The following is a 57,671-nucleotide window of genomic DNA, read 5'->3' on the forward strand; positions in this document are numbered from 1 at the left end:
AAGGAGGCCGCCCGGCACCGGATCCAGCGGCATGCCACGGAGCTGATCGCCCTCTCCGAACGGCTGCACGCGGATCCGGAGACCGCCTGGGAGGAGCGGCGGGCCGCGGCCGCCGTACCGGAACTGCTCGACCGGGCCGGCTTCGAGGTCACCCCGGCCTATCTGGGCCTGGAGACCGCGTTCCACGCCCGGTTCGGCAGCGGGCCCGTCCGGATCGCGCTGTGCGCCGAGTACGACGCGCTGCCCGGTCTGGGCCACGCCTGCGGGCACAACCTGATCGCCGCCAGTTCGGTCGGCGCCGCCCTGGGGCTCGCCGCCGTCGCCGATGACGCGGGGCTGACCGTCGAGGTCTACGGCACCCCCGCCGAGGAGGGCGGCGGCGGCAAGATCGAGATGCTGGACCGGGGCGCCTTCGCCGGGGTGGACCTGGCCATGATGGTCCACCCGGCCCCCGTCGATGTCGCCGAGGCCCGTCCGTTCGCGGTCAGCCACTCCAGGATCTCCTACACCGGCAGGTCCGCCCACGCCGCCGCCTACCCCGAGGCCGGGGTCAACGCCGCCGACGCCTTCACCGTGGCCCAGGTCGCCATCGGGCTCCTGCGTCAGCAACTGCCCGCCTCCACCAGGGTGCACGGGGTGGTGACCCACGCCGGGGACGCGCCGAACGCGATCCCGGACCGCGCCGCGGGGCGGTGGTACGTGCGCGCGGAGACCCTGGCCGAGCTGGCCGAGGTGGAACCACGGGTCATGCGGGCCTTCGCGGCGGGCGCCCTCGCCACCGGCTGCGAGCTGGAGATCGAGCCCGAGAGCAGACCGTACGCGGAGTTCCGTACGGACACGGCGGCGCTCGGGCACTACCGGCGCAACGCCGTCGCGCTGGGGCGGGAGTTCGCCCCGCCCGGCCAGGCGTCGCGGATGAACCGCGCCTCCACGGACATGGGCAATGTCTCGCAGGTGGTCCCGGCCATCCACCCGTACATCGGGATCGGTTCCCTGCCCGCCACCAACCACCAGCACGAGTTCGCCGCGTTCTGCGTCGGCGGACCGGCCGAACGCGCGCTGCTCGACGGAGCGGTCGCGCTGGCCTGGACCGGTGTGGACCGGGCCATGACGGAGGGGTGAACCATGTCTCCCGAAGCAAACGAAGGCAGTGGCATGACAACGGACTCGCACACCGGCACGCACGCGTACGCACACTGGCGGCAGCGCGCCGCCGGCTTCACACCGCGCACCCGCCTGTTCATCGACGGAGCGTGGGCGGACCCGGTGGGTGACCTCTGGCTGCCCACCGTGAACCCGGCCACCGGCAAGGTCACCGCCCAGGTGGCGGCGGCTTCGGAGGCCGACGTCGACCGTGCCGTGGCCGCCGCCCGTACCTCCTTCGAGGACGGCCGCTGGTCCCGTACCGCGCCGGCCGAGCGCAAGCGGGTCCTGCTCGCCCTCGCCCGCCTCATCGAGGAGAACGCCGAGGAACTCGCCCTCTGCGACACCCTCGACATGGGCAAGCCGATCGCGGAGTCCCACGGCACCGACGTGCCCGGCGCGGCCGGCGTCTTCGCCTGGTACGCCGAGGCCGTCGACAAGCTGTACGACGAGATCGCCCCCGCGCCGCCCGGCAATCTCGCCCTCGTACGGCGCGTTCCGCTCGGTGTGGTGGGCGCGGTGGTGCCGTGGAACTTCCCCCTGGACCTGGCGAGCTGGAAGCTGGCCCCCGCCCTGGCCGCCGGCAACAGTGTGGTCCTCAAGCCCGCCGAGCAGTCGCCCCTGTCCGCGCTGCTGCTCGCCGAACTCGCCACCGAGGCGGGGCTCCCCGACGGGGTGCTGAACGTCGTTCCCGGACCGGGCGGCACCACCGGGCGCGCGCTCGGCCTCCACCCGGACGTGGACACCCTCGTCTTCACCGGCTCCACCGCCGTCGCCAGGAAGTTCCTCGCCTACGCGGCCGAGTCCAACATGAAGCAGGTCTGGCCCGAGGCCGGTGGCAAGAGCCCCAACCTGGTCTTCGCCGACGCCGACCTGGAGACCGCCGCGGAGCGCGCCGCCTGGGGCTTCGTCTACAACGCCGGCCAGGTCTGCTCCGCCAACACCCGGCTGCTGGTCGAGGCGTCCGTCGCCGAGGAGTTCACCGCCCGCGTCGCCGCACACGCCCGCGCCTGGCGGCCCGGCGATCCGCTCGACCCGGCGACGCGCCTGGGCCCCCTCGTCGACGACGCCCAGGTGGCACGCGTCCTCGCGGCCGTCGAGTCGTCGGGCGGCACCCTCGTGTGCGGCGGCACCCGCCCCGACCGCGACGGCGCCTACCTCGACCCCACCGTCGTCACCGGTCTGCGGCCCGACGCCCCGCTCGTACGGGAGGAACTCTTCGGCCCCGTCCTCGCGGTGCTGCCCTTCCGCGACGAGACCGAGGCGATCCGCCTCGCCAACGATTCCGCCTACGGCCTGGCCGCCTCCCTGTGGACCCAGGACCTCGGCCGCGCCCACCGCGTCGCCGACGCCCTCCGGGCCGGCACGGTCTCCGTCAACACCGTCGACGCGCTCAGCCCGTTCACCCCGTTCGGCGGCTTCAAGCAGTCCGGCCACGGCCGCGACCTCTCCCTGCACTCCTTCGACAAGTACACCGGCCTGAAGACCACCTGGATCACCTACGGCACATCGCCCCAGTGAACACGCGGCGCTGCCCTTCCGGGCGCTGTTCCTCTACGATCGGTCGAGGAGATCATCAACTACCGTATGGCATCTGCCCGGTGACGGAGTCGGCGTGGGGCGCGCGTCCCCGCCCCACGCCACCACTGGACGGCTCCAGGCGCAGCCCACGGGTCGGCACTTCCGGACGCCGACGACCCCGCGCGGCGCGTCCCGCCGGGCAGCGAAAGGGATGCGTCGTGCCTTCGGCTTCGACGAACTACCGTACGCTGCTGCGCACTTCGGGTGCCGCGGCCTTCTTCCTTCCCACGGCCGCCGGGCGGCTGGGCATCGCCATGACGGGGATCGGCATCCTCTGGCTGGTGCACGCACGCACCGGTTCGTATGCCGCCGCGGGACTCGTTACGGGCGGCTTCGCCGTCGCGGACGCCCTTGCCGGACCCCAGATCGGACGCCTGGCCGACCGGTTCGGGCAGACACGGGTGCTTCCCGGCGCGCTGGCCGCGCATGCCGGGGCCGTCGCGCTTCTGCTCACCGGCGCCGTACCGGATCTTGCCGCCGGGGTGCTCGCCGGGGCGACACTGCCCCAGATCGGCGCCCTGTCCGCCGCCCGCTGGTCCGCCCTGCTGTCCGGCGGACACACTGCCGCGCTGCCCACCGCCTTCGCCCTCGAAGCCCTCGCCAACGGCATGTCCTATCTGGCCGGGCCGGCCCTGGTGAGCGTCCTCGGCGCGGCGGGCCGCCCGGGCGCCGGGGTGCTGCTCGCCGCCGCGCTCGTCGTCGGCGGCGGACTCGCCCTCGCCGCCCAGCGCCGTACCGCGCCGCCCCTCACCGGCCGCGCCGAACGCCGGGGCGCCGGACGGGCCCTGCTCCGCCCCGCCTTCCTGCGGCAGGTCGCGCTCGGCCTCGCGCTCGGGGTGTTCTTCGGCGCGACACAGGTGTCCGTCACCGCGTACGCCGTCGGACGCGGCACACCGGAGGTGGCGGCGTGGCTCTACGCCGCTGCCAACTGCACCAATCTGGTGGGTGGCTGGGTGTACGGCGCATGGCGCCACGGCGGCTCGCCCCGGCACCGCCAGGCCGTGGCCGCCGGCTGCCTCGCCGTCGCGAGCCTCCCCCTCACCTTCCTCGACGCACCCCTCGCGGTCGGCGCCACCCTCGCCCTCACCGGACTCGCCGTACCGGTCCTGCTGATCCTCTCGTCCGTCCTCACCGAGTCCCTGGTCCCACGCGCCGTCCTCACCCAGGCGTTCACCTGGGGCAACTCCGCGAGCGCGGCAGGATCGGCGGGCGCCGCGGCCGTCGCGGGGCGGGTGGTGGACGCGGGCGGCGCGCACGCCGGTTTCGGTGTGGCGGCGGGGGCCGCGGCGCTGATGACGGTCCTGGCGGCGCCGCGTCCGCGGAGGTTCAGCGGCAGCCCGGGAGCGGCCGGCTGACGAGCGGGCCCCGACAGGGCCGCCCGGGGAGAGCCGCTTCGTGTGCGCCGGCCGCCGTGCGGCAGGATGGGGACATGAGCGTAGTCAAGATCAATGTGCTGACCGTCCCCTCCGAACAGCGGGAGACGCTGGAGAAGCGCTTCGCCTCCCGTGCCCACGCCGTGGAAAACTCCGACGGGTTCGAGTGGTTCGAACTCCTCCGTCCCGTCGAAGGCACCGACAGCTACCTCGTCTACACCCGGTGGCGGGACGAGGAGTCCTTCCAGGCGTGGATGGAGGGCCCCATGAAGGCGGCCCACCAGGGCGCTGGAGGAGACGCGGCCGGCGGCGAACGCCCCAAGCCGGCCGCGAGCGGATCCACCCTGTGGTCCTTCGACGTGGTCCAGCAGGCTGCGCCGCAGAAGGCGTAGGCACCCGGCGGGACCGTCATCCGCCGTGATCCGCCAGGACAGGTGGTGGCCCACCCCCGTGGGGTCACCGCCTGTCCTTGGGGGGCTTCTCGCGGGTCGCTCAGGAAAGCGAACTCTCACATCTCCCTTGTATTTCATGCTTCCCCTCTCCGACTATGCGGTGCTGACCGTGCGGGAACCTAGCGGGAAGCTGCACTTCGCTGGTGGGTCCGGGTGCGGGGCCGTGGAGGAGGGGGCTGGGTGTGGAGTTCCGGTTGCTCGGTGGGGTGGAGGCGTGGTCGGACGCCGGTCCGGTGGTGCTCGGGCCGGCCCGGCAGCGGGCGGTGCTGGCCGCGCTGCTGATGGACGCCAACCGGCCGGTGCGGGTGGAGCAGCTGGTGTACCGGGTGTGGGGGGACGGGCCGCCGCGGCGGGCGCGGGAGACCCTGTACGGCTATGTGTCCCGGCTGCGCCGTCTGCTGCCGGGGGCGATCGCCCGGGGGCCGGGGGGCTATGTGCTCACGGCCGACGAGCCTAAGGTCGATGTGCACCGTTTCCACCGGCTCCTCGGTCCGGCCCGGCAGGCCGACGACCGGGCGGCGGTGGCGCTCTTCCAGGAGGCGCTGGCCCTGTGGCGGGGGGAGCCGTTTCCCGGCGCCGACACCCCCTGGTTCAACGCCGCCCGCGACACGCTGCGTTCCGTACGGTGGGCCGCCGAACTGGACTGCGCCGACGTACGGCTGAGACTCGGCGAACACGCCGCGCTGCTGTCCCTGCTCGCCGAACGCGGGGCCGCCCGCCCGCTGGACGAGCGGCTGGCCGCACAGTACATGCTCGCCCTGTACCGCTGCGGCCGGCAGGCCGACGCCCTCGCCCACTACCGGCGCCTGCGCGGCCTGCTCGCCGGGGAACTCGGCATCGATCCGGGGGAGAAGGCGCGGCGTCTGCACGAGGCGATCCTCCGGGGCGACACGGAGCTGAGCGCACCGGCCGCCGGGGCCGGCCCAGGGGGCGGGGCCGGGGCCGGGACCACGCAGAGGGCGAGGGTCGCGGGCAATCATCTCCCCCGGGATCTGGCCGACTTCACCGGACGGGAGCGGGAGATCGGCCGGCTGGCGGCCTGCGCGGACGAGGGGGCGGCCGTTCTCGCGGTCGACGGGATGGCCGGTGTGGGCAAGACCTCCCTGACCGTGCACGCCGGGCATCTGCTCGCCGGCCGGTTTCCCGACGGGCAGCTGTTCGTGGACCTCCAGGGTCACAGCGAGGGCAAGCCGCCGCTGGCTCCGGCGCAGGCCCTGGAAGTCCTGCTGGGCCAGCTGGGGATCGCGGCGGCCACGGGCGCGGAGGCGCGCTGGCGGGCGGAGACCGCGGGCCTGCGGCTTCTGGTGGTCCTCGACAACGCCGCCGACGAGGCGCAGGTGGCGCCGTTGCTGCCGGCCGGTCCCGGGCTGACGATCGTGACGAGCAGGGCCAGACTCCTCGGCCTCGACGCGGGCCGGCCGCTCTCCCTGGCGGTACTGGCCGAGGAGGCCGCCACGGCCCTCCTCGCGGGCATCGTGGGCATCGACAGGGCGGCCGCCGAACCGGAGGCGGTGTCACGGATCGTACGGCTGTGCGCGGGCCTGCCCCTGGCGCTCCGGCTGTCCGGCGCCCGGCTGGCGCACCGCACCGCGTGGCCCGTCGGATATCTGGCGGCGCGGCTCTCCGAGGCGCAACGGCTGCTGCCGGAGCTGTCGTTCGCCGGCCGGGGGGTGGCGCTGGCGTTCAGGATGTCGTACGGGCAGCTGCCGCCGGGCGACCAGCGGGTCTTCCAGGCGCTGGGGCAGCACCCGGGCGCGGACGCGGACGTCGCCGTGGTCGCGGTGATGGCGGGCCTGCCGGTGAGGGACGCCGATGACGCCCTGCAAAGGCTGGTGGACGCGCATCTCGCGGAGGAGCCCGTGCCCGGCCGCTACCGCCAGCACGATCTGCTGCGGCACTACGCCCGCGGTCTGTCCGGGGACGGAGCGACGGTCGAGCGGATGCTCGGCCACTACCTGACGGCCGTGACGGAGTGCGCCGTCCTGGGCGGCGCCGGCCGCGCCGCGGACGCCGGGACGCACCGTACGCGGCGGTGGCTGGCGGCCGAGAAGGCCAACGTCCTCGCCGCGACGCGCTACGCGGCCTCCCAGGGACGCGACGAGTACGCGTGGCGGCTGGCCGTGATGCTGTGGCGGTCACTGGCCCGCGACCCGGCGAGCGACTCGGTCGCATCGCTCGAACAGGGGCTGTCGGCGGCCCGGGAGGCGGCCGACGGCGGTGAGGCGCTGCTGAGCACCCTGCTCGCGCTGGCGCACTGGTCGGCCGGGCGCAGCCGGCTCGCGCGGGACCATCTGGCAGCCGCGGCGACGCTGTACGACGACCCCGAGTCGCGCGCCCATGTCCTCGCGCTGCTCGGCCTGGTGCACCTGTCGCACGGCGCCCACACGGCGGCGGAGGAGCACGCGGAGCGGGCGTTCGCCGCACTCGGGAAGCTCGGCTCGCTGTCCCCGCTGGGGCTCGACGCGAAGATCATCACCTACTGGACACGCGGTGTCGTACGGGGTGTGCGCGGCGAGGACGAGTCCGCCCTCGCGTATCTGCGGGCGGCGCACGCCGGCTGCGGGGAGCTGGGCAACCAGATCAGCCCCGACGACCACGTCCTGACCGCCCTCGCCCGCTGCCTCCTCGCCCTCGGCGGCCACGAGGAGGCCCGCGGCCATCTCGAACGGGCCCGCGACGTCCGGCGGCGGATCGGTGACCGGACCGGCGAGGGCGAGGTGCTGGTGCTCCTGGGCATGGCCCGGCTGGCCCAGGGACACCCCGACGACGCGGCGGCGACGCAGCGGTCGGCCCTGCGGATGCTGGCGGGCGACGACCGGCTCCAGGCGTACGCCCGTATCGAACTCGGCCGGACACTGGCCGCGTCCGGACAGCCGGGCGCGGCGGTCGAGGAGTACGGCCGCGCGCTCGAACTCGCCGCGCGGGGAGGCCACTTGCACGAGGAGGCGCACGCACACCACGAACTGGCGCGGGCGCTGACCGCCGTCGATCCGCCGGCGGCCGAGGGGCATCACCGCGCAGCGGCGGAGATCTTCACCCGGCTGGGTGTCCGGAGCCGGATGCCCCTGCCGCATCTGCGCCCGGCCGGCTGGTAGACACCGGCCGGAGCGCGCGGCGCTCCCCGCGCGCCGGGGGTCACCGGCGGTCGGTCAGATATCCGCCCATCGAGGTGAAGTACTCCGCCGCGGGCAGCTCCCGGCCGTCCTCGGTCCGTACCCGGGTGAGGGCCAGGCCGTGGTTGCGGCCGGTGCGGGCGTCGGCTCCGGCGACGATCACCACACCGTCGCCCTCGCGGTAGAAGATCCGGCCGGGCGTACCGCCGTAGCGGCTTTGCGACACGACCGCGGCGAGCACTTCGAGCCGCTTGCCCCTGTGGAAGGTGAAGGCGCTGGGGTACGGCTCCGACTGGGCGCGGACCAGGCGTGCGAGGTCCTCGGCCGGCCAGTTCCAGTCGATGCGGATGTCCTCGGCGGACCGCTTGTGGAAGAAGCTCGCCCGGGAGCGGTCCTGCGGGGTGAACTCCGTCTGCCCGGCGGCGATGAGGGCGAGCGCGCCGACGGTGACCGGGGCGATGAGACCGACCGTCTTGTGGAAGAGGTCGGTGGCGGTGTCCGCCGGGCCGACCGGGACCGCCTCCTGCCGGACGATGTCACCGGCGTCGAGTTCGTCGTTCATCATGTGCGCGGTGACGCCGACCTCGCTCTCGCCGTTGATCAGCGCCCAGATCAGCGGCGAGAAGCCGGCGTACTTCGGCAGCAGCGAGTCGTGCACGTTCAGGGTGCCGTGGCGGGGAAGGCCGAAGATCCGCGGCGGCAGCCACGTCCGCCAGTTGTTGGCGACGATGATGTCCGGGCCGGCCTCCTTGAGGCGTTCGAACAGCTCGTCGTCGTCGGGACGGTTGCGGATCAGTACGGGGATGCCGTGCTCCTCGGCGAGATCGGCGACGGAGTCGCTCCAGATCTTCTCGTACGCGTGCTCGCTCCGGGGGTGCGTCACGACCAGCACCACCTCGTGCTCGGAGTCCAGGAGGGCTTTCAGGGTCCGGTGCCCCCAGGTCTGGTAACCGAACATGACCACGCGCATGGGGTTCCTCCTCGGGGCGGGGATAGACCGGCGGCAAGTAAAGCAAGGCTGGCCTTACCGCACAACGGGGCTGTTTCCGGAACCAGTTGACGATCACGGTCGCCGGATGACCCCGCTGACGCTATTGCGCGATTAGCTTAGCCTCGCCTAAGTTCGACTGGGCTGATTCGTCGGTGTGTCCGCCTTTCCGTACTTTCCTCCACGCCGGGCAGGCGGCTTTCCCGTACAAGGGGAGTGACATGGCACAGGTTCTTCGCGATGACGCACCACCGGTCCACGACCTCATCGGCATCGGCTTCGGCCCGTCCAATGTGGCCATGGCGATCGCGCTCAGTGAACACGCGGCACACACCGGCGGGCAGGAGCCGGTCACCGCGCACTTCTTCGAACAGCAGCCGGACTTCGGCTGGCACCGCGGCATGCTGATCGACGACGCCACCATGCAGGTGTCCTTCCTCAAGGACCTGGTGACGCTCCGGAACCCGGCCAGCGAGTTCAGCTTCCTCTGCTATCTGCGGAGCAAGGACCGGCTGATCGACTTCATCAACCACAAGAACCTCTTCCCGCTGCGGGTGGAGTTCCACGACTACTTCGAGTGGGCCGCGGCCAAGGTCGACGACATGGTCTCCTACGGCCACGAGGTCGTCTCCGTCGTGCCCGTCACCGACGGCGGCACCGTGGAGTACCTGGACGTGACCGTCCGCTCCGGGGCGGGCCTCACCGTGCACCGGGCCCGCAACCTGGTCATCGGGACCGGGCTGCGCCCCCTCATGCCGGACGGTGTGGAGCGCGGCGCCCGCGTCTGGCACACCTCGGACCTGCTGCGGAGGATCGGGGAGCTGGACGGCACCTCGCCCGCGCGGTTCATCGTCGTGGGCGCCGGACAGAGCGCCGCCGAGAACGTCGCCCATCTCCACCGCCGCTTCCCCCGGGCCGAGGTCTGCGCGGTCTTCTCCCGCTACGGCTACAGCCCCGCCGACGACAGCGGCTTCGCCAACCGGATCTTCGACCCCGGGGCCGTCGACGACTACTTCGCCGCGCCCGAGAGCGTCAAGGCCCGGCTGATGGCCTACCACGGCAACACCAACTACTCCGTGGTGGACATCGATCTGATCGACGACCTGTACCGGCGGATGTACCAGGAGAAGGTGCTCGGCACCGAACGGCTGCGGTTCCTCAACGTGTCCCGGGTCACCGATGTCGAGGAGACGCCCGGCGGTGTGCGCGCCACCGTGAAGTCCCTCGTCACGGGGGAGGAAACCCCCCTGGAGGCCGATGTCGTGGTGTTCGCCACCGGCTACCGCCCCGCCGACCCCCTCGGCCTCCTCGGCGAGGTCGCCGGGCGCTGCCCGCGCGACGACGGGGGCCGCGTCCGTGTCGAGCGCGACTACCGGGTCACCACGGACCCCGCGCTGCGCTGTGGAATCTACTTACAGGGCGGTACGGAACACACGCACGGCATCACCACGTCGCTGCTGTCCAACACGGCGATCCGGGTCGGTGAGATCCTGGACTCGCTGCTGGAGCGGAGGGCCAAGTCAACCGCCTCCGAGGACCGGGCGGTACACACCGTCCTGGCGCGCGACGAGACCGAACGGCCGCGTGTCCGCGCGGTGGATCACAGAGGGTAACGTACGTCGACATGTGCACGACTGCAGTGGAGCGCCCCGTGCCGCGGGGTGTGACGGGGGCCCGCCGCAAGCGGGTGGTGGGACTGGGCGCGCTGGTGGTGGTCCTCGTGATCGCCGCCGCGGTGTCCTTGGCCGTGGGCGCCGGCGCGCTGAGTCCGGCCGAGGTCTGGCACGGGCTGTTCGCGGCCCCGGACCCGGACCAGCGGCTCACCGGGATCAGACTGATCATGTGGACCGTACGGGTGCCCCGGACGGTGCTCGCGATCGTCGCGGGCATCGCCCTGGGCGTCGGCGGCGCGCTGATCCAGGGGTACACCCGCAACCCGATAGCCGACACGGGGCTGTTGGGGGTGAACTCCGGAGCCTCGTTCGCCGTGGTGCTGGTGATCGCCGTGTTCGGCTTCACCGACCCGTTCCAGTACGTCTGGTTCGCCTTCGTGGGGGCGGCCGTCGCCGGGGTCGTCGTCTTCGGTCTCGCGAGCATCGGCCGGGGGGCGGGCAACCCGCTGACACTGGCCCTGGCCGGACAGGGCATCACGGTGTTCCTCGCGGCGATGACCACGGCGGTCTCCCTGACCGACCAGAAGTCGCTGAACGCGCTGCGGTTCTGGAACTCCGGTTCCGTGGCCGGGGTGGGATTCGATGTCATCTGGCCGGTGACCGCGTTCATCGCGACCGGACTCGTCCTGACACTGATCACCCTGCCGGCCCTCAACCTGCTCAACCTGGGCGACGACATGGCGCGGGGGCTGGGCGTGAACGTCGCACTGAGCCGGACCATCGGTGTCGTCGCGATCACCCTGCTGGCGGGCGCGGCCACCGCGGCGTGCGGGCCCATCGCGTTTCTCGGGCTGATGGTGGCCCATGTCGCCCGCTATCTGACCGGTCCCGACTACCGCTGGCTGGTGCCGTACGCCGGTCTGCTCGGCGCCGTCGTCCTGCTGGTCTGCGACATCGTGGGGCGCCTGGTGGTGCGGCCGGGCGAGCTGGACGCGGGCATCGTGGTGGCGCTCCTGGGCGCTCCGTTCTTCGCGGTTCTGGTGTGGCGGGGAAAGTTCAGGAGCGCGTGACCAGGACACCGGAGCGGGTGTACGGGAGCGGGGCGCAGCAGCGGGTGAACGGGGCGCGGGAGCGGATGAACAGCACGGACATGAACATATCGGTGGCGCCCGGCGTCCGGTTCGGCCGGATGTCGTTCGTCTGGCGGCCCTGGCTCGTGCTGGTCACACTCCTGCTGGTGGCGGCCAACTTCCTGGTGTTCGCGCTCTCCATCAGCGTCGGGGACTTCTCCATCGGCCTGTCCCGGGTGATCGCCACGATCCTCGGCGGGGGCGAACAGGTCGACGCGTTCGTGGTCATGGATCTGCGGATGCCGCGCGCCCTGGCGGGTCTCGTCGTGGGCATCGCGCTGGGGATGTCGGGGGCGATCACCCAGTCCGTCGTACGCAATCCGCTCGCCAGCCCGGACATTCTGGGGATCACCGGCGGGGCCGGCATGGTCGCGGTGTTCCTGGTGACCGTGTCGGGCGGGGCCGCCGCGGCGGTCGTCGGCTCGGTGGGCCTGTCCGCGGCGGCGCTGGTGGGCGGTCTCGGTACGGGGCTGCTGGTGTACTTCCTGGCCTGGCGGCGTGGCGTCGACGGCTTCCGGCTCATCCTCATCGGTATCTCGGTGAGCGCCGTGACGCAGGCCGTCACCACCTGGCTGCTGGTCTCCGCCGACATCAAGGATGTGGCCAGGGCGCAGGCGTGGCTGGTCGGTTCGCTGGACGGCCGGTCGTGGGACGAGGTCGGGGTGGCCTTCTGGTGCGCGCTCGTCCTCATCGCCGTGGTGACCGGCGCCTCGTTCCAGTTCAAGCCGATGCACCTCGGCGACGACGTCGCCGCCGGCCTGGGCGTCCGGTACTCGGTCGTACGGGCGGTCCTGCTGCTCAGCGCCGTCCTGCTGGCGGCCGTGGCGGTGAGCGCGGCGGGCCCGGTGCCGTTCGTCGCGCTGGTGGCGCCCCAGGCGGCGATGCGTCTGACGCGGTACCCCACACCGCCGTTGGTGGCCTCGGGCCTGGTGGGATCCCTGCTGCTGATCGGCGCCGACCTGATCGCGCGTACGGCGCTGCCGGTCACCCTTCCGGTCGGCGTGGTCACGGCGGCGATCGGCGGCCCGTTCCTGGTCTATCTGCTGGTACGGGCGAACCTCCGCCAGGGGTAGATCCGGCGGGGGCGGGCCCGGCAGGAGCGGGTCCGGCAGGGGTAAGAAGGAGTGGCGTACCTATGACAAGGGGTGCTTGTGACCGCACAGTTCATCACCGGGACCACGTCCGCGGCCACGGACGGCCCCCGGCTCGAAGCCAGGGGCATCACGGTCGGGTACGGTGCCCGGACCGTCATCGACGATCTCGACGTGGCGATACCGACCGGGATGATCACCACGATCATCGGCCCCAACGGCTGTGGCAAGTCGACCCTCCTGCGCACCCTGACGCGGCTGCTCCGGCCGGCCGACGGGACGGTGGTGCTGGACGGCGAGGACATCGCCGGGCTGAAGACCAGGGACGTCGCCAAGAAACTCGGCCTGCTGCCCCAGGCGCCGGTCGCGCCGGAAGGGCTGACGGTGGCCGATCTGGTCGCCCGGGGACGCCATCCACACCAGAGCTGGCTCCGGCAGTGGTCCTCGGACGACGCCGGTGTCGTCCAGCGCGCGCTCGCCATGACCGGGGTGTCCGAGCTGGCCGGCCGGCCGGTCGACTCCCTCTCCGGCGGACAGCGCCAGCGGGTCTGGATCTCGATGACCCTGGCCCAGGGCACCGATCTGCTGCTGCTGGACGAGCCGACCACCTATCTGGACCTGGCGCACGCGATCGACGTACTCGACCTGGTGGACGGGCTGCGCGAGTCGGGGCGCACCGTCGTCATGGTGCTGCACGATCTCAATCTGGCCACGCGCTACAGCGACCACCTCATCGTGATGCGGGACGGATCGATCCTGGCGCAGGGGCACCCGCGTGAGGTGATCACCGCCGAGTCGCTGTACGAGGCGTTCGGGCTGCGTGCCCAGGTGATCGACGACCCGGTCAGTGACCGGCCGCTCATCGTGCCGATCGGCCGTGCGCATGTCCGGAGCGCTCCGTAGACGACGGGGGTACCGGACGGAAAATACGTAAGTAAGGCTAGGCTGTCCTCACTTGCAGGAGATAAAGTTTCTCTGCCCCGTACCGGGGCGCAATGGACAGTGTGAAAGCAGGGGGTTCGGGATGTTTCTCCAAGGGACGACGCGCGTGAGGCCCGGTCGGCGGCTGGCGGCATTGCTGTCCGCCGCCGCCCTCGGGGTCGGTCTTCTCGCGGGCTGCGGCTCCGACTCGACGGACGAGAAGAGCGACACCGCCGCGCCCTCCGCCTCCACCGGGGGAGTCTTCCCGGTCACCGTGGACCACGCGTTCGGGTCCACGAAGATCACCAAGACTCCCGAGCGGGTCGTCTCCGTGGGCTACACGGACGACCAGGCCGTCCTGGCCTTCGGCATCAAGCCGGTCGGCATGGTCGACCAGTACCCGAATCCGGTGGGCACGACCCCCGACATCAACACCCAGTGGCCCTGGGTGAAGGACAAGTGGGGCGACACCCGCCCCGAGGTCGTCATGAGCAACGGCGACGCGGGCCCCAACTACGAGAAGATCGCGGCCCTCCGGCCGGATCTGATCATCGCGGTCTACTCCGAGATCGACCAGGCCGCCTACGACAAGCTGTCCAAGATCGCTCCTACGGTCGGCCGCACCAAGGGCGAGAAGGAACTCTTCAGCGCCCCGTGGCAGGACAACGCGGTGCACATCGCCAAGGCGCTCGGCAAGGAGAAGGAGGGGACCGCGCTGGTGCAGGGCATCCAGGACAAGCTCGACGCGGCGCGCGAAGCGCACCCCGAACTGGCGGACCAGACGGCCGTCGCGCTCTCCTGGTACAAGGACTCGATCGCCCCGTTCACCACCACCGACGTCCGCGGACGGCTGCTCGCGGGCATCGGCTACAAGGGCGCGACGAAGATCGACGAGATCGCGGACGGCAAGTTCTTCACCGTGCTGTCGCCCGAGCGCGTCGACCTGGTCGACGTCGACCGTGTCTTCGTGATCAACGACAAGGCGGACACGGAAGCGCTGAAGAAGTTCAAGCTGTTCAGCAACCTGTCCGTCGCCAAGAAGGGCAAGGTGACCTACCTGCTGGACAGCGAGGGCCCGGCGGTCGGCGCGGCCATCTCCCAGGGCACCCTGCTGTCCATGCCGTACGCGATCGACGAGCTGGTCAAGTCGGTCACCGAGTAATGGCGGACGACGAACTCCGCCGCGCCCGGCGGGATCCGGTCCGCGGGTGAGTGCCACCGGCACCCGTGCCCCGTCGGCGACCCTCAGCACGGCGACGGCCCGCGAGGCCACCGGGTGGGTCGGCGCACACTGCCGGCGCGCCCCGTGGCTGACGGCCTTCACCGTGCTCACCACCGTGGCCGGGGCGGCGCTCCAGGTGCTCCCCGTACTGCTGCTGGGCCGGGTGGTCGACGGGGTGGCCGAGGGCGAATCGAGTGCGGTGCTGGTCCCGGTCGGGGCGGTGATGGTGGCCGCCGCGCTGCTCGGCGCGGCGGCCACCGCGCTGTCCACGTACCTGATCGGACGGCTCGGGGCGGATCTGCTCGCGACACTGCGGGAGAGCGCCGTCCGCGCGGTGCTCGGGATGCCGAGCGCCCGCGTCGAGCAGGTCGGCCGGGGCGATGTCCTCTCCCGCGTCGGCGACGATGTGGCCGTGCTCTCCAAGGGCATCCGGACGGCCGTCCCCACCGTCTTCTCGGCGGGCGTGCTGGTCGTCATCGCCACGGCCGGCATGTTCGGACTGGACTGGCGCCTCGGCCTGGCCGGCGCCGGGGCACTGCCCGCGTACGTCTTCGCCCTGCGCTGGTATCTGCCCCGCTCCGCACCGCTCTACCGGAAGCAGCGGATGGCCCAGGCCGACCGCGCGCAGGCGCTGATCAGCGGACTGAACGGCATCGACACCGTACGGGCCTACGGCCTGGAGAGCACCGTCCGCGAGAAGGTCACCCGTGAGTCGTGGCGGGTGCGCGAACTCGGCGTCGAGGTCTTCCGGTTCTTCGGCCGGTTCGTCGGCCGGGAGAACCGCGCCGAGTTCATCGGGCTGGTCCTGATCCTCGTGGTGGGCTACGCCCTGCTGGAGGCCGGCGCCGCCACCCTGGGCGAGGTGTCGGCCGCCCCGCTCATGTTCCACCGGCTCTTCACCCCGCTCGGCGCCATCATGTTCACCTTCGACGAGGCACAGAAATCGGGGGCGAGCCTCACCCGCCTCGTCGGCGTACTGAAAGAACCCTCCGAGGACCGGCTGGTGGGCGACGCGGCCGTCACCCCGCCGGACAGGGCGCCGTACCCCGTCACCGTGAAGGAGCTGACCTTCAGCTACCCCGGAGACGGGGAACCGGTGCTGTGGGACGTGAACCTGTCCATCCCGGCCGGCGGTTCGCTCGCCCTGGTGGGAGCGACCGGCGCGGGCAAGTCGACGCTGGCCGCGCTGATCGCCGGCATCGGGACCCCCGGGGCCGGATCGGTGCACATCGGGCCGTACGACCTCGCCGCCCTGGACGAGGCCGAGGCCCGGGCCCTGGTCAGCATCCTGACCCAGGAGACCCATGTGTTCTCGGGCCGGCTCTCCGACGACCTGCGGCTCGCCGCCCCCGAGGCGGACGACGCCCGGCTGCGGGACGCGCTGCGCACCGTCGGCGCCGACGGATGGGCCGAACTGCTGCCCGACGGGCTGCACACCACGGTCGGCGAGGGCGGCGAACGCCTGGACGTCACCAAAGTCACCCAGATCGCCCTGGCCCGGCTGGTGCTGACCCGCTCGCCGGTCGTGGTGCTCGACGAGTCGACCGCGGAGGCGGGCAGCGAGGGCGCCGCCGAACTGGAACGGGCGGTACGGGCCGCGTGCGCGGGCCGCACCACTCTGTTCGTGGCGCACCGGCTCACCCAGGCGATGGCGGCGGACCGGATCGCCGTACTGGACGCGGGACGCGTCGCGGAGGAAGGAACACACGAGGAGCTGGTGGCGCTGGGCGGCCGGTACGCGCGGCTGTGGCGCGCCTGGCGCCAGGGAAGTGAGACCGACCGGCACATCTGAGCCATCCGGGACGACCCGCCTACCGTGGAAGGACGCTGAGTCTTCGATGTCTTCGCTGTCTTCGATGAGGGAACCGAACGCTCCGCGCGTACTGCTCTCCACCACGCACCTGGCCGCGATCCGCCGGCGCACCGGGGACTACGGCGAGCGGACCGTCGCCGAGGCGTGTGCCATCGCGCTGGCCTACTGGGCGACGGGCCGCGGACCGGACGGCATGGACCTCACCCCCGGTGTGCTGTTCGCCGATGTCCTCGGGTGGGCCGACCACGGCGGTCGCGGGCACGAGGACTGGGCGGTCGGCGCCGACGGCCGGAGCATCACCGTCCCCGACGGTGTCTCGCAGGCCGACGCGCAGCTCGCGCTGGACGACCTGGCCGACTTCCCGGACCGGCCCCTCGGCACCGTCGGCCCCTCCGGCGCGGCGGCACGCGGGGCGGCCCTGGCCGCGTGGAACGACACCCGGGCCGACCGGAACCGCCCGACCCTCATGGAGATGTTCCGCGAGCAGGCGCGCGCCCGGCCGGACGCGATCGCCGTCGTCGACGAACACCGGTCACTGACGTACCGTCAGACTGATGAACTCTCGGGCCAGTTGGCCCATCATCTGATCCAACGCGGCCTGACCTCCGAACAGATCGTCGGTATCTCGCTGGGCCGCTCCGCCGAGATGGTCGTGGCGCTCCTCGCCGTGCTCCGGGCGAGGGGCGCGTTCGTACCGCTCGATCCGCGGTGGCCCGCCGCGCGCCGGGCCGTTGTCATCGAGGACGCCCGCGTCGTGCTTCAGCTGGGCGGCTCCGGCGAGCACGGACCGGGGGAACCGGACGCGGTGGCCGTCGACCTCGACGACTGGCGGTTCGGCGCCCACCCCGCCGAGGACCCCGGGGCGGCCGTCCCCGGCGCGGCCCTCGCGTACGTCATCTTCACCTCCGGATCCACCGGACGCCCCAAGGGCGCCATGATCCGCCACGAGGCGATCAGCGAGCGGCTGCTGTGGCAGTCCCGGGAGATCCTGGGCTTCGGCCACGACGACGCGTCGCTCTTCAAGGCACCGCTGTCCTTCGACATCTCCATCAACGAGATCTTCCTGCCCCTGGTGTCCGGCGGCAGACTGGTGATCCTGCGGCCCGGCGGCGAACGCGACCCGCACCACCTGCTCCGGGTGATCGCCGAACAGCGCGTCACCTTCACCTATCTGGTGTCGTCCATGCTGGACGTACTGCTGGAGATCGTCGGCGACACCGGACGGCTGGACAGCCTGCGGCATGTCTGGTGCGGCGGCGAGGTACTCACCCCCGAGCTGTACGAGCGGTTCCGCGCCCGGCTCGGCATCCCCCTCTACCACGGCTACGGCCCCGCCGAGACGACCATCGGCGTCTCCCACGTCATCTACCGGGGCGCCGCCGAACGCCTGTCGACATCGATCGGCCGGGCCAACCCCAACACCCAGCTCTACGTACTGGACGGTGAACTGCGCCCGGTCCCGGTCGGCGTCGGCGGCGAACTGTACGCGGGAGGATTCCTCCTGGGACGCGGCTACGTGAACGCGCCCGGCCTGACGGCGTCCCGGTTCGTGGCCAACCCGTTCGCCTCGGACGGCTCCCGGCTGTACCGCACCGGTGATCTGGCGCGGTACGCCCCGGACGGATCGCTGGACTTCCTCGGCCGCGCCGACAACCAGATCAAGATCCGCGGTATGCGGCTGGAGATCGAGGAGGTCGAGGCCGGCCTCGCCGAGCACCCCGGAGTACGGCACACCTGCGTCGTCCCGAAGAAGAACACCGCGGGCGGCACCTACCTGGTCGGCTATGTGATCCCGGCCGCCGGCCACGAGGATCTGACCGCGGACGAGGTCGGGGAGTGGGCCGTACGGCACATGGTCGACTACATGGTGCCCGCCCACCTCGTCGTGATGAGGGAGTTCCCGCTCACCGCGAACGGCAAGCTCGACCGGGGCGCCCTGCCCGAGCCCGTGATCCCCACGGACCTCGGCCGGGCGCCCGCCACCGACAACGAACGCGTGGTGTGCGCGGCCGTCGCGACCCTGCTGCGACTGGAACGGACCTGCGCCGACCAGGACTTCTTCCGGCTCGGCGGCGACAGCATCCTGGCGATCTCCCTGCTGAGCGCGTTACGGGACGCGGGCCTCCATGTCACCGCGGGACAGATCTTCACCCACAGCGTCCTCGGCGAACTCGCCGCGGTGGCGAGCCGCGAGAACCTCTCCGCCGTCGACCACGACGATGTCGCGACCGGTCCTGTCGTGGGCTCGCCCATCGTGCAGTGGCTCGGCCGCACCACGGACGCGATCGACGGCTTCGTACAGTCGGTGGTACTGAACACACCGGCGGAGCTGACCCCCGGCGCCCTCGACGCGATGCTCGCCGCGCTGGTCGCCCACCACGACATGCTCCGCGCCCGGCTGGTGCGCGGCGACCGCTGGAGCTTCGACATCCCCCCGGCCGAGGGCAGCGCCGTGGAGTGGCGGGAGAGCGACCTGCCGCTCGACGACTGCGTCGCCCTCGCCACCCACGGGCTCGACCCGGACAATGGTGTGATGCTGCGCGCGGTGTGGCAGCGGGCGGCACGGCGGCTGGTCCTGGTCGCCCACCATGTCGTGATCGACGGGGTGTCCTGGCGGATCCTGATGGACGACCTGGCCACGGCCTGGCGACAGGCCGCCGCGGGCGCGCCGGTCGAACTCGCCCCCGTGGGAACGTCGTTCAGGCGCTGGACTCAGCTGCTGGAGCAGACGGCCTGCGCCCTGGACCCGGCCGGCCTCCAGCGCCCGCTGCCCGGCGCGGACGCGCCGCTGGGCAGCCGGGCGCCGGCCGCGTCCGACACCGTCGCCCGGGAGCGGCGGCGGACCGTCACCCTCGGCGCCGGGGACACCGCCGCCCTGCTGAACGAGATTCCCGCGAAGTTCCACACCGGCGTCAACGACGTACTGCTGACCGCGCTCGCCGTCGCCCTCGCCCGCCGGCGCCGCGACCGTGGGCAAGCACAGACGTTCGCCCATATCGAGCTGGAGGGACACGGCCGCGAAGGACGTTTCGTCGCGGACGCAGCGGGCTTTGAACCGGACCTGTCGCGGACGGTGGGCTGGTTCACCACGCTGTTCCCGGTGACCGTGGACCCCGGCACGGCGGCCGACCTCACCGCGCCCGCGTATCTGGCGTCCGCTCTCAAGGCGGTCAAGGAGGACCTCGCCGGAGCGCCGGGCAACGGCGTCGCCCACGGCGCCGTACGGTATCTGACGGACACCGCACCGGCCGCCCCCGCGCCCCAGGTGCTCTTCAACTACCTGGGCCGCTTCGAGGCGGGGGCCTCGGAGGACTGGCGGCTCGCGGGCACCACCGGACAGCTGGGGGAGCGGCGCGATCCGATGATGCGCCTGCCGCGCGCCCTGGAGTTCAACGCGATCGCCGAACCGGCCGCGAGCGGCGCGTACGAACTGGTCACCACCCTTTCCTGGCCCGAAGGGATGTTCACCGACGAGGACATCGCCACCCTCGGCCGGTACTTCCGGACGGCTCTGACCGGTCTGGCCACGCTCCGGGACGGCGGCCACTCGCCCAGCGACTTCCCCCTGGTGCCGCTCACCCAGGCCGATGTGGACGAGCTGGACGGGCCGGCGCTGCGGGACATCCTGCCGCTGACCCCCCTCCAGGAGGGCCTGTACTTCCACGCGGTCTACGACGACCACACGACCGGCAGCTATGTCGAGCAGCAACTGCTCACGCTGGACGGCGAGGTGGACACCGGCCGGCTCGCGGCGGCGGCCACCCGGCTGCTCACGGTCCACCCCCACCTGGCCGCCCGGTTCACGGCGCTCGCCGACGGCCGCGTCGTCGCCGTACTCGAAAAGGGTGTACGGGCGCCCTTCACCGCGCTGGACCGCCCCTCCCTCACCGACGACGAGATCCGCGAGCACGCCGAGCGGGACCGCCGCGCGGGCTTCGACCCGGCCACCGGGCCGCTGATGCGGTACACCCTCATCCGCGCCGGCGCCCGCCGTACCGTGCTGGTGCAGACCGTGCACCACATCATCGCCGATGGCTGGTCGGTGCCGCCGATGCTCCGCACACTGATGGCCGAGTACCACGCGCCCGGCTCCGTGCGCCCGCGCGGCGACCACCGCGCCCACGCGCTCCGGCTCGCCGCACACGACCACGACGAGAGCGACCGGGTGTGGCGCGAGGAACTCGCGGGCCTGCCCGGACCCTCGCTGGTCGCGGAAGGACACACTCCCTCCGAACGGTTCGCCGACACCACCGCCGACACCACCGCCGACACCGACACCGACATCGCCGCCGACACCGACACCGACACCGGGACCAGTGGCGCCCCCGGCGTTGACGTGGCCGCCCGGTCGGCCGGTGTGCCCCTGAGCGTGGCCGTGCACAGCGCGTGGGCCCTGACCCTGGGCGGCCTCCTGCCCGGCGGGGACATCGTGTTCGGCTCCACGGTCTCCGGGCGCGACATGGCGATCCCCGGCATCGAGGACATGGTCGGCCTCTTCATCAACACGATCCCCGTACGGGTCCGTTGGGACGCCGGCACCACGGCACGCGAACTGCTCGGCGCGGCGCGGGAACACCACAGCAGGGTGCTGGCGCACCAGCATGTCTCCCTGGCGAGGACCGGCCGCCTGGCCGGTGTCTCCGGCCCCCTCTTCGACACCCTGGTGGTGTTCGACGTCGCGACCGACCTGGACACGCTGCGCGGTCCCGATGACACACTGGTCATCACCGGCATCGCCAACGAGGGCGCCCCGCACTACCCGTTGACCCTGGTCGTGGCGCGCGCGCCCGACGGCCGCCCGCGCTTCGACCTGATTTACGACGCGGAGCTGCTCCGCCCGGAGGGCGCGCGGAGGATCCTGCGCACCTTCACCCGGACCCTCACCGGCCTGCTCACCCGGCCGGACACCCCGGTCGGCGAGCTGACGGCCACCGAGGACACCGGCCGGCGTCCGGCGGAGACCTCCCCGGCGACCCTGGGCGAGCTGTTCGACGCCGCCGCGGACCGTGACCCGGCGGCCACCGCCGTCACCCAGTGCGCCCTCGACGGCGGCACCCGCTCCCTGACCTACGGTGAACTGGCCTGCGCGAAGGACGAGTTGGCCGCGGTCCTGCGCGCCGCCGGTGTCGGGCCGGGCGACAGGGCCGCCGTCGCCGTCCCGCCCTCCCTCGAACAGGTCGTCGCCCTGGTCGCGGTGGTCTCCGCGGGCGGCGCGTACGTACCGCTGGACCCGGCCTACCCGGACGAGCGGCTGGAGTACCTCCTCGCCGACGCCGCCCCCCGGGCCGTACTTGTGGACCCCGCACAGCGGGACCGCTTCACCCGGCTGGTGGCCCGGTCGGGGGTGGCGGCCCGGGTGCTCGTACGGGGCGACGAGCTGCCCCGGCGGGACACCGGACCCCGGGCCGGCCGGCACGACCCCGCGTATGTGATCCACACCTCCGGCTCGACCGGCCGGCCCAAGGGGGTGGTCGTCCCGCACTCCGCCGTGGTGGCCCTCCTCGCCAGCACCCGCTCCGCCATGGGCTTCGGCCCGCACGACGTCTGGGTCCAGTTCCACTCCTTCTCCTTCGACTTCGCGGTCTGGGAGCTGTGGGGAGCGCTGGCGCACGGAGCCGAGCTGCTGGTGCCGGAGTACGGACTGACCCGCTCCCCGGTCGACTTCCACCGGCTGGTCCGCGAGCGCGCGGTGACCGTGCTCAACCAGACCCCGTCGGCGTTCCACCGGTTCATCGAGGCCGACCGGCACGCCGGCGAACCGGTTACGGCGCTGCGCCGGATCATCTTCGGCGGCGAGGCGCTGGATCCCGCGCGGCTGCGGGGCTGGGTCGAGCGCCACGGCACCGCCTCGCCCGTGCTGGTCAACATGTACGGCATCACGGAGACCACCGTCCATGTCACCCACCGGGTGCTCACCGACGCGGACTTCGGCCCCGGCGACACCGAGGCGGACCGACGGCGTCCCGCCCGGGCGGACGGCGCCGCTCCCGCCGTACGCACCAGCCCGATCGGCGGTCCCCTGCCCGGACTGGTCACCCATCTGCTGGACGACCGGCTGCGGCCGGTGCCGCCGGGCCGGGTGGGCGCCGTCTATGTCGCCGGCGCCCAGGTGTCGTACGGATATCTGGGCCGGCCGGGGCTCACGGCGGGCCGGTTCGTGGCGGACCCGTTCGCGGCCGACGGCTCCCGGATGTACCACACGGGCGACCTCGCCCGCCGTACGCTCGACGGCGAGCTGGAGTTCACCGGCCGGGCCGACGACCAGGTCCAGCTGAAGGGGTTCCGCGTCGAGCTGGGCGAAGTGGAGTCCGCAGTCAGGGAACTCGACGGCGTCGTCGACACGGCGGTCACGGTCGCCGCCGGTGGCGACCATCTCGTCGCGCACATCGTGGGCCGGGTGCCCGACGGCCTCCCCGCGCTGCTGGCCGCCAAGCTGCCCGCGCACCTGGTGCCGGGCCGGGTACTGCCGGTCGACGCCCTGCCGCTGACGGTCAACGGCAAGCTGGACCGCGAGGCCCTGGAGGAACGTGCCGCCGAGGACGAGCGCGCAGTCCCGGACGGGCCTCCGGTGGCCGCGAGCGATGCCGCGCTGACCACGCTGGTCGGCATCTTCGCCCGTACGCTGCCCGGCGCCGCCGTGGACGCCGACACCGACTTCTTCGGCGCCGGGGGCGACAGCATCGTCGCGATCGCCGTGATCAACCGGGCCAGGGCGGCCGGCCTGCGGATCACCCCCCGGGACGTCTTCCTGCGCAGAACACCGCGCGCGCTCGCCGCCCACCTGGGTACGGACACCCCGCGCGCGGAGGTGTCCGTACCGGCCCGCCGCGAGGACGGCCCGCTGCCGGCGACCCCGATCATCCTGCGACAGCGCGAACTGGGCGGTTCGCTCGCCCGGTTCGCCCAGGCCAGATCGATGGTGGTGGCGGAGGGAACCGGCTTCGCCGAGGTCCGGCGGGCCGCGAACGCCGTCGTCGCCGCGCACCCGGTCCTCCGGCTGCGGCTGCGCGTCGAGCACGGCGTGTGGAGCCTGCGTACCGAACCGGCCCGCGAGGTCACCGTCGTCCGGACGGCCGCCGGTGACGTGACGGCCACAGGTGACGTGACGGCCGCCGGGAACGAGGCCGCCGGACGGCTCGATCCCGAATCCGGGGACGTCATCGCGTTCTCCTGGCTGGAGTCGAGCCGCACCCTGGTGGTGACCGCGCACCACCTCGCCGTGGACGCGGTGTCCTGGCTGATCCTCCTCGACGACCTGGCCACCGCCCTGAGCGGGGCGGCCCTGCCCCCGCCGACCACCTCCTACGCCGAGTACGCCGAGGCACTCACGGCGGGCACCGCCCGGGCGATCGGCGGACTCGGCCACTGGCTCACCACGCTCCAGGCACCCGTACTGCTGCCCGTGGTCCGGGACCCGCGCGAGATCACCGTCGTCCTCGCCCCCGACGTGAGCGACCGGGTGACGCTCGGCGCGCCCGCCACGCTCGGCGTGGAACTCACCGAGCTGCTGTGCGGCGCGCTGCGCGCCGCGCTGACCCGCATTCAGCCCACGCCCACCGATCTCGCGGTCGACCTGGAGCGGCACGGCCGGGTCCCCGCCCTGGAACACCACGACTACACCCGCACCGTCGGCTGGTTCACCGCGATAGCGCCGGTCCGGCTCACGGCGCACACCGACCCCGTCGCGGCGGCGCGCGAGGTCGCCGAACGCCGGCCGGACGAGCGCGCGCACCTCGACTACGGCCGGCTCCGGTACCTCGACCCCCAGACGGCCCCGTCACTGAACACCGCCCGCCCCCAGGTGCTGTTCCACTATCTCGGCCGGGGCGCCGAGTCCCGGGCACCGCGCCTCACCGGCGACGGCCGGCCCGGCCCGTACGCCGTCGAGGTCAACGCGTGGACCGACGACACCACCGGGAGCCTGCACGCCGTCTTCACCCTCGCCGAGGGCGTACCCGACGAGATCACCGCACACTGGCGCCGCGCGCTGGAACACCTCGCGGACGCCGCCACGACGGCCCGGCGCACCGCACCCCTCACCCCGCTCCAGCGGGGCCTGTTCTTCCAGGCCCAGATGGCGGACGCGGCCGGACAGTACGTCGCGCAGAGCTACTTCACCTTCGACCGGCGCCTGGACACCGAGGCGCTGGCCGAGGCGATGGCGTATGTGATCCGGCGCCATCCGGCCGTGGGCGCCGGCTTCACCACCGACGACGAGGGGAACCCGGTCCAGACCCTCGGCGCGGGCCGGCCGGTCGAGGTCCGTACGGTCCGTCCGGCGACGGACGCCGAGGCCGAGGCCCTGCGCGTCCGGGACCGCGCGTCGGGATTCGACCCGGGGGAGCCGCCGTTGATCAGACTGACCGTGCTGCGGCTGCCCGGCGGCGGGGACGGCCTGCTGCTCAGCTACCACCTGCTGCTCTGGGACGGCTGGTCGCGCGAGATCGTGCTGCGGGACCTCTTCGACGGCTACCGGGCCGTGGTCGAGGGCCTGCCGCTGGACACCTCCCCGGCGGTCCCCGGCTTCGAGGAGTACGCCCGGACGCTCGCCGCGAAGGACGCCTCGGTGCCGGTCCGCTTCTGGGCGGAGCACCTGGCCGGACTGCCGGGGCCGACCCTGCTGGCCGGACCGGCGCCGTCCCTCTCGGACGACCTGCCGCGCGCGCTCGTACAGCCCCTGTCCGCCGGACTGTCCCAGCTGCTGCGGGAGACGGCCAAAGCACACGGCGTCACCCTCAACACCGTACTGACCGGCGCCTTCGGCCTCTTCCTCGGAGCCCGGACGGGCCGCGCCGACGCGGTGTTCGGGGTGACCGTCTCGGGCCGGGAGGGCGAGGGGCACGCCGGTATCGTCGGGGTGCTGCTCAACACGGTGCCCCAGTGGACGAGAGCCCGGCCCGGCGACACCGTCGGCGCGTATCTGACGGCCGTACAGGCGGCCCGGGTCGAGGCGATGGAGCACGAGCACCTGGGACTAGGCGAGATCCAGCGGGCCAGTGGGCACGACACCCTCTTCGACAACCTGTTCGTGCTCCAGAACTTCCTGGACAGGGACGCGTTCGCCGGGATGAACGCCCGGCACGGCATCACCTCCGTACGGGCCGACGACTCCACGCACTACCCGTACACCTGGGTCGTCACCCCCGGCGACCGGCTCACGGTCAAGCTGGAGCACCGCGACGACGATCCCGCAGGCGCCCGCCGTCTCCTCGACGACTATCTGCGCGTGCTGGAGGACATGGCCCGGTCGACGGGGCCGGTGGGCGCGCTGCCCGGGCCGGTACGGGTGCCCGGGCCCGCCGCGCGCACTGGGATCGGCACCGACACCGTCGTCGACCGCTTCGACCGGGCGGCGGACCGTGCTCCGGGGCGGGTCGCGCTGGTCGACCGGGGCTCGGCCATGACCTTCGCCCGGCTCCGGGACCGCAGCCGTACGGTGGCGGGGGTCCTCGCCCGCCGCGGCATCGGCCCCGGGACGACGGTCGGGCTGGCGATCCCGCGCTCCCTCGACTCGATCGTGGCGCTCTTCGCCGTGCTGCGCGTGGGCGCCGCCTATGTGCCGCTGGAGCTGGACCACCCGGACGAGCGGATCGCGGCGATCGTCGCCGACGCGCGGCCCGAGGTGATCCTCACGGTCAGCGCCGTCTCGCCCCGGCTCAGTGGTGAACTGATCGAGCTGGACCGTCCGTTGCCCGACGCCGCTCCGTACCGGACGTTCGCGCCGGACGACCCGGACCGGCTGCGGCACCCCGCGTACACGATCTACACCTCCGGCTCCACCGGCCGGCCCAAGGGCGTGGTGACCGAGTACGCGGGACTGACCAACATGCTGGTCAACCACCAGCGGCGGATCTTCGAACCGGTCCTCGCCGAGCACGGCCACCGGGTCTTCCGTGTCGCGCACACCGTGTCCTTCGCGTTCGACATGTCGTGGGAGGAGCTGCTGTGGCTCGCCGACGGCCACGAGGTCCACATCTGCGACGAGGAACTGCGCCGCGACTCCCCGCGGCTGGTCGCCTACTGCCTCGGCCACGGCATCGACGTCATCAACGTCACCCCGACCTACGCCCAGCAGTTGGTCGCCGAGGGCCTGCTCGACGACCCGGCCCGGCGGCCCGCGCTGGTGCTGCTCGGCGGCGAGGCGGTCGCCTCCGCCCTGTGGCGGCGGCTCGCGGAGACGGAGGGCACGGCGGGCTACAACCTCTACGGGCCCACCGAGTACACCATCAACACCCTCGGCGTCGGCACCTTCGAATGCCCGGACCCGGTGGTGGGCGTACCGATCGACAACACCGAGGTGTACGTACTGGATCCATGGCTGCGGCCCGTGCCCGACGCGGTCCCCGGGGAGCTGTATGTGTCGGGCGTCGGCATCGCGCGCGGCTATCTCGGGCAGAGCGCCCAGACCGCGCACCGCTTCGTCGCGTGCCCCTTCGGCGCGCCCGGCGAGCGGATGTACCGCACCGGGGACCTGGTGGTCCGCCGGCCCGACGGAAACCTGATGTATCTGGGCCGTACCGACCAGCAGGTCAAGATCCGCGGGCACCGGGTGGAACTGGGCGAGGTCGAGGCCGTGTTCGCGGCCCACCCGGCGGTGCGTTTCGTCGCCGCGGTCGCCCAGCCCGACCCGCGGGTCGACGGCGCGTACCGGCTGGCCGCCTATCTCGTCCTGGACGGCGGCGCCGAACTGGCGCGGGTCGCCGACGACGTGGGCGCGGCGCTGCCGGACTTCCTGCGCCCGACGCACTTCGCCCAGGTCGACCGCATCCCGCTGACCGTGAACGGGAAGGCCGACACCAGGGCCCTGCCGGAGGCCAGACCGCTCGGCACGCTGACCGCGGCGGGAGAGCGCGGCCCGCGGACGGAGACCGAGACCGCGGTCTGCGCGTTCTTCGCCGAGGCACTGGACCTGGACGACGACGAGGTGCGGGCGGTGAGCGACTTCGTGTCCCTGGGCGGGCACTCCATGCTGGCGGTCCGGCTGATCGGGCTGCTCCGCAGGGAGTACGGTCCTGTGATCACGATCCGCGATCTGTTCACCCTGCGAACCCCCGAAGCGATTGCCCGCCACCTTGACGAGAATCCTGATACGTGACGCCAAGAACTCCTGACACTCCCGATACGCGACGGTCCCGTACGGGGGCGGACATCCTGCGGACCGCGCTGCGCCGCAATGTCGGCGCCATGGTCCGGGGCACCGTCCTCATGAGCCTGTACCAGGCCGGGGAGACGGCCTTTCCCATCGCGCTCGGCCTGATCGTCGAGCACGCCATGCAGGACCGGAGCTTGGGCGCGCTCGGTCTGTCCATCGGCGCGCTGGCCGTGATCATCACCACGGTGTCGCTGTCGTGGCGGTTCGGGATGCGCGTCCTCCAGAAGGCCAACACGACCGAGGCGCACCACTGGCGGGTACGGGTGGCCGCCTGCGGGCTCCAGCCGGTGGCCTCGGACACCGATCTGAAGTCCGGCGAAGTGCTGACCATCGCCACCGAGGACGCCGACCAGACCTCCGACATCATCGAGGTCGTGCCGCTGCTGGTCAGCTCCCTGGTCGCGGTGGTGGTCGCGGCGGTCGCGCTGAGTCTGGCGGACATCCGGCTCGGCCTGCTGGTGATCGTGGGGACCGTCGCGATCCTGTCGGTCCTGGCCGTCATGTCCAAGCGGATCGGCGCCGGCACCCGTGAACAGCAGGCCCGGGTGGGCCGGGCGGGCGCGATGGTGGCCGATCTCATCATCGGGCTGCGTCCGCTGCGCGGTTTCGGCGGCAACCACGCGGCGTTCGGCTCCTACCGGAAGGTCAGTACGGACGCGCGGCGGCAGGCGATCACCGTCGCCCGGGTGAGCGGCGCGTACGCGGGCACCGCCCTGGCCCTCAACGCGGTCCTGGCCGCCGCGGTGTCCCTGACGGCGGGTCTGCTGGCGTTCGAGGGCCGGATCACCATCGGGGAACTGGTGATGGCGGTGGGCCTCGCGCAGTTCATCATCGAACCGCTCAAGCTCTTCTCCGACATGCCCAAGTACGTGATGATGGCGCGCGCCTCGGCCGAGCGGATGGCACTGGTGCTCAGCGCCGCACCGGTGACGGCCCCGGGGCAGCGGCTCCCGGCCGCGGGCGGGGACCTCGACGTCGACCGGGTCCGCCACGGAACCCTGCGCGGGCTGAAGTTCACGGTGGGAGCCGGTGAGTTCGTGGCGATCGCCGCCTACCAGCCGCGTGCGGCGGCCGATCTCGTGTCGGTGCTCGCGGTGAACGTCCCGCCCGGAGCGTACGGGGGGACGGTGCGGATCGGCGGCCGGCCGCTCGCGGAGCTGTCGGTCGAGGGGATCCGCGCGCACATGCTGGTCAATCCGTACGACGCGGAGATCTTCGCCGGCACCCTGCGCACGAACATCGACCCGCTGGGGACCAGCGGTCTGGTGTCCGAGGCCGTCGAGGCGTCCCTGCTCACCGATGTCGTCGCCCTCCACCGGGACGGGCTCGACTACGCGGTCCGCGACCGCGGCGCGAATCTCTCCGGAGGCCAGCGGCAGCGGCTGTCCCTGGCCCGCGCCCTGGCCGCCGACACCGACGTACTGGTCCTGCACGACCCGACGACAGCGGTCGACGCGGTCACCGAGCAGCTCATCGCGCGCAATGTCGTGACGGCGCGGCGGGGGCGCACCACCCTCGTGATCACCAGCAGCCCGGCCCTCCTGGACGCCGCCGACCGCGTGCTCGTCCTGGACGACGGTGTCATCACGGCCGAGGACACACACCGCAACCTGCTGGCCCATGACGAGGGCTACGGTCTGGCCGTGGCCCGGTGAAGTGCCGGGCGGGTACGGGGAGTTACGGCGAGCACGCCCGCGGATCCAGTCGGCCCACCCCGGCGAACCGGAACCCCGTCGGACCGGCACACCGGCGGCACGGCTCAGGCGAGAGCCCAGGCGACATCTCTGAGCAGGGCGTGCCGCCAGCCCGCCCGGTCGTGGTCCGAGGCCGACCGTGACACCCGTACGGTCGCCCCCGCCCGCTCGGTCAGCGTCTCCACCAGTTCACAGTGGGGCAGCATCCGTGTCTCGTGCCGCCCCACGTCGAACGCGCACCGGAGCGCGGACAGATCGGGACCGCGACGCAGCCGCGCGGCGAGGGCGCCGCCGACCGGACCGCCCAGCGGATCCGCCAGGTCCATGGCGCCGGGCGCCCACCAGAACGAAGCGGACTGGCAGGCGATCCGCGACACCAGCTCCGGGTACTCCAGCGCCGCGTACAGCGCGCTCAGCCCGCCCAGGCTCTGTCCGGCCACGACCAGCCGCCCGCTGTCCGCCCGTACCCCGGACCCGGCCACCAGCGGCAGCAGTTCGTCCCGGACCGCCTCCCACAGCTCCGGCGCGCACCCCAGCTCGGCCTGTCTGTCCTTGGCCGGGAGGAAGACAAGAGTGACGGGAGGCAGCTCGCCGGCGGCGACGGCCGCGTCGAACGCGGTCATGGCCGGGTGCAGATACAGCCAGTCGTCCCCGTCGAGCAGCAGCACCACCGGACCGCCACCGCCCGCCGGATGCACCCGTACGGTACGCCGCCCGCCGAGCCGTTCGCTCTGCCAGCGGAGCCGGACGCGGGGGAGGGGCAGGACATCGTCCGGGCCGATGGAGGGCCAGTGCGGCTGCGCCGGGGCGTCCGGGGTCGCGGCGATGGACCGGTCACCACCGGCACCGACCGGGTTGAACGGATCGGCGCGGGCCCCGTCGTCCGCGACGATCCGGTAGGTCACCCGCAGCCGCGCGGGCATCCGCACCACGGCGTACCAGCAGTCCGTACCGGCCCACCGGCGCAGGGCCACGGGCGGTGACCAGCTCTCGAACTCGATCCCGGCCGGAGAGCCGCGCCACAGGAACAGCGTCAGCCAGCCACCGTCGTCCGGGACCGACACGGGCGTCCGGGCCGCCGCCCAGAACGCGTCGGTGCCGGGACCGCCCGGCACCCCGAACGCGGCGAAAGGGCTCTCGCCGTCGGCCTGTTCGAGCACCGGGCGCATGCACACCTCTCCTTGTGAGGGGGATGGTGAGAAGTTAGGCTCACTGTGCTGTAAGGCAAGCCTAACCTGAGAGTTCCGGCCGTGGGCCGGACCGAGGAGGCCCTGACATATGAACACCAACCCGTTCGACGACCCCGAAGGCCGCTTCCTCGTCCTGGTGAACGACGAGGGACAGCACTCGCTCTGGCCGTCCTTCGCCGAGGTCCCCGGCGGATGGACGGTCGCGCTCACCGAGAACACCCGGGACACCTGCCTGCACTTCGTCGAGACCCACTGGACCGATCTGCGCCCCCGGTCCCTCAGGGCCCCCGCCGACTGAGACGGGAGCGACGACGGCCCGGACGCGTACCGTGATTTCAGTAGTCCGGTCCCGCGGATCCGGTAGGGAGAGTGCCAGCAGCCGCATGACGACGGAGTGGGCCCGCCAGGACAGTCTGGGTGGGACACAAGATCAGATGCGGAGACCCTTGACGTGGCAACTTTTCTCTATCGACTGGGACGTCTGGCCTTCCGGCGGCGCCGGTACGTCGCCCTCCTCTGGGTGGCCGTCCTGGCCGCCGTCGGATGGGGCGCCCTCCAGGCCCCGGGAACCTCCGACGACGAGTTCTCGATGCCGGGCATCGAGTCCCAGAAGGCATTCGACCTGATGGGGCAGCGCTTCCCCGGCGCGGCCGCCGACGGCGCCACCGCCCGGGTCGTCTTCATCGCCCCGGACGGGCGGAAGGTGACCGCGTCCGACACGAAGGCGGCCATCGAGTCGACGGTGCGTGCCCTGGGCGACGGCTCGCAGGTCGCCGCCGTGGAGAATCCCTTCGACACGCGGGCGGTCAGCGAGGACGGCTCGACGGCGTACGCGACCGTCCGCTACAAGGTCCCGTCCTCGGAGGTCACCGATGCCAGCCGGACGGCGGTGGAGAAGGCCGCCGACACGGCGCGCGAGGCGGGGCTCACCGTCGAGGCCGGCGGCGGCGCGATGGACAGCGGCGGGGGGCCCGGCGGGGTGGCCGAGATCATCGGCGTCTCGGTGGCGGCGCTCGTCCTGCTGATCACCTTCGGCTCGCTGGCCGCCGCCGGGCTGCCGCTGCTGACCGCGGTCCTCGGCGTCGCCGTGAGCGTCTTCGCGATCGTGCTGCTGGCCGATCCGCTCGACCTGTCCTCGACGACGCTCACCCTGGCGATGATGCTGGGCCTGGCGGTGGGCATCGACTACGCCCTGTTCGTCGTCTCCCGCTACCGGGAGGAGCGCGCCAAGGGGCACGCTCCGCCGGAGGCCACCGGACTGGCGGTCGGTACGGCGGGTTCGGCGGTTGTCTTCGCCGGGCTCACGGTGGTCATCGCACTGGCCGGTCTGATGGTCGTCGGAATCCCGATGCTGACCAAGATGGGCCTGGCGGCGGCGGGCGCGGTCGTTGGCGCGGTGCTCGTCGCGCTGACTGCGGTACCGGCCCTCCTCGGCTTCTGGCCCGACGCCGTGCTGTCGAGGGCCGACCGGGGGAAGAAGCGCGGCCGTCCACTCCGTACCGCGAAGGCAGCGAAGGCCGCGAAGGCGGAGAAGGCCGGGAGCGGCGAGGAGAACAGCGCGGGAGTCCGCTGGGCCCGGCTCGTACTGCGTCGCCCGATCCCCGTGCTGCTGCTGGGCGTTCTGGGCCTCGGGGCTCTCGCGATACCGATGGCCTCGTTGCGGCTGGGCATGCCCGGCGACGAGGCCAAGCCCACCTCCACCACCGAGCGCCGCGCGTACGACGCCCTGGCCGAGGGTTTCGGCCCCGGCTTCAACGGTCCGCTGACCATCGTCGTGGACGCCAGGGGAACCGGCGACCCCAAGGCCGCGGTCGGTGTGGTCAGCGAGAGGATCTCCGGCACCCCCGGGATCGTCTCGGTCGCCGCACCCCACTTCAACGAGGCCGGGGACACCGCCGTGTTCACCGCCACCCCCGCCACCAGCCCCACCGACGAGAAGACCAAGACCCTCGTCAGGACCATCAGGAACGAGCGCCCCGCCACCGAGACCGCGGCCGGCGCGTCCTTCGAGGTCACCGGTACCACCGCGCTCAACATCGACATCGCCGAGAAGGTCCGGGCCGCGCTCGTGCCCTACCTCGTCACCGTCGTCGGCCTGGCCGTCGTCCTCCTTCTGGTGGTCTTCCGGTCCGTCCTCGTCCCCCTCAAGGCGGCCCTCGGCTTCCTCCTCTCCGTTCTCGCGGCCCTCGGCACGGTCGTCCTCGTTTTCCAGCAGGGCCACGGGGCCGCGCTGCTGGGCGTGGAGCAGACCGGGCCGATCATGAGCCTGATGCCGATCTTCCTGGTGGGCATCGTCTTCGGCCTGGCCATGGACTACGAGGTCTTCCTGGTCTCGCGGATGAGGGAGGCGTACGTCCACGGCGAGCCGGCCGGGCAGGCCATCGTCTCGGGCTTCCGGCACAGCGCCCGGGTGGTCGCGGCCGCCGCGCTGATCATGGTCGCGGTCTTCGCCGGGTTCATCGGCGAGAGCGGCTCGATGATCAAGATGATCGGCTTCGGCCTGGCCACCGCCGTGCTCTTCGACGCCTTCGTCGTACGGATGGCGCTCGTGCCCGCGGTTCTCGCCCTGCTGGGCGACCGGGCCTGGTGGCTGCCGGCCCGGCTGGACCGGATCCTGCCCCACGTCGACATCGAGGGTGAGGCCCTCCACCGTACGCCGCCCGCCGCCCCCCACGGCGAGGAGGAGACGAACGTCAGGGCCGCGGCGGGGACCGAGACGGCGAGGTAGAGGAGGCGGCGCCAGGGCCGCACTGGGGGAACACGGCGAAGGCCGTACGCAATGAGAAGCTGGAGGCCGGGGCCGACGCCGCGAAGGTGGACGGCGGGCCGAGGACCGCCGCCGTCCACCACCGGCCCCGCTCTTCACCAGGAGAAACGATGACCACCAGCCTGGAGCGACACACCGGGCGCCGCTCCCGGCTGGGGGACGCGGTGATGGGCCTGGGGCTGTTCGGCTGCGCGGCCCTCGGCGCCTCGATCAACATCCCCGGCGTCGGCCAGCCGCAGCAGACATGGCCCGCCCACCTCTTCGCCGGCATCTCCTGCCTCGCACTGCTGAAGGGGCGCGGCCACCCGCGCGCCACCGTCGCCGTGGTCACGGCCTGCACCGTGACCACCGGCGCCCTCGGGTACCTGCTCACCCCGCTGCTGCTGGCCCCCCTCATGCTCGCGCTGTACTGGCTCGCCGCCGACACCGGCCCCAGGACCAGACATGTGTACGGTCCCGTGGTCATGGCCCTGGTGGTGATCACCGCCGTAATCGACATGCCCACGACCGAGCTGCTGCTGCTCAGGACCGTCGGCCCGGTCCTGTGGCTGCTGCTGCCCCTGGTGGGCGGCAGCAGGTCCCGCCTCAGACACGCCTACGTGGAGTCCGTACAGGCCCGGGCCATGCACGCCGAACGCACCCGCGAGGAGGAGGCACGCCTGCGCGTGGCCGAGGAACGGATGCGCATCGCCCGCGAGCTGCACGATGCCGTCGCTCATCACATGGCCGTCGCCAACGCCCAGGCCGGCACGGCCGCCCACCTCGCGACCACCCATCCCGAGCAGTCCCGGAAGCTGCTCACCGACCTGACCGGCACCATGTCCTCGGCGCTGCTCGAACTCCGCGCCACCGTCGGAATCCTGCGCCAGGCCGGAGACCCCGACTCCGGCCCCCTGGAACCCGCACCCGGACTGGACCGTCTCCCCGAACTGCTCGCGGCCTGCGAGTCGGCCGGCCTCAAGGTCGTCCTCACCACCGAAGGACAGCCCCGACCCCTGTCGCCGGGCGTGGACCTGACGGCGTACCGGATCATCCAGGAAGCCCTCACCAACGCCACCAAGTACGCGTCCGACCGTGTCGCCCGCGTACGGCTCACCTACGAGGGCTCCCGCGTACTCATCGCGGTCACCAACGACGGCACCACCACCCCTCCGGCGGTTCCGAGCAGTGGCTTCGGCCTCATGGGCATGCGGGAACGCGCCCACTCCGTCGGCGGCGCCCTGCACGCCGGCCCCCGTCCCGAGGGCGGCTTCGAGGTCACCACCGCACTGCCGCTCCACCCCCAGGCCCCAGAGGAACACGAGGCAGCCCCGTGACCATCCGCATCCTGCTCGCCGACGACCAGGCCCTGCTGAGGGGTACGTTCCGGTTGCTGATCGACTCCTGTGCCGACATGGAGGTGGTGGGCGAGGCCGTCAACGGCCGGGAAGCCGTGGACCTCGCCCGTACGCTCAGCCCCGACGTCGTCCTCATGGACATCCGCATGCCCGGCACCGACGGCCTCACCGCCACCGCCGCCATCTGCGACGACCCCGCCCTGGCCCGCACCCGCATCCTCGTCCTCACCATGTTCGAAACCGAGGAGTACGTCGCCAAGGCCCTCCAGGTCGGCGCCAGCGGCTTTCTGGGAAAGTACGTCACCACCGACGTCCTGCTGGCCGGCATCAGGACCGTCGCCGCCGGTGAGGCGCTCCTCTCGCCCGGCGCCACCCGCGCCCTCATCTCCCGCTTCCTCACCGCACCCGCGCCCGGCTCCCTCCTGGCACCCCCGGAACGCCTGAACGGCCTCACCCCGCGCGAACGGGAGATCATGGCCCTGGCCGCCGAGGGCAAGTCCAACGACGAGATCGCCGGGCAGCTCGTCCTCAGTGTGCTGACGGTGCGCACCCATATCCAGCGCGCCCTGACCAAGCTCGGCGCCCGCGACCGTGCCCAACTGGTCGTCATCGCCTACCAGACCGGCCTCGTCCGGCCAGGACGCGCAGGATGAGCACCCCCGGACGACGCGAATCCACGCGCGACCGCCTTCCCGGACGCGTCAGCGGCGGCGCTGGTCGGCGCGGAGTTCGAAGTCGCCGTAGCTGTTGTCGACCGGGTTGACCGTCACACCGGGCGCGACGATCCGGTCGATGGCGTCGAGCACGTCGGACGGGAGCGTGATGTCGGCGGCGGGCAGGAACGCCTCCAGCTGCTCCATGGTGCGGGGGCCGATGATCGCCGAGGTGACGCCGGGGTGGTGGATGACGAAGGCGACGGCCAGCTCGATCAGGGTGAGACCCGCCTTCTCCGCCAGGACGGCGAGCTGTTCGGCGGCGTGGAGCTTGCGCTGGTTGGCGGGGGTGCTCAGGTCGAAGCGCGCCGGGGGACGCGCCGCCGAGGCGGGGTTCTCGGTGGCGTTCTCGCGGTAGCGGCCCGACAGCCAGCCGCCGGAGAGCGGGCTGTACGTGAGGGTGCCCATGCCGTGGCGGCGCACGGTGGGCAGCACGTCCTCCTCGATGCCGCGGACCAGGATCGAGTACGGCGGCTGCTCGGTCACGAACCGTTCCAGCCGGCGTTCCCGCGAGGTCCACTGGGCCTCGACGATCTGGGAGCCGGAGTAGGACGAGGAGCCGAGGTAGCGGATCTTGCCCTGGCGTACGAGGTCGGAGAGGGCGCCGAGGGTCTCGGCGACATCCGTGTCGGGGCTGGGGCGGTGCACCTGGTAGAGGTCGATGTGGTCGGTGCCGAGCCGGCGCAGGGAGTTCTCGACCTCGCGCATGATCCAGTGCCGTGAGCCGCCGCGCTGGTTGGGGTCGCTCCGGTCCATCGGCATGAAGAACTTGGTCGCCAGGAACACGTCCTCGCGGCGGTTCTTGAGAGCCTTGCCGACGATCTCCTCCGAAACACCGGCGGAGTACACGTCCGCGGTGTCGACGAAGTTGATCCCCGCGTCCAGGGCACGGTGGATGATCCGGATCGAGTCGGCCTCGTCCTCGTTCCCCCAGGGGCCGAACATCATCGCGCCCAGGCAGAGCGGGCTGACCTGGACACCGGTGCGGCCGAGCGGTCGGTAGCGCATGAAGTGGTTCTCCTCGGATGTGATCGTGATCGGTCGTCAGTTGCTGACCGTCGTCAGTCGTTGTCGGATGTCATCGGTCGTGATCGGCCGTCACCGGTCCTTCGCGGTCGGGACGACAATCCCGGTGCCCGCCCAACTGGCCAGAAGCGCCAGGGCCTCCTTCTCCGGGGAGTCGGGTTCGGGCGTGTAGAAGTTGAGCCGGAGACCGGGATCCGCCGGCAGCTCCATCGCCTCGTACGGCAGGGAGAGATCGCCGACCACCGGATGGCGCAGGTTCTTCACCCCGGAACGGTGGAACTTCACGTCGTGGCGGGCCCACCGGCGGGCGAAGTCGCCGCTCTTGGCCGTCAGCTCCCCGATCAGATCGGTCAGCGCCTTGTCGTGGGGTGTCCGGCCCGTCTCGATGCGCAGAAACGCGACCGCGTCGTCGGCGCCCTTGTCCCGGTCGACCCAGAAGTCCTTGCTCGCGGGGTCCAGGAACAGGAAGCGGGCGCTGTTGACCGGGCCGCGCTGGGCGAACAGCGGCGAGTCGAAGAGGGGCGCGTACAGCGCCCGCCCCAGCGTGTTCGCGGCCAGGATGTCGAAGCGCGCGTTGCGTACGTACGCCGGCACATCGGTCATCGAGTCCAGCAGGCGCAGGACCGTGGGCCGTACCCGGGCCGCCGGCACCGTGGCGCGCCGGCCCGACGGTGCCGCCGCGCGGGCCAGGTCGTAGAGGTGGGTGCGCTCGGCCTCGTCGAGTTGCAGCGCGTGCGCGAGGGACTCCAGTACGGAGTCCGAGGCGCCGGCGAGGTTTCCGCGCTCCAGCCGTACGTAGTAGTCGACGCTCATCCCCGCGAGCAGCGCGACCTCCTCCCGGCGCAGGCCCGCGACCCGCCGGTTGCCGCCGTAGAGCGGCAGTCCGCTCCGCTCCGGAGTGATCCGGGCACGCCGGGTGCTCAGGAACTCACGGACCTCGGCGGCCACACTCTTCTTGTCTCTGTCTGTCATGGGCGGATCCCTGAGATCGCTCCGCCGCCGGTGATCGTGTTCCCGGCGGAATGCCGTGCTTCGGACTTCACCATAAGTCCGTCCGGGAGGACCTGCGAGGTACTGCCAGTACCTGGAAGATCAGTGACTCCCACCCGCGCGTCCCCACGGCGTTTCCTGGAACAGGACCGGCCGGTGCCGTTCCCGAAGCCAGACCCCACCCCGTATCCCGCGCGAAGGAATCACCATGCCCACCACTGTCCACGCGTACGGCGTCCACGAAGCGGGGAAGCCGCTCGTTCCCGTCACCGTCGAGCGCCGCGACGTCGGCCCGCACGACGTCCGGCTCGACATCCTGTACTGCGGGATCTGCCACTCCGACATGAACTACGTGGACGGGACGTTCGGCCCGACGGCGGTCAGCCCGCTCGTGCCCGGCCACGAGATCGTCGGCCGGGTCACCGAGACCGGCTCCGAGGTCTCCCGCCACCGGGTCGGCGACCTGGTGGGCATCGGCTGCATGGTCAACTCCTGCCGTGTGTGCGAGAACTGCCGGGCGGGCCAGGAGCAGTACTGCCGCCAGGGCAGCACACTGGTCTTCGGCGCCCCCGACCCCGTCGAGCCCGGAGCCCACACGCAGGGCGGCTACTCCGGGGCGATCGTCGCCCCGGAGGACTTCGTCGTCCGCGTCCCGGAGAGCCTCGACCCGGCCGCCGCCGCACCCCTGCTGTGCGCCGGCATCACCGTCTACTCCCCGCTCAAGCGGTTCGGCGCCCGCCCCGGCACCAGGGTCGCGGTCGTCGGCCTCGGCGGGCTCGGCCACCTCGGTGTGAAGACGGCCAAGGCCATGGGCGCCGAGGTGACCGTACTGTCCCAGTCCGGCGGCAAGCGGGAGGCCGCCGCGGCCCTCGGCGCCGACCACTACGCCGTCACCGGTGACGGTTCGGCGTTCACCGAACTGGCCGGCACCTTCGACATCATCCTGAACACCGTCAGCGCGCCGGTGTCCCTCACCGACTACCTCGGGATGCTGCGTCTGCACGGCACCCTGGTGAATGTCGGTGTGACGACCGAGCCGATGCCGGTGGACGTCTTCGCCCTCCTCCAGAACGGCCGCTCCTTCGTGGGATCGCTGTTCGGCGGCATCGCCGAGACACAGGAGATGCTCGACTTCGCGGCCGAGCACGGCATCACCGCCGACATCGAGCTGATCGGCGCGCAGGACATCAACACCGCCTACGAGCGGATCCTCGCCTCCGACGTCCGCTACCGGTTCGTGATCGACGGCGCGACCTTCGCGGAGCCCCGGCGGGCCTGACGGACCACCACCTGCTCTCCAGGTGAATCGCCGCACAGGGCGCGTGACCGCGGCGCCCGAGTGGAACTGTCGGTACGGACGCCCCTCGCGTCCACTCACTCGCAAGGAACGAACATGGCACACCACCCCCTGACCGTGCTCGTGGTCGGCGCCACCGGCGGCATCGGACGCCTCGTCGTCGCCGAGGCGATCGCGCGCGGGCACACCGTCCGGGCCCTGGTGCGTGACCGCGCGAAGGGCGCCCGGCTGCTCCCCGCCGACACCGGGCTGGTCGTCGGCGATGTCACCCGGCCCGAGACCCTGCCCGCGGCGGTGGCCGGCGCCGACGCGGTGGTGCTCACCCTCGGTTCCTCCGGCACCGGCGCCTCCTCTCCGGAGACGGTGGACTACGCGGGCGTACGCGACGTGCTGACCGCCGCGGCCTCCCCGACGGACGGCGCACGGCCCCGCGTGGTGCTGATGACCTCCATCGGGGCGACCGCCCGCGGCAGCGGTTACGGCCATCTGCTGGAGTGGAAGCGCCGCTCGGAACGGCTGGTCAGGGCCAGTGGCCTCCCGTACACCATCGTGCGGCCGGGCTGGTTCGACCTGAACGGACCCGGCGAACACCGGGTGGTGTTCCTCCAGGGCGACCGCCGCCGGTCCGGCGGCCCCGCCGACGGAAGGGTCGCGCGGGCCGACATCGCACAGGTCCTGGTGGCGGCCCTCACCGCTCCCGAGGCGGCCGGCCGTACCTTCGAGCTGGTGTCCGCGCCGGGAACGATGCCGAGCGCCCTGGGACCGCGGTTCGCGGCGCTGGACCAGGACCCGCCCGGCTCCCTGGACGGCGTACGGGACGAGGCCAACATGCCGCTCGACGGTGAGCCGCGGCGGGTCCGCGACGACCTCGAAGCCGTCCGGGCGCGCGCCTAGGGCGTGTTGTGAAAGTCCCGCCTGCCTGGCGACGCCTGGCACGCACGCTCGCCGCGTTGTCGGGATCACCCCAGTACGTCCAGTACAGGGGCGACCCTCCGCCTTGCGAGCGCACGCACCAGACGCCGCCAGGCCCGCCCTGCGGGCGGACGGCGCTACTTTCGCAACACGCCCTAGGCCTGACGACAGCCCGTACGTACTACGGCGCAACGCCCGCAGCACAACGCCCGCCACGCGACAAGGAGTCAGCATGCCACCGACCGCCGGCCAGAAGGACCGGGAGGACATTCTCCGCGCCCACCACGCCTACCTCGGCGCCATGACCGAAGGAGACACACCGTCACTCGACGGCCTGCTCGACGACGGATTCACCCTCACCCACATGACGGGATACGTCCAGCGAAAGGCCGAGTGGCTGACGGAGATGGACGCCGGGCAGTTCGTCTACCACTCCATCGACGAGGTGGACACGGCGCTCGACCTCGACGGCGACACGGCGCGGCTGACCGTCCGGACCCTGACCGACGCGAAGGTGTACGGCAGCCGGGCCGACTGGCGGTTGCTCCTGACCACCGACTACGGCCGCCGCGACGGCACCTGGATCCCCCTGAGAACGGTCGCCACGACGTGGTGACCCGTAGCGGCCAAGAGGCGGTGCGAGCCACAAGGGCTCCGGCGAACCCGGCCGCCCCGACCACCCGGAGGAGAGGGCATCGTGGCAGCGCTTGAGTTCGTCGTGGTGCTCGGGTGCGCCCTGCTGGTCAGCGGAGCCCTCGCCCACCGGCTCAAGGTGGCCGCCCCCGTCGTACAACTGGCCGCCGGCGTCCTGCTCGGCTTCGTCCCCGCGCTCCGCGGGACCGAGCTGCCGCCGGAGGTGCTGCTGCTCGTCTTCCTGCCGGTGCTCCTGTACTGGGAGAGTGTGACGACCTCGCTGCGGGGGATCCGGCGGGACCTGCGCGGCATCGTCCTGACCGGCACCCTCCTGGTCGTTGTCACCGCCTGGGCCGTCGCGGCGCTCGCGCACGCCCTCGGTCTGCCGTGGGGCCCGGCCTGGGTCCTGGGAGCCGCCGTCGCACCGACCGACGCCACCGCCGTGGGGGTGGTCTCCCGGCTGCTGCCCCGGCGCAACGTCACACTGCTGCGCGCCGAGTCCCTGATCAACGACGGTACGGCGCTGGTCGTCTACAGCCTGGCGGTCGGTGTCACCGCGGGCTCCGAACACCTCGGCACGGCCCATGTGAGCGGACTGGTGGTGCTGTCCTACGGCGGCGGTATCGCGGTCGGCGTCCTCGTCGCGTGGCTCGGTATCCGGCTCCGCCGCCTCGTGCGCGGGCTCGGCGAACCGATGCTGGACAACCTCACGATCATCCTGATCCCGTTCAGCGCCTATCTGCTGGCCGAGCGGGCCGAGGCGTCGGGCGTGCTCGCGGTCGTGGTGTGCGGGCTGATCATGAGCCAGGCGGGCCCCAGCCTGGGCGGCGCCGAGGCGCGCCGGCAGACCACGGCCTTCTGGTCACTGGCGATGTATCTGCTCAACGGTGTGCTGTTCGTCCTGGTCGGCCTTGAGGCGCAGGCGGCGGTCCGGGGTCTGTCCGGTACCGCCCTGACCACGGCGCTCCTGACGGTGGCCGCGGCCTCCTGCGCGCTGGTCGTCGTGCGCTTCCTCTTCCTGTTCGCCGCGGTGTACACCATCAGGGCGCTGGACCGCCGCCCGCGCCAACGGGAGCGCCGCATGGGCCACCGCGCCCGCGTGGTCAGCGCGCTGGCCGGATTCCGGGGAGCCGTCTCCCTGGCGCTCGCGCTGTCCGTGCCGTACACCCTCGACTCCGGTGGACCGTTCCCGGACCGCGACACCATCGTGTTCGTCACCGCCGGCGTCGTGGTGACCACCCTCGTGGTGCAGGCGCTGATCCTGCCGTCCGTGGCCCGCTGGGCCCGGCTGCCCCACGACACGGACACCGAGCGTGAACTCGCCCTCGCCCGGACCACCGCCTCCCGGGCCGCCCTGGACGCCCTCCCCGCGGTGGCGGCGGACCTCGGCACCGACCCCGAGGTCGCCGAGCGGCTGCGCGCCACGTACGAGATCCACCTGCACACGCTCCGGGCCGCCGAAACGGTGGACACCCCGGACGCCGACACACTCGTACGGCACCACGAGCAGGAGACCGCCCTGCGCCTGGCCCTTCTGGAACACAAACGCTCCGCCGTCATCGGCCTGCGCGACGCCCGCCACATCGACGACGCCGTCCTCCAGTCGGTGCAGGCCCAACTGGATGTGGAGGAGGTGCGCCTGGCCCCGACGGCGGAGCCGGAGTGACGGCACGTAACGCGACGGGGGGCGGGGGAGCGCGGGCTACCGGCGTCCGGGGCGGCGGTCCGCGAGCCGGTGCACCGCCGTGATCAGTGTGTCCACCTCCTCGTGCGTGTTGTAGAAGGCGAACGACGGCCGGACGGTGGCCTCCAGACCGTACCGGCGCAGGATCGGCTGCGCGCAGTGGTGGCCCGAACGCACCGCGATCGCCTCCTCGTTGAGCGCGGTGCCCACCTCGGCGGGCTCGTACCCGTCCAGGACGAACGACACGATGCCCGCCTTGTGCGGGGCCGTGCCGACCAATCGGAGCCCGGGCACACCGCGCAGACCCTCGGTGGCGTGCTCGACCAGCGTGTGTTCGTGCGCGCTGATGTTGGACAGGCCGATACGTTCGATGTAGTCGATGGCCGCGGCCAGCCCCACCGCGTCGGCGATATTGCCGGTGCCGGCCTCGAAGCGGCCCGGCGGCGGCTGGTAGCCGGACTTCTCGAAGGTGACGTCGGTGATCATGTTGCCGCCGCCCTCCCACGGCGGCATGTCCTCAAGGACTTCCCGTTTCGCGTAGAGCACCCCGATCCCGGTCGGCCCGAAGAGCTTGTGTCCGGAGAAGACCAGGAAGTCGGCGTCGAGCGCCGAGACATCGACCGGCAGATGCGGGACCGACTGCGCCGCGTCGACCAGGACACGGGCCCCGGCCCGGTGCCCGGTCTCGATGATCCGCTCGACCGGGACGACGGTGCCGAGCGCGTTGGACATCTGGGTCACCGCGACCAGCTTCGTACGGTCCGACAGCAGCGAGGAGTACGCGTCGAGCAGCAGCTGCCCGTCGTCGTCGACCGGGATCACCTTGATCACCGCGCCGGTCTGCTCCGCCAGCATCTGCCAGGGCACGATGTTGGCGTGGTGCTCCAGATGGGAGATCAGGATCTCGTCGCCCGCCCGGACGTTCCGGGGGCCCCACGCCTTGGCGACCAGGTTGATCGCCTCCGTGGCGCCGCGGACGAACACGATCTCCTCGGCGGAGCCTGCCCCGACGAACCGGGCGACGGTGCTCCTGGCGCCTTCGTAGGCGTCCGTCGCCCGGGCGGCCAGCTCGTGCGCCGCCCGGTGGATGTTGGAGTTCTCCCGCGAGTAGAACTCGACCAGCCGGTCCAGCACCGCGCGCGGCTTCTGCGCGGTCGCGGCGTTGTCCAGCCAGATCAGCGGACGGCCGTTGACCAGCTCGGACAGGATCGGGAAATCCCGGCGGACGGCCTGTACGTCGAACCCCGGGCGCGGGTCGAGCGGAAGCCCCGTCGGTGTGCCCGGTGCACCGGGTGTGCCGGGTTCCTGGAGGAAGTAGTACGGCGAGGCCGTGGCCGCCGGCGGCACGGGCGGGGAGAGGGGCGGCAGGCCCAGCTGCCCGAAGCCGGGCAGCTCCGGCGCCCGCGCGGGGTACCCGGGCGCCTCGGCGAGGAAGTAGTACGGCCCGGGGTCGGGGAGCCGGGCCGGCTGCTCCGGTACGGGGCCGCCCGGGACGGCGCTGGGCGCACTCGTCGCGTACGTGGCCGGGGCGCCGGCCGGCGGCGGCCCGGCGGGCGGGCTCATCCCCGCGGGCGAGGCCGGAGCGTACGTGGCCGGAGCGGCCGGAGCCGGAACGGGCGGAGCCGGAGCGGATGGTGCCGGAACGGCCGGGGCCGGAGTGACCGCCGCCGGAGCGGGCGCCGCCGGGTCCGGCAGGCCGGCCGGCGACGGCCACCGCCCGGGGTCGTCGGCGGGCGGAGCCTCCTGGTCCGGCGGTCCGCCGGGCAGGGCCCGGAAGAAGTCCCCGGCCAGCCGGCTCAGCGTCTCCTCGTCCGGCAGCCACGCCGGGGCGGCTCCGTTACCGGTAGGTGGGGGCGTAGTCATGGATCTTGTCCACTTCGACGTTGTCGAGCACGGCGAGCGCGTCCTCGGTGAGCACCGCGAGCGAGCAGTACAGGGAGACCAGGTAGGAGGCGATGGCGCTGCGGTCGATCTGCATGAAGCGCACCGACAGCCCCATCCCCTGCTCGCCCGAGAGCCCGGGCTGGAACAGCCCGACCACGCCCTGGCGCGACTCGCCGGTACGCAGCAGCAGGAACTTCGTCCTGCCGTTCTCCAGCGGGACCTTGTCCGACGGGATGATCGGCAGCCCCCGCCAGGTCAGGAACTGCGAGCCGAACATGCTGACCGTCGCCGGCGGCACACCCCGCCGGGTGCACTCCCGGCCGAACGCGGCGACCCCTTCCGGATGGGTGAGGAAGAAGGCGGGCTGCTTCCACACCTTGGTGATGAGGGCGTCCAGGTCGTCCGGGGTCGGCGGACCCGCCAGGGTGGGGATGCGCTGGCTGCCCGCCACACTGCTCAGCAGTCCGTAATCCGGGCTGTTGATCAGCTCGCCCTCCTGATGCTCCTTCACCGCCTCGATGGTCAGCCGGAGTTGCTGTGCGGTCTGGTTGTGCGGGCTGGAGTACAGGTCGGCGATCCGGGTGTGCAGATCCAGGACCGTCTGGACGGCCTTGAGCCGGTACTCCCGGGGCTCCTGCGCGTAGTCGACGAAGGTGTCGGGCAGCGGCGCCTCGTCGTAGTTGTCGCATTCGATGCGCACCGACTCGGGATGATCGACCCTGTTCACCCGGTAGATACCGGCCTCGACCGGTACCCACGACATCAGGTGCACCAGCCAGCGGGGCGTGATGGAGGCCATCTGCGGAACGGTCTTGGTGGTGTTCGCCAAGGTCCGCGCCGCTTTGTCGCTCACCGACATCGATCGTGACGGCGGATTCACAGCCGTGGTCATACGGCGTCTCCTTACCCGTGCCCGAGGGGCGGGCACGCGGGGTGGGGGGTGGGGGCGAGCGCGCCGGCGGTCAGATGTGCGCGGTCGAACTCGCTCGCACGAACTTTCCCACTCACCTCCCCGCGGCCGCGGTAGCGGACAGATGCGTGTCTTCGAGGCTTCCATCGAAGCGGGCTATGATTCGCGGATGATCGACTTGAGTCGGCTGCGGGTGCTGGTCGCCGTCGCCCGGGAAGGTTCGATCACCGCGGCCGCCGAGGCGTTGGGCTACGCCCAGCCGTCGGTCAGCCACCAACTCGCCCGGCTGGAGGCCGAGGTCGGCCTGCCCCTGTTGCAGCGGATGGGGCGCGGTATCCGGCTCACCGAGGCCGGCCGGCTGCTGGTGGACCGCGCCCAATCGATCCTGGCGCAGGTCGAGTCGGTCCACGCCGAGCTGGCGGAGCTGGCCGGGCTGCGCTCGGGCCGGGTCCGGCTGGCCGCCTTCCCCTCGGCGCTGGCCACCCTGGTGCCGCTCGCGGCGGCCCGGGTCTCCGCCCGGCACCCCGGTATCGAACTCACCTTGCGCGAAGCCGAACCGCCGGACGCGCTCAGCGCCCTGCGCGACAACGACGCGGACGTGGCGCTGATCTTCGAGCACGGCGATCCGCCCCAGCGCGATCGCCGCGACACCACCATGACACCGCTTCTCGACGAACCGCTGTACGTGGTCACCCCGGCGGACCGCTCCTGGGACGGTCCCCGGGCGGAGTTGGGCACCTATGCCGAGGCACGCTGGATCGCCGGCTGCGAACGCTGCCGCGAACATCTCGTCGCCGCCTGCGAGCGGTCCGGGTTCTCGCCGGTCATCGAGTTCGAGACCGACGACTACGTCGCCGTACAGGCACTCGTCGCGGCCGGGCTGGGGGTGAGTCTGCTGCCCGGACTCACCCTCCTCGCCAACCGGCACCCCGGGGTCAGGCTCCACCGGATCGCCGGCATGCGCAGACGGGTCGTGGCCGCCGTGTACGGCAAACCGCCCGCGTCCCAGCCCGCCCAAGTGCTCCTCGACGCGCTCGACGCGACCCTCACCGCACCGCGCTGGCCGTCCTGACGGTCGCGGTGGCGGTCGCGCAGGCCGGATCTCCCCGCTGCCCCGGGCCGTTGCCCGGGCCACCGGGATCTGTAGCATCCGGCGGATGGACGCGGTGATGGGGGCGTTGCCCCGAGGACTCGGGCTGGTGGAGCGGGTGGTCCGCGGGGAGCTGGATTCCCGGGGAGGGCCCGGTGTGGTCCGGCTGGCGCGGGAGAGCGGGCTCGACAAGGGGCAGGCGTCGCGGCTGCTGCGGGATCTGGCCGATTCCGGGGTGCTGGCCAGGGACGGGCACGAGTTCCGGGCCGGGGGAGACCTGCTGGCCGTCGCGGCGCAGGCCGGTCCGTGGGGCGTGGAGAGCCGGGCGCTGCTGCGGGCACTGGTGATCCGCTTCGGGGCGTGCGCCTACGTGGACGTGCTCCGCGGCGCGATGGTGCTCTCCGTACGGGCCGAACTGGCGGCCTGGGCCGAGTTCTCCTGGGCGCGGGCGGGGCGGCTGACACCGGTGTGGTGCACCGGAGCGGGACGGGCGCTGCTGTTCGACCGGTCGCGGGAGGAGATCGCCGGCCTCCTCGGCGGCGAGGACTTCATCGGGGCCGGCGGTCCCTACGCCCCGCGGACGGTGGAGGACCTGCTGCTGCGGGTCACCGCCGACGCCGCGCTGGGGGTCGCCGTGTGCGAGGCGGAGTACGACGACGACGTGCTGGAGGTCGCCGCTCCCGTACGGGATCCGCGCGGGGACATCGTGGCGGCGGTGAGCGCGGTCGTGCCGCACGCGGCGGTCCGCGACGACCGGGACGAACTGGTCGCGGCCGTCGGTGACGCCGCGGAGCGGCTGGCCCGCCTGCTCTGAGCCTCAGTCCTGCTCCGCCGCGTGCTCCGTCGAGCGCAGCGCGGCCGTCAGCCAGTCGCTCCAACGGACCACCGAGTCGGCGCAGGCCGCTGTCGCGGGTTCGAGACGGCGGCGGGGGCCGACGACCTGGACGGCGGCGACGATCTCCCCGCGGAAGTCCCTGACCGGGGCGGCGAGCGAGTAGAGACCGGGCTCGGCCTCCTGGTCGACGACGGAGTAGCCCCGTGCGCGGGCCGCGTCGAGCCGGGCCAGGAAGTCGTCCATGTCGGCCGGGGTGTTGGGGCCGTGCCGGACGAAGGCCGTACGGGAGAGGACGGCCGCGACCTCGGCCCGGTCGGCGTCGAAGAGCAGGGCCTGTCCGGCGTCGCTGCAATAGGCGGGATAGCCGCGGCCCACCCAGGACACGAACGAGGACAGGGACGGCGGCATCGACTCCAGGATCGTCACCGAGCTGGCGCCCCGCAGAACCCCCAGGTAGGCGCATTCCCCCGTATCGGCGGCGACGCCCTCCAGCGCGGTCCGGCCGTCCCGGCGCAGCCGCGCCTCGGTGATCTGCTGGGCGCGCGCGTACAGCTCCCAGGCGACGGAGTAGCGCAGCGACGCGCTGTCGCGGCGCAGGAACCGGGCGGCCTCCAGGCTCCGCAGGATGCGGGAGACCTGGCTGCGCTCCCGGCCCAGCAGCGCGGCGACCTCGGCGGCGGTGTGGCCGCGCGGATCACGCGGCGGGTGCTGGGCGAAGAGACGGAGCACGGCCAGGCCGCGTTTCAGACTGCTGTCGGTGGTCATCGCGAGCCGAGCATAGCGCCGGGCGACGAGGTGACCCCGCCCGGTTTCATTGCGGGAACATTGCGGGTTTGTGGCAGGACCCATGCATCATGAGCAACAAGACTTGTTTATTTCGCATCGCCGGATAGCCTCCTTTTCATCCTTCGGTAAACAGGCTCTTCAGGAGTTCCCCTTGTCCGCTCTGCGCCCGCTCGTACTGCTCGGCTCCGCGACGCTGCTCCTGGCGGGCTGCGCCGACCCCTCCGAGCCGGCCGGCTCGTCGTCCGGCGCGTCCGCGTCCGCCCCCGCCTCCTCCGCCGCCGCGGTCACGGAGAACGCCGCACTCGCCGCCAAGGTCCCGGCCGCGCTCAAGAAGAGCGGGATCACGGTCGCCAGCGACGTCAGCTACCCGCCCATGGACTTCTTCGACGCCGACAACAAGACACCCATCGGCGCCGAGATCGACCTGGACAAGGCGCTCGGAAAGGTCCTCGGGGTCGAGGTCACCATCGTCAACGTGCCCTTCGACTCGATCATCCCGGGCCTTCAGGCGGGCAAGTACCAGCTCGGTGTCTCGTCCTTCACGGACACCGCCGAGCGCGAGAAGGTCGTCGACTTCGTCACCTACTTCAACGCCGGCACCTCCCTGCTGGTCCCCACGGGCAATCCCGAGGGACTCAAGCCCGAGGGCGACTCCCTGTGCGGCCGTACCGTCGCCGTGGCCAAGGGCTCCACCCAGGCGCTGGTCGACCTGCCCGCCCGCGCCAAGAGCTGCGGGACGCCGATCAAGGTCAGCACCTTCCCCGACGGTACGGGCGTGAACCTCGCCGTCACCAGCGGCCGTGCCGACGCCGCCCTGGCCGACTCACCGGTCGCCGCCTACGCCGCCAAGCGGTCCGGCGGCAAGCTCGCCGTCGTCGGCGCGTCGTACGACACCGCGCCGTTCGGTATCGCGGTCCCGAAGAACAGCGAGCTGACCGGCCTGCTGAAGTCGGTCCTGGAGGACCTCAGGACCACCGGCGGCTACCAGCGGATCCTCGCCAAGTGGGGCCTGGAGTCCGGCGCCCTCGACGACTTCGAGATCAACGCCGCCTCGTGAAGGACGAACTGCCGGTCATCCGCCGCCGCAGGCCCGGCCAGTGGGTCCTGACCCTCGTGGTCCTGATCCTGGCCTCGGCCCTGATCCGGTCGCTGATCACCAACCCGCGCTTCGACTGGGGCACGGTCGGCGCCTGGCTGTTCAGCCGCACCGTGCTCAAGGGGCTGCTCGCCACCCTGGAACTCACCGCCGCCGCCATGGCGATCGGCCTCGTCCTGGGTATCGCGCTGGCCCTCATGCGCCTGTCGGACAACACCGTCGCCCGCGCGGTCAGCTGGGCGTACATCTGGCTCTTCCGGGGCACACCGCTCCTGGTCCAGCTGCTGTTCTGGGGGTTCATCTCCGCGCTGTACCCGACGCTGTCGCTGCATCTGCCCCTGCTGCCGGCGATCGGGAACGTCCCCGCGAACGCCGTCATCACGACCTTCGCCGCCGCGCTGCTCGGCCTCGGCCTCAACGAGGCCGCGTACCTCGCGGAGATCATCCGGGCCGGGATCGTCTCCGTCGACGAGGGGCAGAGCGAGGCGGCGGAGGCGCTGGGCCTGTCCAGGGCCAGGACCCTGCGCCGGATCATCCTGCCCCAGGCGATGCGCGTGATCATCCCGCCGGTCGGCAATGAGACCATCTCCATGCTCAAGACGACCTCGCTGGTGAGCGTGCTGGCCTACGCGGAACTCCTGTACTCCGTACAGATCGTGTACGCCCGTACGTACCAGACCATCCCGCTGCTGATCGTCGCCAGCATCTGGTACCTCGCCGTCACGACCCTCCTCAACATCGGACAGCACCACCTCGAACGTCACTTCGCGAAAGGAAGCCGGCGATGACGCTCCAGGCCACCGGGGTCCGCAAGTCCTTCGCCGGCCAGGAGGTGCTGCGCGGTGTCGACCTGTCCGTACCGCGCGGGACGGTCACCTGCGTGATCGGCCCGTCCGGCTCCGGGAAATCCACCTTCCTGCGGTGCGTGAACCGTCTTGAGCGGCCCGACGCCGGCCGGATCCTGGTCGACGGCTCCCCGATCGGGTACGAGAGGTACGGACGCGGGCTGCGCGAGCTGCGCCACCGCGACCTGGCCCGGCAGCGCCGCCACATCGGCATGGTCTTCCAGCGCTTCCACCTGTTCCCGCATCTGACGGCGCTCGCCAACGTCGTCGAGGGACCGCTCGGCGCCGGCCGCCCCCGCGCCGAGGCCACCGAGGAGGCCATGGCGCTGCTGGACCGCGTCGGACTGGCCGGCCGGCAGGGCGCCTACCCCGCCCAGCTCTCCGGCGGCCAGCAGCAGCGGGTCGCCATCGCCCGCGCCCTGGCGATGCGGCCGAAGCTCATGCTCTTCGACGAACCGACCTCGGCGCTCGACCCGGAACTCGTCGGCGAGGTCCTGGACGTCATGCGCGGCCTCGCCGCCGACGGTATGACGATGCTCGTCGTCACCCACGAACTGGGCTTCGCCCGCGAGGCCGCCGACGAGGTCGTCTTCTTCGACGACGGACGCGTCCTGGAGTCCGGGCCGCCCGCCCGGATCCTGACCGCCCCCGACCACCCCAGAACCCGCGACTTCGTGACGAGAGTGCTGTGACCGCCATGACCCCCGCGACCACCTTCCGCGATGCCCTGACCGCCGGACCCCTGGTCCTGGACGGCGGTATGTCCAACGAACTGGAGGCCCAGGGCCACGACCTGAGCGGCACGCTCTGGTCCGCCCGGCTGCTCCGCGACGCGCCCGACGCGATCACCGCCGTCCACCGCGCCTACTTCGCGGCGGGCGCGCAGGTCGCCATCACCGCCGGCTACCAGGCCACGTACGAGGGCTTCGCCCGGCTGGGCATCACCCGCGCCGAGACCACCGCGCTGCTGCGGCGCAGTGTCGCCCTGGCCCGCGAGGCCGCCGGCGGTACGGGCTGGGTCGCGGCGTCCGTGGGCCCGTACGGCGCCATGCTGGCCGACGGCTCGGAGTACCGTGGGAACTACGGGCTCACCACGGCCGAGCTGATCCGTTTCCACCGCCCCCGGCTGGAGGCGCTCGCCGAGGAGGCGCCCGACGTCTTCGCCGTCGAGACCATCCCCGACCTGCGCGAGGCCGAAGCCGTACTGACCGCGCTGGACGGCCTGGGCATCCCTGCCTGGCTCTCGTACAGCATCCGCGGGACGGCCACCAGCGCGGGCCAGCCGCTGACCGAGGCGTTCGCGCTGGCCCGGAGCAGCGACGCCGTCATCGCCACGGGCGTCAACTGTGCTCCCGCCGCCGATATGGCGTCGGCGCTCGCGCTGGTCGACGGCCTGCCCGGTGTCGTCTATCCGAACGGCGGTGGTGTCTGGGAGCCCACGGCACGCCGCTGGCTGGGGGCCGAGGACGAGGGCGCGGATCTGGCCCCCTCGTGGCTCGCCGCCGGAGCGGCCCTTGTCGGCGGCTGTTGCCGCGTCGGCCCGGCCGAGATCAGGAAACTGGCCGACCGCGTCAGCGCGTCCGCCGCGGGCTGACACGGGCCCGTCCTCGACGAGGCCACGAGGCCATGAAGTCAACTGACCGCGTTCTCTCTCTTTCCTTAATTCCACCCCAGGGGGTATCCATGGACCAGCAGCCCGCTTCCCTTCCGGTGATCGACCTCTCCGCCCTCGACCGCGAGGCGCTGCACCGGGCCGCCCGCGATGTCGGCTTCTTCCAGTTGGTCGGCCACGGCATCAGCATCGCCGAACAGACCCGGCTGCTCGCCACCGCCCGCGACTTCTTCGCCCTGCCCGAGGCCGACCGCAACGCGATCGACAACCTCAACTCCCCCCACTTCCGCGGCTACACACGGATCGGCAACGAGCTGACCCAGGGGCGCCGCGACTGGCGCGACCAGCTCGACATCAGCAATGAGCTTCCCGCGCGGGTGCCCGGCCCGGGCGAACCGCCGTACTGGTGGCTGGAGGGCCCCAACCAGTGGCCCGAGGCGCTGCCCGCACTGCGTGAGGTCTCGCTGGAGTGGATGGACCGGCTCAGCGCGGTCGCCCACCGGCTGCTGCACGAACTGCTCGCGTCCATCGGCGGTCCCGAGGACTTCTACGACGACGCCTTCTCCGGAAACCCGCGCAACCACCTGAAGCTGATCCGCTACCCGGGCCGGGCGCCGGAAGGCGACGACCAGGGCGTGGGCGTGCACAAGGACTACGGGTTCCTGACCCTGCTGCTGACGGACGAGGTGCCCGGGCTGGAGGTCGAGTCCCCGGGAACCGAGGACGCGCCGCGCGGCGGCCCGGACAACGACGACGGCGGGCGAGGGGCCGACCGCTTCATCAAGGTGCCCCATCTGCCGGGCGCCTTCGTGGTGAACCTGGGCGAACTCCTGGAGGTGGCGACGAACGGCTACCTGAAGGCGACCAACCACCGGGTGGTCTCCCCGCCCGGAGCACGCGAGCGCTACTCCGCCCCCTTCTTCTACAACCCGCGCCTGGACGCCCACATCGCGCCGCTCCCCTTCCCCGGCGCGTCCGGCGCGACGGGCGTCACCGAGGACTCGGGCAACCCGCTGTTCGCGGAGTTCGGCTGGAACGAACTCAAGGGCTGGATACGCGCCCACCCCGCGGTGGTGAAGAAGCACCACCCCGAGCTGAGCCGCTCCGGCGCCGAGCGGAGCTGACGCACCGTCAGACGGCGCAGGCGGCCCCGCCCGGTGAGCAGGTTACCGGGTTCCGGGTGCGCCGGCGGAGATCAGTTCCAGGAGGTCGGTGTGGATCCGGGCGAACCGGTCCCGTACCGCCGCGGCGGCCTCGGTCACGGCGCGGTCGGTGGGGTCCTGGTCCGGTTCGAGGAGCAGATGGACGGTGTCGGCGAGGGCTCCCTCGGACTCGTCGCCGTCGAGCGCGAGCGCGGCTCCGGGGTTCGCCAGGACCGTACCGAAGCCGACCATGACGGCGTGCAGGGCGTACTGCTGCCGCGGCAGGGAGAGATCGTCCCGTACGAGCCCGTGCTCGCGCAGGACCGGAAGCACCGCCTTCCCCATCGCGTCGGGGGTGGCCCGGGCGAAGCGTTCCTGGTCGGCGGCGTTGTGGACCAGGAGGCGCAGGGTGCTGTCCCCGCTGTCCCAATGCCGTCGCAGCCAGGGGCTGGCCGTGGTCGTACGGATCAGCAGCGGGGCGAGGCGGCGGGGCAGGATGTGGTGCGGGTCCTGGTCGATCAGATCGATGGCGGTATCGATCCAGGCGAGCACCTCGCGCGCGAGCAGGCCCATGAACAGGGCTTCTTTGGTCTCCCAGTAGAGGTAGACGGTGCCCTTGCCCACGCCCGCGGCGGCGGCGATCTCCGAGATGGTCACCTTGCGGACATCGTGCGCGAGGGCCAGTTCACGGGCGGCGTCGAGGATCCGGGCCGCTTTGGCGGAGTCGTGTTCGATCAGCCGGTTCACGGGGGGTACTCCTCCTGCTTCGCTCGTCGGGAGCATGATGACACGCGTACGCGGCGGGTCGGGCCGGCCGCGCACGCGGGCGTCAGACCCGGGCGATGTCGACCGTCTTCAGCCTGGCGGCCTTGCTGCGGTGCTGAAGCGTCTTGAAGACGGTCCGGCCGGGCGTCGTTCCGATCATGAGGTTCATGGCCTTGCGGGTCCGGTGCTCGGTGCGGTCGGCCGAGACGAAGATCCGGCGCATGTCCATGCCGGTGCCCTGGTGGTACTCGATGAACGGCCGGAGCCGCGCCTCCCACTCGCGCAGCGCCCCCGGTACGTCGCCGGGGTGGCGTTCGAGCAGGGTGCCGAGCAGATCGGCCCCCGCCAGCCCGGTCGCGGCGCCCATGCCGGAGTAGAGGGTCAGACACCAGGCGGCGTCGCCGACCAGGACCACCCGGCCCTCGTGCCACCGGTCGAGCCGTACCTGCTCGGGGGTGTCGAAGAGATGGTCGGGCGCCTGCTCGAACCGGTCGAGCAGCCAGCCGAGGGTCTCACCGGTCGGCTCGGGTCCGAACGCCGCCCGCAGCGAGTCGACCGGCGGCCTGGTGAACTCGGCGTCGATGTCGTCCGGGCGGTAGTTGAACAGCAGGGTCGGCGGCCGGTCGGCGAAGGGGAAGACCCAGGCCGACCGGCCCTCTTCGGACAGGACCAGACCATCGGTCCCGCGGTATCCGGGGACCGCGTCGGGCAGGGCGCACGCGGCGAGGACATAGCCGAGGCGGTGCAGCCGGCCCTCGTCGGAGCCGAACACCAGCCGGCGCACCGTCGAGCGCAGACCGTCCGCTCCGACCACCAGGTCGAACCGCTCGGTCGTGACCTCGGCCGAGGCCAGGTCCTCGATATCGGCCTCGACGCCCCCGTCGACCTGGCGCAGCGCGGCCGGGACGGAGGAGAAGCGGATCGCGACCTCCGCCGGGAGGGCGTCGAACGCGGCGTCCTCGATGTCGCCGCGCGTGACCGGCCGTACGCGGCCGGGAACGGCGTCGGTGAAGTTCATCGCGCGGGTGCGCCGCCCGGCGCGGTCGACGTTGTAGGTGGTGAGTTCGTCGGAGACGCGGTTCGGCAGCTCGATGCCCATGCGCTCGGCCGCGGCGAGCCCGGTTCCGAAGACGCCGATGAAGTAGCCGCCGCGGCGGCGCTCACCGGCCTTCTCCAGGACGGTCACCTCCCAGCCCGCCTGGTGGAGCCGTAGCGCCGAGGCGATGCCGCTGATGCCGAGTCCGACGACGAGAGCCCGCTGCCGCGGGGTGCTGTGTGTGTTCATGACTCCACGATAAGACCTACTGACCAAAATAGTCATCTGGTCAGTGAGATTTTCCGGCCCGGAGTGCGGGCAGGGTCCTTGGTCCCGGGCCTTTGGTCCCGGCCCTGGGGCCTGTCCGGCTCCGCCGCCTGGGTAGGGTCCTGCGGGTGTGCCGACCGGCACCGACCCGAGAAGAAGGACGGACCAGCGAATGCCAGGAAGACGTTTCTGGGGGATTATCTTTCTGGCCGAGTACCTGGCCTTCTGCGCCATCGGATACAAGCTCAACGGCGGTACCCCGAGCGTCCCCTGGAACCTCGCGGGCCTGGCCTGCGGCGCGCTGACCATTTTCGCGTTCAGCAGGTTCCGGAAGGAGTAGGGAGGCCGCGGCGGCGGATCATCCATGCCCGGTGGCCGGTCATGTCACCGTCATGGACGAGGCTCCCGAAGACCTCGCCGTCGGCGCCCTGTCGGCGATGTCCGGGCTGTAGCGGGACCGCGCGCCGGTCGTCCGAAGTGGCGCGGCCCGGCCTGTTTCGGCTCTGTGAAATCTCCGTCGGAGGGCTCTTCCGTATGCGCCTTCGCATGCGAAGCTGCATGCGAGGTTCCGGCGGAGCCACTTTCCGGGGGTGTGTTCCCGGAGGCCGCCTGGTTGTCCAGCCCCTTGAACGACAGAGGAATTCGCCATGACGCATCTCGATCGCCGCACACTTCTGCGCTCCGCCGGTGCCGCCGGAGCGGCCCTTCTCGGTGGCGGGCTCCTGGCCGCCTGCGGATCACCGGGCAGTTCCTCGTCCGGGGGGTCGACCTCCCTGACCCTCTTTCACTGGGCCGGGGCGCAGGGCACCGTGCCGAGGAAGGTTGCGAAGGCGTTCGCCAAGAAGCACGGCGCGACCATCCGCTACATCGAGGGCACCAACGCGGACACCTTCCCCAAGCTGGTGTCGTCCGTCCAGATCAACGCGGAGAAGCCGCTGCTGAACCTCGGCTTCTTCAACGCGCAGAGCTTCGCACAGGGTTCGGCCGACGGCCTCTGGGCGCCGGCCGATGACTCCGCGGTGCCCAACGTCGCCAAGGTGCTGCCGGGGTACCGCACTTCGGGCGGCCTCGGCGCGTACATGGTGATGGACGCGATGGGGCTCATCTACAACAAGAACGTCATCCGCACCCCGCCCACCTCCTGGACGGACCTCTTCGACACGGCCTACCGGGGCAAGGTGACCACCTGGGACGCGCCCGCCTTCAGTGTCAACGCCGTCCCGGTGATCAACCAGATCGAGGGTGGTTCCGAGGGCGATCTGTCCAAGGGCATAGCCGCCTTCTCCCGGGCCGCCAAGAGAGGCCAGTTCAGCGGACTGATCGGCTCGCTGGACCAGCTGCGGCAGCAGCTCAACAGCGGACAGGTCGTGATCGCCCCCGGATTCCAGGGAGTTGCCCAGCCCTGGATCGACGAGGGCGACCCCATCGGCTTCGCCGTACCCAAGCAGGGGGTGATGGCCTTCCCCGAGGGCTTCCAGCTCGTCAAGGGGTCGAGCGACGACCAGCTCGAACTGGCGGCCGAGCTGATGAACGAACTCTTCGCCCCCGCCACCGTGTCCGCGTACAGCGCCGCCACCGCCACCATCCCGCTCGTCGAGGGCGCGGAACTGCCCGCCAAGTACCGCGATGTGGAGAGCTACCAGCTCCAGACCGTGCAGAACGCGCTCAAGCTGGACTGGGCCGCGCTCGTGAGCGGACTCGACAAGGCCACCACCGCCTGGAACAACGACGTGAAGGCCCACCTGTGAGCGTGGCCGCGGAAGAACCGGGGGGCCGTGGCGAGCCGGCGGCCCACGGCGAACCGGCGGTCCACGCGGACGGTCTCGTCCGGTCGTTCGGTGCGCACCGGGTCCTGGACCACGTCGAACTGCGCGTCGAGCGCGGCGAGTTCTTCTCCCTCCTGGGCCCCTCCGGCTGCGGGAAGACCACCGCGCTGCGGATCATCGCCGGACTGGAGGAGGCGGACGAGGGCCGGGTACGGATCGACGGCGCCGATGTCAGCCGTGTCCCCGCGCACCGCCGCCCCACGAATCTGGTGTTCCAGCAGGGCGCCCTGTTCCCGCACATGGACGTGGCACGGAACGTCGCCTTCGGCCTCAAGGCGGAACACACCGGCCGCGAGGAGACGGCCCGCCGGGTGGCCGAAGTCCTCGACGTGGTCGGGATGGGCGCCTTCGCCGGCCGGGCGCCGAGCACCCTGTCCGGCGGACAGCGCCAGCGCGTCGCCATCGCCCGCGCCCTGGTCAAGCGCCCCCGCGTACTGCTGCTCGACGAGCCGCTGAGCGCCCTGGACCTCGGGCTCCAGCTCCGGATGCGGCGTGAACTGCGCGCCCTCCAACGGCGTACCGCCACCACATTCGTCTGCGTCACCCACAACCAGGCCGAGGCGATGGAGATGTCCGACCGTATCGCCGTCATGGCGCGCGGCCGTATCGAGCAGATCGGCACGGCCGAGGAGCTGTACCGGACACCGGTCAGCAGGTTCGTCGCCGAGTTCATCGGCGAGAACAACCTCTTCACCGTGACCGGTACGGAGCCCGGACCCGCCGGCGCGACGCCCGCCGGGCCCGCCCGCTACGCCGTGGCGGCCGCCGACGGTCTGCGCCTGCCACTGCCCGGCGACACCGGCGCCGCCCCGGACACGGTGGCCGCCGTACGGCCCGAGTCGTTCCGTATCACCCCGCCGGACAGCCCCGACGCGGCCGTACGGGCCGTGGTCCGGTCCGCCGGATTCCTCGGCGCCCGCGTCCGTGTCGTCCTGGAGACTTCCGAAGGCCGGGAGATCCTGGCCGACACGAGTGGTACGGGCACGATCCCCGCGGTCGGCGAGAGCGTGGGCCTGGCCGTCGACGCCTCGGACGTCGTCGTCCTGCCGGGTACCGGGCCCGGGAGCCCACGGTGAACGGCCTCCGCGCGTCCGTACGCGCCGAAGCGCCCGAGCCCGTACGGAGCGACGGCGGACCGTCGGTCCCCGACAGAAACGACCCGAAGCGCCGGAAGGACCCGAAGCGCCGCCGGGGCTACCTGCTCGCCGCCGCCCTCGTCGCGCCGGGCGCGCTCTATCTGCTGCTCGTCTTCTGCTCGATCGTCCTGCTCCTGCTGTCGTACAGCTTCCGCACCGAACGCACCAGCCGGCTGTTCGCCCCGTTCGACACGGGCACCTGGAACCGGCTCCTGCACGACGCGTACACCGCGGATGTGCTGTGGACCACGCTGCGGGTGGGCGCCACGGTGGCCGTCCTCACCGTGCTGATCGCCTATCCCGTCGCCTGGTGTCTGCTGCGGATACGCCGCTGGTGGCTGTCCGGCCTGCTGATGTTCGTCGTCTTCTCGCCGATCCTCATCAGTGTGGTGGTGCGGTCCTACGGCTGGATCCTCCTGCTCGCCCCGGACGGCCTTCTGCACGGTCCGCTGGGCAGCTGGCTCTACCACGAACCAGGGGTGGTGCTGGCCCTGGTCCATGTGGAACTCCCGTTCGCCATCGTGCCGTTGCTCGGCTCGATCCGATCGCTCCCGGACGGTGTGCTGGAGGCCGCGGCCGATCTGGGCGCCTCCCCGTGGCGGCGGC

The 57,671-nt window shown here is 72.2% G+C and carries 41 protein-coding genes (2 of these 41 running past the window's edge); 32 read left to right on the forward strand and 9 right to left on the reverse strand.

Going from position 1 to position 57,671, the window contains the following annotated elements; translation table 11 throughout:
- The 5 genes from DVK44_RS33375 to DVK44_RS33395 all read left to right on the forward strand — a co-directional run.
- On the forward strand, positions 1 to 1,122 hold the 3' portion of the coding sequence (locus tag DVK44_RS33375; RefSeq protein WP_114664350.1) for a M20 family metallopeptidase. 12 nt of this gene lie to the left of the window's left edge; only the last 1,122 of its 1,134 coding nucleotides appear in the window; its start codon lies beyond the left edge, outside the window; the stop codon is at positions 1,120 to 1,122.
- Positions 1,123 to 1,155: 33 nt separating this feature from the next.
- Positions 1,156 to 2,664, forward strand: coding sequence for an aldehyde dehydrogenase (locus DVK44_RS33380; RefSeq protein WP_114664351.1), 1,509 nt, complete (start codon positions 1,156 to 1,158; stop codon positions 2,662 to 2,664).
- A gap of 218 nt (positions 2,665 to 2,882) precedes the next feature.
- On the forward strand, positions 2,883 to 4,079 hold the full coding sequence (locus DVK44_RS33385; RefSeq protein ID WP_114664352.1) for an MFS transporter: 1,197 nt from the start codon (positions 2,883 to 2,885) through the stop codon (positions 4,077 to 4,079).
- Positions 4,080 to 4,153: 74 nt separating this feature from the next.
- Positions 4,154 to 4,489, forward strand: coding sequence for an antibiotic biosynthesis monooxygenase family protein (locus DVK44_RS33390; RefSeq protein ID WP_114664353.1), 336 nt, complete (start codon positions 4,154 to 4,156; stop codon positions 4,487 to 4,489).
- 242 nt (positions 4,490 to 4,731) lie between these two features.
- Positions 4,732 to 7,644, forward strand: a complete 2,913-nt coding sequence (locus DVK44_RS33395) for an AfsR/SARP family transcriptional regulator (RefSeq protein ID WP_114664354.1) — start codon at positions 4,732 to 4,734, stop codon at positions 7,642 to 7,644.
- Between the two features lie 40 nt (positions 7,645 to 7,684).
- Here DVK44_RS33395 and DVK44_RS33400 read toward each other — a convergent pair whose 3' ends face one another.
- On the reverse strand, positions 7,685 to 8,632 hold the full coding sequence (locus DVK44_RS33400) for a methionyl-tRNA formyltransferase (protein WP_114664355.1): 948 nt from the start codon (positions 8,630 to 8,632) through the stop codon (positions 7,685 to 7,687).
- A 239-nt stretch (positions 8,633 to 8,871) separates the two neighbouring features.
- Between DVK44_RS33400 and DVK44_RS33405 the strand changes: the two genes are divergently transcribed.
- The 8 genes from DVK44_RS33405 (at position 8,872) to DVK44_RS33440 (ending at position 29,247) form a co-directional block, all read left to right on the forward strand.
- Positions 8,872 to 10,263, forward strand: a complete 1,392-nt coding sequence (locus DVK44_RS33405; RefSeq protein WP_114664356.1) for a lysine N(6)-hydroxylase/L-ornithine N(5)-oxygenase family protein — start codon at positions 8,872 to 8,874, stop codon at positions 10,261 to 10,263.
- Between the two features lie 11 nt (positions 10,264 to 10,274).
- Positions 10,275 to 11,333, forward strand: a complete 1,059-nt coding sequence (locus tag DVK44_RS33410) for a FecCD family ABC transporter permease (RefSeq protein ID WP_114664357.1) — start codon at positions 10,275 to 10,277, stop codon at positions 11,331 to 11,333.
- Between the two features lie 65 nt (positions 11,334 to 11,398).
- Positions 11,399 to 12,466, forward strand: coding sequence for a FecCD family ABC transporter permease (locus tag DVK44_RS33415; protein ID WP_114665605.1), 1,068 nt, complete (start codon positions 11,399 to 11,401; stop codon positions 12,464 to 12,466).
- A 78-nt stretch (positions 12,467 to 12,544) separates the two neighbouring features.
- A complete protein-coding gene (locus DVK44_RS33420) occupies positions 12,545 to 13,387 on the forward strand; it encodes an ABC transporter ATP-binding protein (RefSeq protein WP_114664358.1) in 843 nt (280 codons plus the stop codon).
- A gap of 121 nt (positions 13,388 to 13,508) precedes the next feature.
- Positions 13,509 to 14,567 (forward strand): iron-siderophore ABC transporter substrate-binding protein, encoded by a 1,059-nt coding sequence (locus tag DVK44_RS33425; RefSeq protein ID WP_114664359.1) that lies wholly within the window; start codon positions 13,509 to 13,511, stop codon positions 14,565 to 14,567.
- Positions 14,568 to 14,613: 46 nt separating this feature from the next.
- Complete coding sequence (locus DVK44_RS33430) at positions 14,614 to 16,419, forward strand: ABC transporter ATP-binding protein (RefSeq protein ID WP_114664360.1); 1,806 nt, start codon at positions 14,614 to 14,616, stop codon at positions 16,417 to 16,419.
- Between the two features lie 64 nt (positions 16,420 to 16,483).
- On the forward strand, positions 16,484 to 27,535 hold the full coding sequence (locus DVK44_RS33435; protein ID WP_114664361.1) for a non-ribosomal peptide synthetase: 11,052 nt from the start codon (positions 16,484 to 16,486) through the stop codon (positions 27,533 to 27,535).
- An 89-nt stretch (positions 27,536 to 27,624) separates the two neighbouring features.
- Complete coding sequence (locus DVK44_RS33440) at positions 27,625 to 29,247, forward strand: ABC transporter ATP-binding protein (protein ID WP_228447716.1); 1,623 nt, start codon at positions 27,625 to 27,627, stop codon at positions 29,245 to 29,247.
- A 104-nt stretch (positions 29,248 to 29,351) separates the two neighbouring features.
- Here the strand turns inward: DVK44_RS33440 and DVK44_RS33445 are convergent, their stop codons facing one another.
- The gene (locus DVK44_RS33445; RefSeq protein ID WP_114664363.1) at positions 29,352 to 30,455 is read right to left on the reverse strand and encodes an alpha/beta hydrolase-fold protein; all 1,104 of its coding nucleotides are present in this window, start codon (positions 30,453 to 30,455) and stop codon (positions 29,352 to 29,354) included.
- Between the two features lie 109 nt (positions 30,456 to 30,564).
- Here DVK44_RS33445 and DVK44_RS33450 point away from each other — a divergent pair, with 109 nt between their 5' ends.
- From DVK44_RS33450 to DVK44_RS33465, 4 genes are all read left to right on the forward strand, one after another.
- Positions 30,565 to 30,774: an MbtH family protein gene (locus DVK44_RS33450; protein ID WP_114664364.1), complete on the forward strand. Its 210-nt coding sequence runs from the start codon at positions 30,565 to 30,567 to the stop codon at positions 30,772 to 30,774.
- 153 nt (positions 30,775 to 30,927) lie between these two features.
- Complete coding sequence (locus tag DVK44_RS33455) at positions 30,928 to 33,204, forward strand: MMPL family transporter (protein WP_114664365.1); 2,277 nt, start codon at positions 30,928 to 30,930, stop codon at positions 33,202 to 33,204.
- Positions 33,205 to 33,353: 149 nt separating this feature from the next.
- Entirely contained in the window at positions 33,354 to 34,559 is a 1,206-nt protein-coding gene (locus DVK44_RS33460) for a sensor histidine kinase (protein WP_114664366.1), read from the forward strand.
- Entirely contained in the window at positions 34,556 to 35,233 is a 678-nt protein-coding gene (locus DVK44_RS33465) for a response regulator transcription factor (protein WP_114664367.1), read from the forward strand. Before DVK44_RS33460 ends, DVK44_RS33465 begins: the two co-directional genes overlap by 4 nt.
- Positions 35,234 to 35,281: 48 nt before the next feature.
- Here DVK44_RS33465 and DVK44_RS33470 read toward each other — a convergent pair whose 3' ends face one another.
- Together DVK44_RS33470 and DVK44_RS33475 are read right to left on the reverse strand one after the other, a co-directional pair.
- Positions 35,282 to 36,301, reverse strand: a complete 1,020-nt coding sequence (locus DVK44_RS33470) for an aldo/keto reductase (RefSeq protein WP_114664368.1) — start codon at positions 36,299 to 36,301, stop codon at positions 35,282 to 35,284.
- A gap of 90 nt (positions 36,302 to 36,391) precedes the next feature.
- Positions 36,392 to 37,291, reverse strand: a complete 900-nt coding sequence (locus tag DVK44_RS33475) for a helix-turn-helix transcriptional regulator (protein ID WP_114664369.1) — start codon at positions 37,289 to 37,291, stop codon at positions 36,392 to 36,394.
- A 226-nt stretch (positions 37,292 to 37,517) separates the two neighbouring features.
- On the opposite strand from DVK44_RS33475, the gene DVK44_RS33480 reads away from it, so the two are divergent.
- The 4 genes from DVK44_RS33480 to DVK44_RS33495 all read left to right on the forward strand — a co-directional run bounded on the left by DVK44_RS33480 (position 37,518) and on the right by DVK44_RS33495 (position 41,817).
- Positions 37,518 to 38,588: an NAD(P)-dependent alcohol dehydrogenase gene (locus DVK44_RS33480; RefSeq protein ID WP_114664370.1), complete on the forward strand. Its 1,071-nt coding sequence runs from the start codon at positions 37,518 to 37,520 to the stop codon at positions 38,586 to 38,588.
- Between the two features lie 114 nt (positions 38,589 to 38,702).
- Positions 38,703 to 39,500 carry an SDR family oxidoreductase gene (locus tag DVK44_RS33485; protein ID WP_114664371.1) on the forward strand — a complete coding sequence of 266 codons (798 nt, stop codon included), beginning with the start codon at positions 38,703 to 38,705 and terminating at the stop codon, positions 39,498 to 39,500.
- A 250-nt stretch (positions 39,501 to 39,750) separates the two neighbouring features.
- Positions 39,751 to 40,134 carry a nuclear transport factor 2 family protein gene (locus DVK44_RS36565; RefSeq protein ID WP_162794184.1) on the forward strand — a complete coding sequence of 128 codons (384 nt, stop codon included), beginning with the start codon at positions 39,751 to 39,753 and terminating at the stop codon, positions 40,132 to 40,134.
- 81 nt (positions 40,135 to 40,215) lie between these two features.
- Entirely contained in the window at positions 40,216 to 41,817 is a 1,602-nt protein-coding gene (locus DVK44_RS33495) for a Na+/H+ antiporter (protein ID WP_181957584.1), read from the forward strand.
- A 36-nt stretch (positions 41,818 to 41,853) separates the two neighbouring features.
- Here DVK44_RS33495 and DVK44_RS33500 read toward each other — a convergent pair whose 3' ends face one another.
- Positions 41,854 to 43,698, reverse strand: a complete 1,845-nt coding sequence (locus tag DVK44_RS33500) for a family 2A encapsulin nanocompartment cargo protein cysteine desulfurase (protein WP_114664374.1) — start codon at positions 43,696 to 43,698, stop codon at positions 41,854 to 41,856.
- Positions 43,673 to 44,611: a family 2A encapsulin nanocompartment shell protein gene (locus DVK44_RS33505; protein ID WP_114664375.1), complete on the reverse strand. Its 939-nt coding sequence runs from the start codon at positions 44,609 to 44,611 to the stop codon at positions 43,673 to 43,675. The genes DVK44_RS33500 and DVK44_RS33505 overlap by 26 nt, the downstream gene beginning before the upstream one ends.
- Positions 44,612 to 44,798: 187 nt before the next feature.
- Between DVK44_RS33505 and DVK44_RS33510 the strand changes: the two genes are divergently transcribed.
- On the forward strand, positions 44,799 to 45,701 hold the full coding sequence (locus tag DVK44_RS33510; RefSeq protein WP_114665606.1) for a LysR family transcriptional regulator: 903 nt from the start codon (positions 44,799 to 44,801) through the stop codon (positions 45,699 to 45,701).
- 85 nt (positions 45,702 to 45,786) lie between these two features.
- Positions 45,787 to 46,533 (forward strand): IclR family transcriptional regulator, encoded by a 747-nt coding sequence (locus DVK44_RS33515; RefSeq protein ID WP_114664376.1) that lies wholly within the window; start codon positions 45,787 to 45,789, stop codon positions 46,531 to 46,533.
- 3 nt (positions 46,534 to 46,536) lie between these two features.
- On the opposite strand, the gene DVK44_RS33520 is transcribed toward DVK44_RS33515, so the two are convergent.
- Positions 46,537 to 47,319 (reverse strand): IclR family transcriptional regulator, encoded by a 783-nt coding sequence (locus DVK44_RS33520; protein ID WP_114664377.1) that lies wholly within the window; start codon positions 47,317 to 47,319, stop codon positions 46,537 to 46,539.
- A 172-nt stretch (positions 47,320 to 47,491) separates the two neighbouring features.
- Between DVK44_RS33520 and DVK44_RS33525 the strand changes: the two genes are divergently transcribed.
- The 5 genes from DVK44_RS33525 to DVK44_RS33545 all read left to right on the forward strand — a co-directional run bounded on the left by DVK44_RS33525 (position 47,492) and on the right by DVK44_RS33545 (position 52,017).
- Positions 47,492 to 48,397 (forward strand): ABC transporter substrate-binding protein, encoded by a 906-nt coding sequence (locus DVK44_RS33525; protein WP_228447478.1) that lies wholly within the window; start codon positions 47,492 to 47,494, stop codon positions 48,395 to 48,397.
- Entirely contained in the window at positions 48,394 to 49,224 is an 831-nt protein-coding gene (locus DVK44_RS33530) for an amino acid ABC transporter permease (RefSeq protein WP_114664379.1), read from the forward strand. The genes DVK44_RS33525 and DVK44_RS33530 overlap by 4 nt, the downstream gene beginning before the upstream one ends.
- Positions 49,221 to 49,973 carry an amino acid ABC transporter ATP-binding protein gene (locus DVK44_RS33535; RefSeq protein ID WP_114664380.1) on the forward strand — a complete coding sequence of 251 codons (753 nt, stop codon included), beginning with the start codon at positions 49,221 to 49,223 and terminating at the stop codon, positions 49,971 to 49,973. Before DVK44_RS33530 ends, DVK44_RS33535 begins: the two co-directional genes overlap by 4 nt.
- 5 nt (positions 49,974 to 49,978) lie before the next feature.
- Positions 49,979 to 50,875 (forward strand): homocysteine S-methyltransferase, encoded by an 897-nt coding sequence (mmuM, locus tag DVK44_RS33540; RefSeq protein ID WP_114665607.1) that lies wholly within the window; start codon positions 49,979 to 49,981, stop codon positions 50,873 to 50,875.
- 89 nt (positions 50,876 to 50,964) lie between these two features.
- Entirely contained in the window at positions 50,965 to 52,017 is a 1,053-nt protein-coding gene (locus DVK44_RS33545; RefSeq protein WP_114664381.1) for an isopenicillin N synthase family dioxygenase, read from the forward strand.
- 42 nt (positions 52,018 to 52,059) lie between these two features.
- On the opposite strand, the gene DVK44_RS33550 is transcribed toward DVK44_RS33545, so the two are convergent.
- Both DVK44_RS33550 and DVK44_RS33555 read right to left on the reverse strand, forming a co-directional pair.
- The gene (locus DVK44_RS33550) at positions 52,060 to 52,782 is read right to left on the reverse strand and encodes a TetR/AcrR family transcriptional regulator (RefSeq protein ID WP_162794186.1); all 723 of its coding nucleotides are present in this window, start codon (positions 52,780 to 52,782) and stop codon (positions 52,060 to 52,062) included.
- Positions 52,783 to 52,864: 82 nt separating this feature from the next.
- A complete protein-coding gene (locus tag DVK44_RS33555; RefSeq protein ID WP_114664383.1) occupies positions 52,865 to 54,085 on the reverse strand; it encodes an FAD-dependent monooxygenase in 1,221 nt (406 codons plus the stop codon).
- Between the two features lie 190 nt (positions 54,086 to 54,275).
- Here DVK44_RS33555 and DVK44_RS36865 point away from each other — a divergent pair, with 190 nt between their 5' ends.
- From DVK44_RS36865 to DVK44_RS33570, 4 genes are all read left to right on the forward strand, one after another.
- Positions 54,276 to 54,443: a hypothetical protein gene (locus DVK44_RS36865; RefSeq protein ID WP_181957586.1), complete on the forward strand. Its 168-nt coding sequence runs from the start codon at positions 54,276 to 54,278 to the stop codon at positions 54,441 to 54,443.
- 307 nt (positions 54,444 to 54,750) lie between these two features.
- Complete coding sequence (locus DVK44_RS33560) at positions 54,751 to 55,851, forward strand: ABC transporter substrate-binding protein (protein WP_114664384.1); 1,101 nt, start codon at positions 54,751 to 54,753, stop codon at positions 55,849 to 55,851.
- Between the two features lie 2 nt (positions 55,852 to 55,853).
- The gene (locus DVK44_RS33565; protein ID WP_228447479.1) at positions 55,854 to 57,005 is read left to right on the forward strand and encodes an ABC transporter ATP-binding protein; all 1,152 of its coding nucleotides are present in this window, start codon (positions 55,854 to 55,856) and stop codon (positions 57,003 to 57,005) included.
- Positions 57,002 to 57,671, forward strand: partial view of an ABC transporter permease gene (locus DVK44_RS33570; RefSeq protein WP_114664385.1) — the 5' portion only. It continues 293 nt past the right edge of the window; only the first 670 of its 963 coding nucleotides appear in the window; its start codon is at positions 57,002 to 57,004; its stop codon lies beyond the right edge, outside the window. The genes DVK44_RS33565 and DVK44_RS33570 overlap by 4 nt, the downstream gene beginning before the upstream one ends.

It is taken from the genome of Streptomyces paludis, from assembly GCF_003344965.1.
In the GTDB taxonomy this organism is placed as follows: domain Bacteria; phylum Actinomycetota; class Actinomycetes; order Streptomycetales; family Streptomycetaceae; genus Streptomyces; species Streptomyces paludis.

Coding starts and splice junctions, on each gene's coding strand:
- DVK44_RS33440 (WP_228447716.1), top strand. CDS start 27,625: ATGGTCCGGGGCACCGTCCTCATGAGCCTGTACCAGGCCGGGGAGACG.
- DVK44_RS33500 (WP_114664374.1), bottom strand. CDS start 43,698: ATGACTACGCCCCCACCTACCGGTAACGGAGCCGCCCCGGCGTGGCTG.
- mmuM (WP_114665607.1), top strand. CDS start 49,979: ATGACCCCCGCGACCACCTTCCGCGATGCCCTGACCGCCGGACCCCTG.
- DVK44_RS33410 (WP_114664357.1), top strand. CDS start 10,275: ATGTGCACGACTGCAGTGGAGCGCCCCGTGCCGCGGGGTGTGACGGGG.
- DVK44_RS33470 (WP_114664368.1), bottom strand. CDS start 36,301: ATGCGCTACCGACCGCTCGGCCGCACCGGTGTCCAGGTCAGCCCGCTC.
- DVK44_RS33405 (WP_114664356.1), top strand. CDS start 8,872: ATGGCACAGGTTCTTCGCGATGACGCACCACCGGTCCACGACCTCATC.
- DVK44_RS33380 (WP_114664351.1), top strand. CDS start 1,156: ATGACAACGGACTCGCACACCGGCACGCACGCGTACGCACACTGGCGG.
- DVK44_RS33435 (WP_114664361.1), top strand. CDS start 16,484: ATGAGGGAACCGAACGCTCCGCGCGTACTGCTCTCCACCACGCACCTG.
- DVK44_RS33510 (WP_114665606.1), top strand. CDS start 44,799: ATGATCGACTTGAGTCGGCTGCGGGTGCTGGTCGCCGTCGCCCGGGAA.
- DVK44_RS33560 (WP_114664384.1), top strand. CDS start 54,751: ATGACGCATCTCGATCGCCGCACACTTCTGCGCTCCGCCGGTGCCGCC.
- DVK44_RS33475 (WP_114664369.1), bottom strand. CDS start 37,291: ATGACAGACAGAGACAAGAAGAGTGTGGCCGCCGAGGTCCGTGAGTTC.
- DVK44_RS33520 (WP_114664377.1), bottom strand. CDS start 47,319: ATGACCACCGACAGCAGTCTGAAACGCGGCCTGGCCGTGCTCCGTCTC.
- DVK44_RS33400 (WP_114664355.1), bottom strand. CDS start 8,632: ATGCGCGTGGTCATGTTCGGTTACCAGACCTGGGGGCACCGGACCCTG.
- DVK44_RS33505 (WP_114664375.1), bottom strand. CDS start 44,611: ATGACCACGGCTGTGAATCCGCCGTCACGATCGATGTCGGTGAGCGAC.
- DVK44_RS33445 (WP_114664363.1), bottom strand. CDS start 30,455: ATGCGCCCGGTGCTCGAACAGGCCGACGGCGAGAGCCCTTTCGCCGCG.
- DVK44_RS33415 (WP_114665605.1), top strand. CDS start 11,399: ATGAACAGCACGGACATGAACATATCGGTGGCGCCCGGCGTCCGGTTC.
- DVK44_RS33555 (WP_114664383.1), bottom strand. CDS start 54,085: ATGAACACACACAGCACCCCGCGGCAGCGGGCTCTCGTCGTCGGACTC.
- DVK44_RS33545 (WP_114664381.1), top strand. CDS start 50,965: ATGGACCAGCAGCCCGCTTCCCTTCCGGTGATCGACCTCTCCGCCCTC.
- DVK44_RS33460 (WP_114664366.1), top strand. CDS start 33,354: ATGACCACCAGCCTGGAGCGACACACCGGGCGCCGCTCCCGGCTGGGG.
- DVK44_RS33450 (WP_114664364.1), top strand. CDS start 30,565: ATGAACACCAACCCGTTCGACGACCCCGAAGGCCGCTTCCTCGTCCTG.
- DVK44_RS33480 (WP_114664370.1), top strand. CDS start 37,518: ATGCCCACCACTGTCCACGCGTACGGCGTCCACGAAGCGGGGAAGCCG.
- DVK44_RS33485 (WP_114664371.1), top strand. CDS start 38,703: ATGGCACACCACCCCCTGACCGTGCTCGTGGTCGGCGCCACCGGCGGC.
- DVK44_RS33515 (WP_114664376.1), top strand. CDS start 45,787: ATGGACGCGGTGATGGGGGCGTTGCCCCGAGGACTCGGGCTGGTGGAG.
- DVK44_RS36865 (WP_181957586.1), top strand. CDS start 54,276: ATGCCAGGAAGACGTTTCTGGGGGATTATCTTTCTGGCCGAGTACCTG.
- DVK44_RS33535 (WP_114664380.1), top strand. CDS start 49,221: ATGACGCTCCAGGCCACCGGGGTCCGCAAGTCCTTCGCCGGCCAGGAG.
- DVK44_RS33390 (WP_114664353.1), top strand. CDS start 4,154: ATGAGCGTAGTCAAGATCAATGTGCTGACCGTCCCCTCCGAACAGCGG.
- DVK44_RS33425 (WP_114664359.1), top strand. CDS start 13,509: ATGTTTCTCCAAGGGACGACGCGCGTGAGGCCCGGTCGGCGGCTGGCG.
- DVK44_RS36565 (WP_162794184.1), top strand. CDS start 39,751: ATGCCACCGACCGCCGGCCAGAAGGACCGGGAGGACATTCTCCGCGCC.